42 protein-coding genes and 2 CRISPR repeat arrays (1 of these 44 running past the window's edge) are annotated in these 46,642 nt (G+C 48.7%); of the genes, 14 read left to right on the top strand and 28 right to left on the bottom strand.

Going from position 1 to position 46,642, the window contains the following annotated elements; all coding sequences use genetic code 11:
* Positions 1-674 precede the first annotated feature (674 nt).
* The 4 genes from BUQ78_RS09910 to nagB form a co-directional block, all read right to left on the bottom strand.
* On the bottom strand, positions 675-1,214 hold the full coding sequence (locus BUQ78_RS09910) for a macro domain-containing protein (RefSeq protein WP_074200112.1): 540 nt from the start codon (positions 1,212-1,214) through the stop codon (positions 675-677).
* A 102-nt stretch (positions 1,215-1,316) separates the two neighbouring features.
* Positions 1,317-1,538 carry a sulfurtransferase TusA family protein gene (locus BUQ78_RS09905; RefSeq protein WP_074200111.1) on the bottom strand — a complete coding sequence of 74 codons (222 nt, stop codon included), beginning with the start codon at positions 1,536-1,538 and terminating at the stop codon, positions 1,317-1,319.
* A gap of 21 nt (positions 1,539-1,559) precedes the next feature.
* Positions 1,560-2,651 carry a YedE family putative selenium transporter gene (gene yedE / locus BUQ78_RS09900; protein WP_074200110.1) on the bottom strand — a complete coding sequence of 364 codons (1,092 nt, stop codon included), beginning with the start codon at positions 2,649-2,651 and terminating at the stop codon, positions 1,560-1,562.
* Between the two features lie 582 nt (positions 2,652-3,233).
* A complete protein-coding gene (gene nagB, locus BUQ78_RS09895; protein WP_318259633.1) occupies positions 3,234-3,989 on the bottom strand; it encodes a glucosamine-6-phosphate deaminase in 756 nt (251 codons plus the stop codon).
* 385 nt (positions 3,990-4,374) lie between these two features.
* A CRISPR array of direct repeats spans positions 4,375-7,996; the repeat unit is 30 nt; unit sequence GTTTCCATCCCTTATAGGAAGACTAAAAAC.
* 378 nt (positions 7,997-8,374) lie between these two features.
* On the opposite strand from nagB, the gene BUQ78_RS09890 reads away from it, so the two are divergent.
* The 7 genes from BUQ78_RS09890 (at position 8,375) to cmr6 (ending at position 17,293) form a co-directional block, all read left to right on the top strand.
* Entirely contained in the window at positions 8,375-10,039 is a 1,665-nt protein-coding gene (locus BUQ78_RS09890; RefSeq protein WP_084532359.1) for a CRISPR-associated DxTHG motif protein, read from the top strand.
* A gap of 61 nt (positions 10,040-10,100) precedes the next feature.
* A complete protein-coding gene (gene cmr1, locus BUQ78_RS09885; protein WP_143228377.1) occupies positions 10,101-11,621 on the top strand; it encodes a type III-B CRISPR module RAMP protein Cmr1 in 1,521 nt (506 codons plus the stop codon).
* 6 nt (positions 11,622-11,627) lie between these two features.
* The gene (gene cas10, locus BUQ78_RS09880; protein WP_074200107.1) at positions 11,628-14,099 is read left to right on the top strand and encodes a type III-B CRISPR-associated protein Cas10/Cmr2; all 2,472 of its coding nucleotides are present in this window, start codon (positions 11,628-11,630) and stop codon (positions 14,097-14,099) included.
* A complete protein-coding gene (cmr3, locus tag BUQ78_RS09875) occupies positions 14,096-15,190 on the top strand; it encodes a type III-B CRISPR module-associated protein Cmr3 (protein ID WP_074200106.1) in 1,095 nt (364 codons plus the stop codon). Before cas10 ends, cmr3 begins: the two co-directional genes overlap by 4 nt.
* 5 nt (positions 15,191-15,195) lie before the next feature.
* Positions 15,196-16,113: a type III-B CRISPR module RAMP protein Cmr4 gene (gene cmr4 / locus BUQ78_RS09870; RefSeq protein WP_014806983.1), complete on the top strand. Its 918-nt coding sequence runs from the start codon at positions 15,196-15,198 to the stop codon at positions 16,111-16,113.
* On the top strand, positions 16,110-16,475 hold the full coding sequence (gene cmr5, locus BUQ78_RS09865) for a type III-B CRISPR module-associated protein Cmr5 (RefSeq protein WP_014806984.1): 366 nt from the start codon (positions 16,110-16,112) through the stop codon (positions 16,473-16,475). The genes cmr4 and cmr5 overlap by 4 nt, the downstream gene beginning before the upstream one ends.
* 65 nt (positions 16,476-16,540) lie before the next feature.
* Complete coding sequence (gene cmr6 / locus BUQ78_RS09860; protein WP_159432102.1) at positions 16,541-17,293, top strand: type III-B CRISPR module RAMP protein Cmr6; 753 nt, start codon at positions 16,541-16,543, stop codon at positions 17,291-17,293.
* 115 nt (positions 17,294-17,408) lie between these two features.
* A CRISPR array of direct repeats spans positions 17,409-19,521; the repeat unit is 30 nt; unit sequence GTTTCCATCCCTCATAGGAAGACTAAAAAC.
* A gap of 159 nt (positions 19,522-19,680) precedes the next feature.
* Here cmr6 and BUQ78_RS09855 read toward each other — a convergent pair.
* The 18 genes from BUQ78_RS09855 to mobA all read right to left on the bottom strand — a co-directional run bounded on the left by BUQ78_RS09855 (position 19,681) and on the right by mobA (position 38,372).
* The gene (locus BUQ78_RS09855) at positions 19,681-20,421 is read right to left on the bottom strand and encodes a formate dehydrogenase accessory sulfurtransferase FdhD (protein ID WP_074200105.1); all 741 of its coding nucleotides are present in this window, start codon (positions 20,419-20,421) and stop codon (positions 19,681-19,683) included.
* Positions 20,422-20,446: 25 nt separating this feature from the next.
* The gene (locus tag BUQ78_RS09850; RefSeq protein WP_318259631.1) at positions 20,447-21,340 is read right to left on the bottom strand and encodes a triphosphoribosyl-dephospho-CoA synthase; all 894 of its coding nucleotides are present in this window, start codon (positions 21,338-21,340) and stop codon (positions 20,447-20,449) included.
* Positions 21,340-22,206 (bottom strand): ATP-grasp domain-containing protein, encoded by an 867-nt coding sequence (locus tag BUQ78_RS09845; RefSeq protein WP_074200103.1) that lies wholly within the window; start codon positions 22,204-22,206, stop codon positions 21,340-21,342. Before BUQ78_RS09845 ends, BUQ78_RS09850 begins: the two co-directional genes overlap by 1 nt.
* Positions 22,203-23,141 carry a methenyltetrahydromethanopterin cyclohydrolase gene (gene mch / locus BUQ78_RS09840; RefSeq protein ID WP_074200102.1) on the bottom strand — a complete coding sequence of 313 codons (939 nt, stop codon included), beginning with the start codon at positions 23,139-23,141 and terminating at the stop codon, positions 22,203-22,205. Before mch ends, BUQ78_RS09845 begins: the two co-directional genes overlap by 4 nt.
* Positions 23,128-23,991: a formylmethanofuran dehydrogenase subunit C gene (locus BUQ78_RS09835; protein WP_074200237.1), complete on the bottom strand. Its 864-nt coding sequence runs from the start codon at positions 23,989-23,991 to the stop codon at positions 23,128-23,130. The genes mch and BUQ78_RS09835 overlap by 14 nt, the downstream gene beginning before the upstream one ends.
* A gap of 23 nt (positions 23,992-24,014) precedes the next feature.
* Positions 24,015-25,310: a methyl-accepting chemotaxis protein gene (locus tag BUQ78_RS09830; protein WP_074200101.1), complete on the bottom strand. Its 1,296-nt coding sequence runs from the start codon at positions 25,308-25,310 to the stop codon at positions 24,015-24,017.
* 13 nt (positions 25,311-25,323) lie between these two features.
* Positions 25,324-26,214 carry a formylmethanofuran--tetrahydromethanopterin N-formyltransferase gene (fhcD, locus tag BUQ78_RS09825; protein WP_074200100.1) on the bottom strand — a complete coding sequence of 297 codons (891 nt, stop codon included), beginning with the start codon at positions 26,212-26,214 and terminating at the stop codon, positions 25,324-25,326.
* 6 nt (positions 26,215-26,220) lie between these two features.
* Positions 26,221-27,174, bottom strand: a complete 954-nt coding sequence (locus BUQ78_RS09820; protein ID WP_074200099.1) for a beta-ribofuranosylaminobenzene 5'-phosphate synthase family protein — start codon at positions 27,172-27,174, stop codon at positions 26,221-26,223.
* The gene (locus BUQ78_RS09815; protein ID WP_074200098.1) at positions 27,155-27,721 is read right to left on the bottom strand and encodes a DUF447 domain-containing protein; all 567 of its coding nucleotides are present in this window, start codon (positions 27,719-27,721) and stop codon (positions 27,155-27,157) included. Before BUQ78_RS09815 ends, BUQ78_RS09820 begins: the two co-directional genes overlap by 20 nt.
* Positions 27,711-29,039: a DUF6513 domain-containing protein gene (locus BUQ78_RS09810; protein ID WP_074200097.1), complete on the bottom strand. Its 1,329-nt coding sequence runs from the start codon at positions 29,037-29,039 to the stop codon at positions 27,711-27,713. The genes BUQ78_RS09815 and BUQ78_RS09810 overlap by 11 nt, the downstream gene beginning before the upstream one ends.
* Positions 29,040-30,500 carry a GTP cyclohydrolase MptA gene (mptA, locus tag BUQ78_RS09805; RefSeq protein WP_014806996.1) on the bottom strand — a complete coding sequence of 487 codons (1,461 nt, stop codon included), beginning with the start codon at positions 30,498-30,500 and terminating at the stop codon, positions 29,040-29,042.
* On the bottom strand, positions 30,497-32,158 hold the full coding sequence (locus tag BUQ78_RS09800) for a formylmethanofuran dehydrogenase subunit A (protein ID WP_074200096.1): 1,662 nt from the start codon (positions 32,156-32,158) through the stop codon (positions 30,497-30,499). The genes mptA and BUQ78_RS09800 overlap by 4 nt, the downstream gene beginning before the upstream one ends.
* Entirely contained in the window at positions 32,152-33,423 is a 1,272-nt protein-coding gene (locus BUQ78_RS09795; RefSeq protein ID WP_084532354.1) for a formylmethanofuran dehydrogenase subunit B, read from the bottom strand. The genes BUQ78_RS09800 and BUQ78_RS09795 overlap by 7 nt, the downstream gene beginning before the upstream one ends.
* Positions 33,420-33,770 carry a molybdopterin dinucleotide binding domain-containing protein gene (locus BUQ78_RS09790; RefSeq protein WP_074200094.1) on the bottom strand — a complete coding sequence of 117 codons (351 nt, stop codon included), beginning with the start codon at positions 33,768-33,770 and terminating at the stop codon, positions 33,420-33,422. Before BUQ78_RS09790 ends, BUQ78_RS09795 begins: the two co-directional genes overlap by 4 nt.
* A complete protein-coding gene (locus BUQ78_RS09785; RefSeq protein ID WP_074200093.1) occupies positions 33,760-34,899 on the bottom strand; it encodes an ATP-grasp domain-containing protein in 1,140 nt (379 codons plus the stop codon). Before BUQ78_RS09785 ends, BUQ78_RS09790 begins: the two co-directional genes overlap by 11 nt.
* A gap of 2 nt (positions 34,900-34,901) precedes the next feature.
* The gene (locus BUQ78_RS09780) at positions 34,902-35,759 is read right to left on the bottom strand and encodes an NADP-dependent methylenetetrahydromethanopterin/methylenetetrahydrofolate dehydrogenase (RefSeq protein WP_074200092.1); all 858 of its coding nucleotides are present in this window, start codon (positions 35,757-35,759) and stop codon (positions 34,902-34,904) included.
* Positions 35,760-35,833: 74 nt separating this feature from the next.
* Positions 35,834-37,369: a DUF2193 domain-containing protein gene (locus BUQ78_RS09775; protein WP_074200091.1), complete on the bottom strand. Its 1,536-nt coding sequence runs from the start codon at positions 37,367-37,369 to the stop codon at positions 35,834-35,836.
* A 337-nt stretch (positions 37,370-37,706) separates the two neighbouring features.
* Positions 37,707-38,372: a molybdenum cofactor guanylyltransferase gene (gene mobA / locus BUQ78_RS09770; RefSeq protein ID WP_074200090.1), complete on the bottom strand. Its 666-nt coding sequence runs from the start codon at positions 38,370-38,372 to the stop codon at positions 37,707-37,709.
* 133 nt (positions 38,373-38,505) lie between these two features.
* Between mobA and BUQ78_RS09765 the strand changes: the two genes are divergently transcribed.
* From BUQ78_RS09765 to BUQ78_RS09740, 5 genes are all read left to right on the top strand, one after another.
* Entirely contained in the window at positions 38,506-39,147 is a 642-nt protein-coding gene (locus BUQ78_RS09765) for a flavodoxin family protein (RefSeq protein ID WP_074200089.1), read from the top strand.
* A gap of 151 nt (positions 39,148-39,298) precedes the next feature.
* The gene (locus tag BUQ78_RS09760) at positions 39,299-39,547 is read left to right on the top strand and encodes a hypothetical protein (protein ID WP_074200088.1); all 249 of its coding nucleotides are present in this window, start codon (positions 39,299-39,301) and stop codon (positions 39,545-39,547) included.
* 258 nt (positions 39,548-39,805) lie between these two features.
* The gene (locus BUQ78_RS09755; protein ID WP_074200087.1) at positions 39,806-40,285 is read left to right on the top strand and encodes a hypothetical protein; all 480 of its coding nucleotides are present in this window, start codon (positions 39,806-39,808) and stop codon (positions 40,283-40,285) included.
* 400 nt (positions 40,286-40,685) lie between these two features.
* Complete coding sequence (locus tag BUQ78_RS09745) at positions 40,686-40,943, top strand: hypothetical protein (protein WP_084532352.1); 258 nt, start codon at positions 40,686-40,688, stop codon at positions 40,941-40,943.
* A complete protein-coding gene (locus BUQ78_RS09740; RefSeq protein WP_074200084.1) occupies positions 40,928-41,536 on the top strand; it encodes a nucleotidyltransferase family protein in 609 nt (202 codons plus the stop codon). Before BUQ78_RS09745 ends, BUQ78_RS09740 begins: the two co-directional genes overlap by 16 nt.
* 97 nt (positions 41,537-41,633) lie before the next feature.
* Here the strand turns inward: BUQ78_RS09740 and BUQ78_RS10055 are convergent, their stop codons facing one another.
* Genes BUQ78_RS10055 through mntA form a run of 3 tightly spaced genes read right to left on the bottom strand, consistent with a single transcriptional unit; the run spans position 41,634 to position 42,644 of the window.
* Positions 41,634-41,810 (bottom strand): hypothetical protein, encoded by a 177-nt coding sequence (locus BUQ78_RS10055; protein WP_159432101.1) that lies wholly within the window; start codon positions 41,808-41,810, stop codon positions 41,634-41,636.
* Between the two features lie 17 nt (positions 41,811-41,827).
* Positions 41,828-42,247, bottom strand: a complete 420-nt coding sequence (gene hepT, locus BUQ78_RS09735; protein WP_074200083.1) for a type VII toxin-antitoxin system HepT family RNase toxin — start codon at positions 42,245-42,247, stop codon at positions 41,828-41,830.
* The gene (gene mntA / locus BUQ78_RS09730; protein ID WP_074200082.1) at positions 42,240-42,644 is read right to left on the bottom strand and encodes a type VII toxin-antitoxin system MntA family adenylyltransferase antitoxin; all 405 of its coding nucleotides are present in this window, start codon (positions 42,642-42,644) and stop codon (positions 42,240-42,242) included. Before mntA ends, hepT begins: the two co-directional genes overlap by 8 nt.
* Positions 42,645-42,957: 313 nt before the next feature.
* On the opposite strand from mntA, the gene BUQ78_RS09725 reads away from it, so the two are divergent.
* On the top strand, positions 42,958-43,233 hold the full coding sequence (locus tag BUQ78_RS09725; protein WP_318259623.1) for a hypothetical protein: 276 nt from the start codon (positions 42,958-42,960) through the stop codon (positions 43,231-43,233).
* Between the two features lie 116 nt (positions 43,234-43,349).
* On the opposite strand, the gene BUQ78_RS09720 is transcribed toward BUQ78_RS09725, so the two are convergent.
* Both BUQ78_RS09720 and BUQ78_RS09715 read right to left on the bottom strand, forming a co-directional pair.
* On the bottom strand, positions 43,350-45,233 hold the full coding sequence (locus BUQ78_RS09720; RefSeq protein WP_074200081.1) for a heavy metal translocating P-type ATPase: 1,884 nt from the start codon (positions 45,231-45,233) through the stop codon (positions 43,350-43,352).
* A 2-nt stretch (positions 45,234-45,235) separates the two neighbouring features.
* Complete coding sequence (locus BUQ78_RS09715; protein ID WP_074200080.1) at positions 45,236-45,457, bottom strand: cation transporter; 222 nt, start codon at positions 45,455-45,457, stop codon at positions 45,236-45,238.
* A gap of 286 nt (positions 45,458-45,743) precedes the next feature.
* Here BUQ78_RS09715 and BUQ78_RS09710 point away from each other — a divergent pair, with 286 nt between their 5' ends.
* Positions 45,744-46,109 (top strand): ArsR/SmtB family transcription factor, encoded by a 366-nt coding sequence (locus BUQ78_RS09710; RefSeq protein ID WP_009200783.1) that lies wholly within the window; start codon positions 45,744-45,746, stop codon positions 46,107-46,109.
* 110 nt (positions 46,110-46,219) lie between these two features.
* Here the strand turns inward: BUQ78_RS09710 and BUQ78_RS09705 are convergent, their stop codons facing one another.
* Positions 46,220-46,642 carry the 3' portion of a B3/B4 domain-containing protein gene (locus BUQ78_RS09705; RefSeq protein ID WP_074200079.1) on the bottom strand. Its footprint extends 285 nt past the window's final position, so the window shows 423 of its 708 coding nt (coding positions 286-708); the start codon falls outside the window, past its right edge — the gene reads right to left on this strand; its stop codon occupies positions 46,220-46,222.

The raw sequence follows: 46,642 nt of genomic DNA, 5'->3' as shown, positions 1-46,642 counted from the left end.
AGCTGCCCTGCCACAGCCTTGCTAATCTGGCCTGTAAGGTCTAGGGTTACACCCCTTACATTTTTAGAAACTTCAAGGTATGAAATTATCCCGATAGCCACAAATGATGCTATTACAACAGAAAGCACGTAAACCAAGATCTTGGTGCGTATTGATTTCATGAAATCCCCTCCATGCTTGATTTGATGTATAACCTAATGTCGCTTCTTTGCTACTCTATTATCAAAAAGATTAATATAATATAGCAATATCATCTTATCAATTTATCAATATAATATACCATATCACAATAATAAAGAGATGATTATACGGTGCGATCATAGTCAATATGCTTTATTGTTCTATGATCCATAATCTCTATGAGGGGAGTATTGTACAATGCAATACTATGCATGATATATTTACTACTATATGTGATAGTTAATGTAAATTTTCATATATTTTATCTTTTTTATCTTAAGGCTGTAAAGCCCCATCCCAGTTGACTATATATGTCGTAGATCCGAAGTCAATATATATTTCTGACTAAAAATAAAATTCGTGCTTTGATATTGCCCTGCCAGGCTTATATTTTATCTTGTCATCTGAAACCTTGGGATCGTAGTATCCCCTCTCCGTCAAGTGTATTCTATATAATTCACCTTCATTTTGGGCATAATTGCAAAACAAATAAGTTACATTAAACTTTCTAAACTTTCTAGAACCTTATCATGAACTCTGAGATCTCTGTCGCTGTGAAGTACAAATCGAATTTTCTTTACGTGTTTGAGCGTGGGGATGACTTCCTTGATCGTCTTTAAGGCCACCTTGGCAGCTTCCTCCACGGGATATCCGAAGATGCCCGTGGATATGGCAGGAAAGGCTATGGAGTCTATTTTGTGTTCATCGGCAAGCTTGAGTGCATTTCTATAGCAATCTGCCAGCAGTTTATCCTCGGGTTTATCTATGCCCCACCGCGGGCCCAGACAGTGGATGACGTATCTATTCGGCAAGTTGTGACCTCCCGTGATGACCGCCTGACCCGGTTTTATGGGTGCAAGAGGGCGACATTCCTCCTCAAGGCCTGGGCCGGCAGCCCGATGTATCGCTCCCGCCACTCCCCCGCCGGGCTTAAGCCATGCATTGGCGGCGTTGACGACGGCGGTCATGTCATGTTGACTTGCTATGTCTCCCTTTACGCATTCGATCGTCACGCCCGATATGGTCCTTTCCATGGCCATAACCCTCCTTTGCAATGTGCATTCGACAGCTACCAAGATCAATTATAAAGTTAGCCGGCTTGAAGGACAACCTCCAAGCCGGCAACGGGCGAAACGCTACCTTCTTAATACGATCTTAAATCCTCCCTCGGGCAATTCCTCGTAATTGACCTTCCAACCTTGGTTTTTGGCGAACCTGCTCACGTTCATGACCGATGTCATCGTGTCAACCAATACGTGAATTTCGCCGCTGCTTGTCTTTTCTATGGCCTTTTTCGTCTCGATGACCGGCTGCGGGCAGGAAAGCCCTCTGGCATCGACCTCTACCGTTTCAGCCATTTCATTCACCTCTTCTGCGTTTTAAATTTTCTCTTTCATCAAAAAGCCCACAAAAAGGCAGAACACGATGCCGACGATGGTCGCTGCCGGTCCGTACATGCCGGGGCCTGCTGGCGAGCTGGCCAGGCTGAAGTTATGCGCCGTAGCAGCACCGAAAAGCATTCCAAGGATAAATGTAGCCGCATCGCCGTCTCCTTCTCCGCTCATTATGAACTGCCTCCCGGGACAGCCCCCCGCAAGGGTAAAGGCGAGGCCCGAAAGCACCATTCCCATGGCATTCCACAGGGTGTTCGTGTGGGCTATGGGCTGTCCTTCAAAGCCGAGCTTGAACTGGCCGAGAAGCACGTTGGTGATGAAAGCAGCGACGATGAAGGCTATAATCCCGTTAAAGAGGTGAAAATCCTTGAACATTATGAGGTCACGCAGAGCCCCTACCGTACAAAATCTGCTCCGCTGGGCCAAAAACCCGACAAGAAGGCCTACGAGAAGCGAGAGAGCAACAGGTGCTGCCATGGAACCGGGGCCTTCCTTGGAAAAAAAGACGGCGGACGTCCCTTCCGGGCCAAAGCTTGGCCGAAGCAGCACGAAGACGAGGAGCGTCACGGCAACGACAGGCATTATGTAGCCTAACGCCTTTTTAGCCGGGTAATTACGCCCTAGGCTGAAGCCGTGCCACAGAAACGCTATGCCAATAACGATCCCTATGGCAAGCCCCACGATGCCCGGTATGGCATTTAAATCTCCCGCGCTCAGGCGAATGTATGCCCTCCATGGGCATCCCAAAAACACCAACGCCCCGATCATGGCAAAAAATCCCAGGAAGAAGCGAACGATCGGCGAAGACCCCGTCCGAGGCTTGTACTCCCCGTATATCAAGGAAGAAATGAAGGAACCCAATATGAACCCGGCAAGTTCGGGTCGTATGTACTGCACCGTTGCTGCCCGATGAAGTCCTAAGGCCCCTGCGATGTCACGGGTAAAGCAGGCTACGCAGATTCCCATGTTGCCGGGATTGCCCCAAAAGGTCAAAAGCGGCGCAAGTATACCCACTGCAACGCCCGTCAGGATCGGACCGCTACGCGACGTAAGCGCGCGACTTAAAGCTTTAAACACATCAATCCCACCTTTCTTGAAGTTAAAAGTAATTGTCTTGTCAGCATCGATGCATCCGCTTGGGCGCAGCGTTTAAGTGCTTCGTCGCTTCGGGAAAAGGGGGATTTTTTACGCTGAATTTTAGGCACGGGCAGTTACGAGAGGCAAGGAATTCCCGCCCAGTGCGCTATTTGGCAGCCCGAAGGACGAACGCAAGGATCAAAGGGCTTTCGGATGCACGAATGCGGGACCCGCATCCTCAGCGGGCCTCATTGGCGACCAAACGCAGCCATCATGGGCGAGACCTCCCTTCTTGCACGAATTATCAAGTGGATGATAGCACGAAATCAGGGGATTTCGTCAATTGCAGGTATTATCAGAAATTGTCTGAAAAACCTTTGAAATCTAAAAACAAGCAATCTTTACAAGAAACTTTAATATCCATTCCCTACGTTGCAGCACAACTTTGCTGCGATCATTTCCATGCATTGCAGGAAGCTCTAAAAGTATTTTGTGCCATAAAATTCTATGTGTGCCCTTTTATATTTTGCAAGCGCAACAAAAGCTTCAGTGATATTGCATGAACAGCGCTTTTTAATGACATCAACCTGCTGTTTTCCTTTCGAGGGCTTCCCCTGCAGCTTCGCGATCCATAATTATCGTGGCATCAGGATGAAGGTACAAAAAGGAGGCAGGCAGTTTCGTAGTGACATGCCTATCTTTTAAAAGGCTTGCCATTATGGTGGCCTTCTTTCTTCCGTTTGCAAGAAGAAGAATCTTTTTTGCCTTCATTATCGCCCCAAGCCCCATGGTTATGGCCTTTTTCGGCATATCCAGGGGATCATCGAAAAAGCTGCCATTGTCGCGAATCGTTTCTTCGGCAAGCGTTACGACATGAGTGTCGACCTTTAGCCTGTCGGCAGGTTCGTTGAAGCCTATGTGTCCGTTTCTGCCTATGCCCAAGATTTGCATGTCTATGGGGCCAAATTCCTCTATCTTTCTGTCGTATTCCCTGCAAAATTCTTCTATATCTTCTGCCTTTCCGTCGGGTATGTAAATGTTTTTGGGCTTTACGTTTACGTGGTTAAAAAAATTCTGGTACATGTAATAGCGGTAGCTGTGCTTGTTGTCGGGTGATATCCCGCAAAACTCGTCCAAATTAAAGGTTGTAACCTGAGAGAAATCCAGACCTTCCTCTGTGTGCATCCTTATTAGCTCTTTATACATCCCAAGGGGTGTGCCTCCGGTAGCCAGGCCCAGAACCAGATTCGGTTTTTTCCTTATCGCCTCAGCCACGATTGCAGCTGCATCCGAGCTCATATTCTCATAATCGTTTTTAACTAACTTTTTCACGAACATTGCCTCCCCGGCTGTCATGCATATTATTTAAAGAAAAATTCGCATCAGGCAAATGCCGACCCTTGCCGGAATTAAACGTGCACAGCCGAATATACTGCTGTCTACCCGGTGTGACGATAATTCTATCCATGGCCTTTTGTGTATTCGATACAGTTTTTGCTCAAACATATTATAACAACTGTTTACAGATAGGCAAACCCAACTTTGCATTTACAAAACAGCTGCTTTGTTTATCTGATTTAAAATCAAAAGAAGTGGTGCCTTAATTTTGGAGATGCCATAGGAAGGGCAAAAAATAATAGATTGTTAAATAATTTTTATAGAGTACAAAATCAACATAATGCAAAAACAAGAAAGGAGAGATTTAAAATGTTAAGGAGTTCAAGTTTCCATCCCTTATAGGAAGACTAAAAACGTTTAAAGAAGGAATGGATGTTCCACGTTTGAATACTTGTTTCCATCCCTTATAGGAAGACTAAAAACAGGTTTACCTAACTTTTTATAGAGGGCTTGACAAAGTTTCCATCCCTTATAGGAAGACTAAAAACAAATGAGAAAGTTGGGCATGGCAGGGCCATTAGACAGTTTCCATCCCTTATAGGAAGACTAAAAACAATTTGACGGAAAAGCTCTTAAAAAATCCCGACCTTGGTTTCCATCCCTTATAGGAAGACTAAAAACAAGTAGGTGTTTGAATGAGCTGGATCAGAAATCTTCGTTTCCATCCCTTATAGGAAGACTAAAAACGTCCCGTGTGCGGGCAGCGGGTATTCTTGGAAGATATGTTTCCATCCCTTATAGGAAGACTAAAAACATGAAGATATACATGAACTTAACATGGCGGATTTTGTTTCCATCCCTTATAGGAAGACTAAAAACAAGGTAGATATTTTCATGATTACAGAGCCGAACGAATTGTTTCCATCCCTTATAGGAAGACTAAAAACAGACTCTTCCACTTCATCTTCATCAGCCCAACCAGGAGTTTCCATCCCTTATAGGAAGACTAAAAACCTTTCACGGTCGGTGTGGATTTGTGCACCGTTATACTGTTTCCATCCCTTATAGGAAGACTAAAAACCCAAGGTAGGTTCTGATGAACAATTTACTACAATCAGGTTTCCATCCCTTATAGGAAGACTAAAAACCCATGTAGATGTTCAATTACAGATGATTAGTGCTGGTTTCCATCCCTTATAGGAAGACTAAAAACTAAGATTGAAGTTAGGAAGGGTGTAAAAGGTGAAGAGTTTCCATCCCTTATAGGAAGACTAAAAACTAGGACGATTTCCGCTTCGTCATCGCTTATATTCTGTTTCCATCCCTTATAGGAAGACTAAAAACAAGCCACGGAGTGCATGAATAAGTCTCTTGAGATCCTGTTTCCATCCCTTATAGGAAGACTAAAAACGCTGGGTGAGCATGGACGGCAACAGGATAACCTACATGTTTCCATCCCTTATAGGAAGACTAAAAACCGCCCTACTCTTCCGCCGGCTGGATATCTATCACCCTGTTTCCATCCCTTATAGGAAGACTAAAAACTATAAGCGGATCACGTCCTGCCCCGCTTCCTCGTCAGTTTCCATCCCTTATAGGAAGACTAAAAACACATCGGACATATTAATTACATTGCCTTCACCGGAAGAGTTTCCATCCCTTATAGGAAGACTAAAAACCGAGCCTTGCGGGAGTCCTGACGGCTTCGCTGCCCAGTTTCCATCCCTTATAGGAAGACTAAAAACAGAGACGGGCAGGCGCAGGATAATCATCTCCCTGTCGTTTCCATCCCTTATAGGAAGACTAAAAACGCGCATCACGGACGGCTGCCTTGTCAAGCCTGTACTGCGTTTCCATCCCTTATAGGAAGACTAAAAACGGGTTAAAAGAGAAGACGAGCTTGAGTTTATTGAATATGGTTTCCATCCCTTATAGGAAGACTAAAAACGAGAAAGAAAAGACATTGTGAAAGAAGGCGCAGAACTGTTTCCATCCCTTATAGGAAGACTAAAAACTGACGTGTCGGAATGCTACGAAAAGGTCCGATATCGGTTTCCATCCCTTATAGGAAGACTAAAAACTGATGCGGTGGCCGGCACTGCCTACGCAGGCCCGATGGTTTCCATCCCTTATAGGAAGACTAAAAACGCGCTGTGCCGCTTCACGCCGAGCGCATGGCGACGGGTTTCCATCCCTTATAGGAAGACTAAAAACCAAGGAAAATTACGACGTCAACTAACTCTCCAGCTAGTTTCCATCCCTTATAGGAAGACTAAAAACTGAAGACGGGATGAATGGTATTGTATATGCCGACGAGTTTCCATCCCTTATAGGAAGACTAAAAACTAAATAGTTCTTGCTTTTCCGTTATTGCTGAAATACGTTTCCATCCCTTATAGGAAGACTAAAAACTAAAAGCATAAAGGGAGGGCATAAAGATGGCGACAGGTTTCCATCCCTTATAGGAAGACTAAAAACCAAGGAAAATTACGACGTCAACTAACTCTCCAGCTAGTTTCCATCCCTTATAGGAAGACTAAAAACTGAAGACGGGATGAATGGTATTGTATATGCCGACGAGTTTCCATCCCTTATAGGAAGACTAAAAACTAAATAGTTCTTGCTTTTCCGTTATTGCTGAAATACGTTTTCATCCCTTATAGGAAGACTAAAAACTAAAAGCATAAAGGGAGGGCATAAAGATGGCGACAGGTTTCCATCCCTTATAGGAAGACTAAAAACCCTGGGGCCTGCCCTGCTTTCTTTACACGCCCGCTGGTTTCCATCCCTTATAGGAAGACTAAAAACTTGCAGGAGGCAAAACATATCCCAAATATTACATGGGTTTCCATCCCTTATAGGAAGACTAAAAACTCTTCGTGAGAAATATCCCGCCCCTCGGGTTTATGCCGGTTTCCATCCCTTATAGGAAGACTAAAAACATGACATTATTAACGCATCGAGAGAGGCTCAACTTTGTTTCCATCCCTTATAGGAAGACTAAAAACGCAGTTACACTTTCCGTTCCTACCTGTTTTTTCTTGTTTCCATCCCTTATAGGAAGACTAAAAACCGGGGACTGTATTCGGCATCACAGGATGGTCGAGATCAGTTTCCATCCCTTATAGGAAGACTAAAAACATGGTCGAGATCATAGGCTATCTTCGTGATGCCGAGTTTCCATCCCTTATAGGAAGACTAAAAACATTCATTCGGTGCCGACCTGTCGGAGCTTGAAAGGGGTTTCCATCCCTTATAGGAAGACTAAAAACATGGCTTGCGGAACTGGAAAAAATAGGGGCCATCAGGTTTCCATCCCTTATAGGAAGACTAAAAACTAGAAGTGGTGTATCCTGTTGAAGAGACATTAAGATGTTTCCATCCCTTATAGGAAGACTAAAAACTGCTCACCTCCCTCGGCTCTTCGTTTTCGCCATTCGTGTTTCCATCCCTTATAGGAAGACTAAAAACGAGGGATACCAATATGAGCGCTATAAATTGCGGAGTGTTTCCATCCCTTATAGGAAGACTAAAAACTCAGAGAAAAACTGCCGAGTTTTTCAGAAATGCAAGTTTCCATCCCTTATAGGAAGACTAAAAACCCAGACGACTTACCTTCACTTAGGGCCGCAAGGGAGAGTTTCCATCCCTTATAGGAAGACTAAAAACTTGAAATCGAAGGCGGAGCTTGGAGGTACGGGCGGCAGTTTCCATCCCTTATAGGAAGACTAAAAACACTATTGACGGGTCAAGAACGTTGATAATCCTTATGTGTTTCCATCCCTTATAGGAAGACTAAAAACCAAAAGAGCATCAACCGTTGCATGAAAACGAATGCAGGTTTCCATCCCTTATAGGAAGACTAAAAACTTTCGCTCATCTAAACTGCCCCCCTCTATCAGTTCATTGTTTCCATCCCTTATAGGAAGACTAAAAACCTGGATTCGACGCCGATGGCAGGCACAAGGACGGATGGTGTTTCCATCCCTTATAGGAAGACTAAAAACTCGTTTGATATGTGATTGCTGATGCAAGTATAAAACATGCCGATGTAATAGTCAAATCACTTTTGTACTATAAAGACATTCGATGGTTGACGAATTTATGGCTGGTTTTAGCTTGTGTCGATCCCCAGGGATTTATGCACTACCGGGGATCGACACAGTTTGTCATTGGGACTTGGCCATAATTATGCTTTTGGTACATTGCGCAACCAGATCTACTTTGAAAATTTTATTATGCAACTTCGATAACTTGCATATTGACCCTCCGTTGGCTTGTATAATATACTATGTCTAACGAAGTAATCTTAGTATACTTTAAATATCAGCTCAAATATATCTATTTACATTAGCATGAAATGTAATAAGGAGGCGATGTGTTGATTGGCTAAAATTCTGACATTTCTTGGAACCGGTAGTTACAACACAAGCAAAATCAGCATTAAGTATAACGTTTTCGAAAAAGGTGCTAAGGGAAGTTTTGAAATGGGGTATCCCATTTTCCCCATTGCTCTTGCCGAATGCTTTCGCAGGATAAAATCGCAGGAAAACCTAAAAATTATATTTTTTCTTACCGAAGAATCGGAAAATAGCCCTAACTGGAAAACAGCACAATCATATTTAGATGAACATCAAATACAATATGATCATGTATCCATATCAGCCAACCCCGAAGCAAATCCCCCGGACCTAGTTGCCAAAATGCTCGATGTTATAGAATACGGCGAAAAGGTCTTTATAGACACTACCCATTCGTTTAGGTCCATCCCGATCATGGCCGTAGTTATATCTCTTTATGCCAAAGAGGCTAAAAACGCGGACGTAACCGTCGTATACGGACAATACAACAATACTACATCTTCTACGGAGTGCCTTAATTTAACGTCCATCATAGGGATGGCCGAATGGCTTTTCGCCGCAAGGGAGTTTAGGGAATACGGATTTAGCGGATTGCTGGGCGATTTGGTAGAAAAAAGAAACAAAGATTGTCATACATGCGGCGTTACAGACAAAAAGAACCTTCCGTTGGAACTTTCTAAGCTTAATAGCGAATTAAGCGAACTGTCGCGAGCTCTTAGATTGGGATCCATACGCATGATTCGGAAATCTTTAAATAGATTCATGGCCCATGTGGCATACAAAACAAGCAAAGTTCACGACGAGATCAAAAGATGCATCCCCGAGCTTGAACCATTAATAAAAAAGATCATAGAAAAATACGAAAAGCTGGACACAAAAAATAGTGAAGTGATAATCGACAAAAACGAACTTGAGGCGGAACGGCAGCTTATAAAGTTTTACATTGCAACGCAAGACTACGGAATGGCCGTCAGACTGGCTAGGGAATATCGCATCAATTTAAAATTATTTTCTTATATATGTGCAGGAGTAAAATTAAACCCGCTGGACAGAAAAGACCGCGAATCCATAAGATTGCCAAATGAAGATAATATACTGCGTGATGCAAGAAACCATGTGGCCCATTTTGGTTTTAGCGACAGCAATCCGCCGGGAATGGACAAACTAGAAAAGCGCCTTAAAGAAATAGCAGATCAAGATGTAGACCGGGCAATCGAGGAGTTTAAAAAACAACTTTGCTTTGACACCCGGAAAAAAGCCGTAATCTCCCCAATGGGCAACGCAAAGGGTGCTCTTTATACGATACTAAATCACGGAAAACCTGACGCGCTTGTCGTGCTTACCTCTGAGGAATTAAAAGATAACGTTAAAGAAATCACCCAAAAGGCCGATTTTAGCGGAAATGTCAGCGTGGTAACGGTAAAAGACCCCTTTGAGGGAATCGGCGAAGTCAAACGAGTGCTGGACGAGATAAGCGCATTTTTAAAAGAGCAGGAGGTCGACGAAGTTACCATCAACCTGACGGGTGGTACATCTTTACTAGGCTATATCGCCGAAAGGATCGGAGAAGAACTCAGACATCTTGGAATTCCAACAAAACATGTCATAGCAGTAGACAGACGTTCCCGCAAAGAACAGGATGAAAATCCCTATGTTATTGGCGAGGTATTGAAGCTTCCTAAAGTTTGATGCCATTAAGAGTGGTAAAAGTATGTTCGCATGTAAATGCAAATTTAGGTGGTGATCGCGTTTGTCTCAAAAGATCGTGACGTGTAAAGTGGTAACACCGATGTTTTCCCGCGGAGCAGAAGAGCCGATTTATGATAAAAATGCCAACGCATCTGTATACCCCTTTGAATTGCGACCGCAAAGCGTCAAGGGCGTATTGAGGTTTTGGTTTAGGGCTGTTGCTCCTCTTGTAATCGATGTACATAAGCTTAAAACAACCAAGGACGACAAAGACGAAAAAATGGATTCAAAGCGCTACAATCAAAAAGGCAATGACAAAAATTACGACGGCTTAAAACTTATTGAATCGCTGATTTTCGGCTCCCAGGATGTTAAGGCACCTTTCGGGCTAACGGTGGAATGGAATGATCGCGGTAAGCCGATTGGGTTTTTTAACAAAGAAGATAAGAAATGTAAGTTTTTCTCGAACATTTTTGGTACTTTTGATAAAAATGCTGAATCCACAAATTCACGACCCAAAAAATTCAGATTTGAAAATGTAAATTATGCCCTTTACGGATTATACGACTCAAGCTCTGAAAATGAGCACATGTACAGCTTTTTACCGGCTAATTCTACGCTTAATATCACATTTTTCATAAAAGATGAAAGTGTTTGGCCTATTTTACAGGGGTTGCTAAAGCTCGTCTCAGTCTTTTCGGGCTTTGGCGCAAAGACCAGAAAGGGATTTGGCGAGTTCGAGATAATAAAAATAACAGGCGACGATGGCTCGCAAGAAGCAACATTTTCCAGGGATTCGTTTTTCTGTGCCAAAAATAGCGATGAGGCTTGCGTTAAAAAATTTATCAACGAAGTTGCAAATTCAATAAGTAAATTTGCTGAAACATATAATGAAAGACACAAAGATAGCAGTTTTATTTTAGAACAAACTAAATTTAACGATGTACCTGAGTTTCCCAACTTTACGGATAATATTATCTACGTTCCCCACAATTTAAGTTGTCAAAGTACAAAATTTCTTTTTGAAAGACTGTATAAAACCACTAAAGACCACAAAGGGTTATATCCTCAGGCAAAACAAGAGCTGCGCAAATGCGAGTCACGTGATTGTATCAATGATCTGATATCCGCACTGGAAGGACAAAAAGAAAAAGAAAAGGTAAAAATTCCCCCAACTATCCTTGGCTTGCCCCTGCAATACTACAACTTGAAACCTAAGAAAACCAAAATTAAAGATTTTAACAAACTTAAGATTACTATCTACTCTTCTCTGGCCGGCCTTGCCGACGATGAAACGGGAAGAAAAGCCTCTCCCCTATTTGTATCCATTCACAGGCGAAATGACAAATGGTTTCCCGTCTTTCTTATCCTGCCAAGCCAAATGACCAATAAAAGATTGGATGACGGGATTATTCTTGAAAGGGAAGTAAGTTTTGACAATCATTCAGGTCCAAATAACTCAAATCAATCCGAAAACAAAAGCACGCAATGTTCAATTAACGAAGATTTTACCATTACTGCCTACGAAGATTTTAAAAAGCTCAAAGAAATTTTAGAAAAAATTTCCCAAGGGGGGAGGTGATCCTCGATGACCGACAATCAGACGGACGATAAACGGGAATTTTGGAAGGCCAAACTGTCGGCCCTCTTCCATGATCCTCTTGGAAAGGTCTTGGATGTAAAGAATCACGAAGACAAGGCTCAAAAGATTGCTGCCAAGCTGAACATAGAATACAGCCGTGGTCCGGAAGACCCCATAGCAAGCAGCATGGACAGGCTCCCTCTGCCCTTCGAAAACCCCTACAAAAAAGCAGGAGAACAAATAAGAATAGCTCCTGATGAAATCGAGATAATACATCCTTTTTCCAGCAAAAAGCTTTCAGACGACATAAAAAGCAAATTAAACAACGCAAATGCTGATTACGTCGATCTTGTTTCAGATCTGATCGACCAAAACAAAGGCACTGACGGGATCGACTACGAGAAAACATATCACGCCGTATGGTGGAACTTACCCTATTTGACAGACATGGCGCAGTTCATCCCGGCAGACAGCCGCATTCCTAACCACTCTATCATAGATCATCTTGACACCACTGCAGCCTTAACGCCATGCGTAAAGGGCAACTATGTTGAAGCGTCGCTAATAGCAGTGGCCATAGGCCCCGTTCAGGAGTTGATAGCGCAGGCCAGAAAAACGAGGGACCTTTGGGCCGGAAGCTATCTGCTTTCTTATCTAATTTACAAGGCAATCGAAAAAGTCGGGCTTAACTACGGCTTTGATGCCATAATTTACCCCTATCTTAGAGGCATACCTTTCGTGAAGGACACATTGGAAAAATGCTTGGGCGTCAAAATGGGAAATTTTTGCACCTTGCCGCCTATGAGCGACAAAGTGGCTTCACTGCCAAACATATTCGTCGCCGTCGTTCCTACAGGGAATGTGGATGTAATTTTAAGTGAATGCAAAGAAGCCGTGACGTCTTCCTGGATGGAAATCTGCAATGACGCCTGCAGTGAAATCATCCGACAAAAGGATCGGGCAGGCCAAGGGTCAGGCAGAGTGCAATATGTCGCTGATTTTAATAAAGATTCCTTTCCCCACCAAGCGGAGATCTTTCCCAACATATCGGCCGTAAGCTATCCGCTGCTTGACCCAAAGAATGCAGTAGATGAAGTCAAAAAATTCTTCACCGGCTCGGGAGCAGAAGAATATCAAAAGGTCTTAGACGATATTGGCAAACTAGGCGGTTACAAGCCTAATAAAGGCACCTATTACCGTTACAGTTACCGGATACTTACGTCCAAGCTCGCCGCCGTAAAAAAAATTAGGCGTTTTAAACCCTTCTGCGATGACTCCAGCCTTTCCGGAATCAGTCAGGCTGACGATTTTGGGGGCAACGTAAAGGCATGCACGATTTTCATGGAAAAAGACGAACAAGGCGACGAAAAAAGGGATATGCTCGGCGCGTTAAATTCGGTAAAAAGAGTGCTTGCCACGGTATTGTCAAAGGAAATACGCTACGAATCGACTCTAGACGTGGCCCATAAAAACGGATCAGACAAAAACGACTACATTGCCATACTGCTTATGGACGGAGATAGGATGGGTGAATGGGTCAGCGGTGACAAGGCGCCAAACCTTGACGTCTTTACCCATTCAAAGGTAAGGGATGCTTTCAAGGCCAGCAGAGACTTAAATAAGATTTGGGACGTCATTTCGAAATTAAAGCCCGTTCAGCCATCGTACCACAGGGGCCTTTCACGTACTCTGTCGGTCTTTTCCTCCCTCGTTGAAGCTGTCATATCGGAATACGACGGCATGCTGGTTTACTGTGGCGGAGACGATGTTATGGCCTTGCTGCCTGCCGTAAACGCTTTGGAGTGTGCCAACAAAATAAGAAAGCTTTACTCAGGAAATGAAAAGATTGAGATCAAATACGGCAATAAAACGTACCACACGGACCAGGAAGCCCTCTGGACAAAAGGCAAACCCATCGCTCCCCTAATGGGTTCAAGCGCCACGATGAGCGCGGGGATAGCTGTAGCACACTACAAATCCCCCCTGCAGTTTGCCGTAAAACTTGCCAAAGAAGCGGAAAAACATGCAAAGGAAGTGCTGGGGCGCAACGCCTTTGCCATTAAGCTGATGAGGCGATCAGGCCAGATGGTGACGGTCGGATCCAAATGGGGCTACGATGACGTGAACGATACGGCGCAAGTTGCGGTTGATATCATCAAAGGTATGACTGACCTAAACATATCCCACAGAAGCATTTACAAACTACTGTGTCCGGATCTGCCCCTCTTCGAAGAGGATATCGACAAACTGACAGATTACGTCATATCAAGATCCATACAAGCCAAGGAAAAAGATAAAGCTGAAGAGTTGGGAAAGCTCAAAGAAAACTTAAAGCGTTTTATTGGAGCTGTCTTTAGGCAGCATAAGAAGATATCAAGCGAGGATATAAAGGAAATGCCTGACATAGAGACGGCTTTAAAGGCCCCAATAGATCTTCTTTTGACATTAAGGCTTATGAAGCGTGGTGATGAGCGATGAAGCTGTGGGCTATCTATTTCGAACCGGAAGATTGGGTGGCCTTCAAGGAAAACCGCAGGTTTAGCGCCTCCGACCGCGTAGAAAGCCGATTCCCGTCGCCTTTCCCCTTTTACGGGGCGCTCAGGACTGCACTCATGAAAAATTGGGGCATAAAACTTCCTTATGGAAAGATGGCACAACTTACCACCGAAGAGCAAGAAATCATCGGAGACGCGCAAAATGCCGGAAAGCTCAGACTTTTTGGCCCCTTCATATTTGAATACGACAGTCCAGATGGCAACACATTTAGGCATTATTTCCCAGCGCCCAAGAATATATATCGCGTCAAAATTGGAAATGAACTGACATATAAGACCATGCCTCTGATAAAAGTGGACAATCAGGACAAAAAGTTTTTATGTGATGACGACCTAAATCTTAACTGTCTGCCCTGGATACCGGAATTCGAAGGTGCCGAGGAAGCGGATGAAAGCTACATAGAGCTTAAAGACCTTGAGAACCTGCATTGTGGCATGACTTTCAAGCTATCTAAACCCAAGATATCCGTGGAATCCCGTTTTGGAATAGGCATCGAAAAAGGGATAAAGCGTGCAGCTAGGCATTTGCTTTATACGCTGACCTTTTATAGGTTTAACCGCGGTGGGTTCTTCATGCTCACCGAGGACGAAGAAACTGTTGATCTCATCTGCAAGGTTCGCATAGAGGGCGTATTTTTAGGATCTAAACAGCGTTGGGCAAAAGTTTATATGAAAGAGCTTGAAACTGCCGCCTTAGACCTTTCGACATCCGGTGAAAATACAGCAATATCGCTCATAACCCCTGCCCTGCTTGACGGGGGCATTGCACCTGCATCCGGAAAAGTAGGACAGACCGAAATAGTCGCTATAGCCGGCAGCAAAAAAGTGGCCGTAAGCGGCTGGGATATGGTTAATAGCAAACCGAAGCCAATATACCATGCAGCTGGCCCAGGGACTGTTTACTATTTAAAAGGAATACCGAGTAACGAATCATCGCTTAACAGTAAGTTAAAGGACTTCGGATTTGGAAGATTCATTTCCATGAAATGGGAAAGCTTTAGGGGGGAGGAATGAAGGTTATGCAAGATAAAGCGGTATATTTGCTATATGCAGAAACACAGCTACACGCTGGCAGCGGGCCGGAGATAGGCAGTATCGACCTTCCCATACAAAGGGAACGAAAGACGCGCTTTCCGGTCATTCAGGGCATTAAGGGAGCATTGCGGTCGTATTGCAGGATAAGTCATTCAGACCAGGTAGAAGAGATTTTTGGGAGCGAGATTGAAGGCAGCGCCAACAGCAAACCCGGCAATGTCGCCTTTTCCGAGGCGAAGATATTGCTTTTTCCCGTAAGAAATCCTGATAAGCTGTTCGTATGGGTTACCTGTCCTCTGGTCATGTCAAGGTTTTTAGACGCTTTGGATTCAAAAAACACAAGCAGCAGCGACACACCTGATTCGGGCAGCTGCTATTATAAAGAAAAATTAAACCGGCTCAACAAATTGCTCCCCCAACTGAGCGACGAAAAGGCCTTCTGCCTGGGCAATGTTTCAAGAAATGAAAAGGTATGGCTGGAAGAAATTGCCCTTGACTCCCTGAAAAATCAAAACGAAAAAGAAATTATGGCCGACATATTTAAATCCATATCGAAGTGTGCCCCCATCGAGTATCTTCAAAATAAGCTTACAGAAGACGTGGTCATCGTAAGCGATAACCTGTTTTCGCAGATAGTAGCGACCATGACGGAAGTCGTCCCAAGGATAAGGCTGAGCGAAAGCGGCACAACCGAAGAAAGAGCGCTTTGGTATGAAGAGTATCTTCCGCAGGACACAGCCATGTATTTCGTTGCAAGGCCGACTGTATATGCCAATGAAGGCATACTTGGTAAATTAAACGATGCGATTGATGGGCAACTGATAAACATAGGAGGTAAAGAGACGGTAGGCAAGGGCATGGTTTGGGTAACCCTTTTTGGCCGGGAAGGTGACAAACAGTGATACATAAAAACCTCGAGATGGCTTATAAGGCAATGGCCATGGTCAAAAGCGTTGAAGAAAAGCGCAGGGAAGATTACCTAAGGACCGTAAGAGGGCTTGGCAGCATGATCATTGGAAACGGCATCGCGGCAACGCTGCTTTTTTTGAAGAAAAAAGGTTTCGACGAGGCTATAAAGCATTTAGATGAGCTTATAGGTTTAAAGGCCGATATGAAAGATTTCAGCGCCCGGATATTTAGCGAATCAATGACAAACAAATCTCTGACCGCCGCCGAATACCTAAACGCCCAGCTAGCTGCCATCGACGGCGCAAGCTGGCTTAAACGCTACGCCGAGATATACTTTGGCGGTGATAAAAAATGACCTACCCCTTTGATCACCTGCCCGACAGCCTCAATCTTGGCCTTTACTGGGATAAGTATTTCTTTTTGGAGCCAAACAACAGGAGGGTTTTTGAAAATCACAACAGGGATGAAAGAAACCTTGCTCTAGAATTAGCCAAACACTTAAACAGTAAACTGCAAAGAATGACAAAAGAGGGCGATCGAAATCCATTTAGTATATTGTGCAATAAATTAGATTATTTAATTAATAATCTAGGATCCAAAATGAGCAAGGTCTGTGATTTAAATTTTAGACTCAAAGGCAAGCTGCTCGTCGGTTCGGGCAACCCATCGGCCCTTGAAGTCGGCATGACCTTTTCAAGAAACTATGGCATACCAGTAATACCCAATAGTGCAATAAAGGGCTGTCTGGCGCATTATCTTAAAAGCAATAACCATTTAGTTGAATATTTCAAAGAGCTTTTTGGTGAGGACATAAAGGGGGGCGAAAATGGGGAATCAGAAAATATAAAGGGTTGCCTGATATTTTTGGACGCCATACCCATAAGCGACTTGAAATTTGGCGTAGATATAATAAACAGCCATTTTCAGCCGTATTACATGAACTCTGACCATCCGCCAAACGACTGGTACAATCCCGTTCCCGTAACATACGTTACGGTCTGTGCCGGAACTTTCAGATTTACGATCTTGAAAGACCGTACGAAAAGCGAGTTACCTGACACAGTTTTTGGAGAATTAGAAAAACAACTAAAGCAGATGCTTTGCAAAGCAGGCATAGGAGCAAAGACAAATTACGGATACGGAAGGTTTGAGGAAATAACAAATAGAAATTAAAGCCACAATAACAACAAAATAAGCTGCCGGAGAAAGTCACATTTCTTCGGCAGCTTATTTTTTTTAGAAATCCGAAACCTGGCCAACATAACCGAATAGCGTAGAAGCACCTTTGGCTTTTATCCCTCATAGGAAGACTAAAAACTGGGCGGAATACTGTAGACACACGAGAATGAACAAGTTTCCATCCCTCATAGGAAGACTAAAAACGAGGAGGCTGGTTTTTATGTTGAAAAGGAGATTGGATGGTTTCCATCCCTCATAGGAAGACTAAAAACACCTTTCCTTATTAAAGGAAGCTTTAACATCTTTAGGTTTCCATCCCTCATAGGAAGACTAAAAACAAATGTTTGAAGCTAACGATTACGAATTTTTTGAAACGTTTCCATCCCTCATAGGAAGACTAAAAACCATCTTTAGAGGAATTGAATCTTATTAAAGGTAGGGTGTTTCCATCCCTCATAGGAAGACTAAAAACGACGCACCGCCCATATAAACTCACGGGCGAGTTCGTGTTTCCATCCCTCATAGGAAGACTAAAAACCTTTTTGTCTCCGATTCGATCATCTGCTCGATGACAAAGTTTCCATCCCTCATAGGAAGACTAAAAACAAAAACTGCATAGTCGACAGGCTTGCGGTTGTTTACGCGTTTCCATCCCTCATAGGAAGACTAAAAACTGGTCAGTGGAACGCTCAGGACGTATGACTTGGCGTGTTTCCATCCCTCATAGGAAGACTAAAAACAGGGTCATGAACTGGGATGGAATTTACATCGCAGTTTGTTTCCATCCCTCATAGGAAGACTAAAAACGGGCGCCATGTCGAGGGAAAAAAGCATGGCCGTGCCGTGTTTCCATCCCTCATAGGAAGACTAAAAACTCGGCGGAATGCACATGGAAAGGCGCGGGGCCGAACGGAGTTTCCATCCCTCATAGGAAGACTAAAAACTCGTCCTGGTACGGTGAATTTTACAAGATCATCCAGTTTCCATCCCTCATAGGAAGACTAAAAACATCTCCCAGTCTAAGGGGAACATAGGTAAAGATAAGAGTTTCCATCCCTCATAGGAAGACTAAAAACGTTTGTGCATTCTGTGATTTCATCGTCATCACCTGCCGTTTCCATCCCTCATAGGAAGACTAAAAACGTGATATTTCATGGCTAAACTTACAAGAAAACAGCATAGTTTCCATCCCTCATAGGAAGACTAAAAACCAGGCGTAACTTCGGATAGTTCCTACCCTAGTTATATGTTTCCATCCCTCATAGGAAGACTAAAAACAAGAGCCGGCCAGAGCGAGATAAGTTATATTATTCGAAGGTTTCCATCCCTCATAGGAAGACTAAAAACGCAAATTCTTAAAAATTTTACACCCACCTTACCCCCGTTTCCATCCCTCATAGGAAGACTAAAAACGTTTACGGCCTTGAGTGAAGAATATTGCCTGTACGTACGTTTCCATCCCTCATAGGAAGACTAAAAACCCAAGCTTCTGCCTTCGGCGCTTGATCTGCAATTCATGTTTCCATCCCTCATAGGAAGACTAAAAACACTCGAGCACAAGCTTGAAGATACTGGCTTCTGGGAGTTTCCATCCCTCATAGGAAGACTAAAAACTTTCACCAGGGAAGATGCCACCGCCTATATCTACGTGTTTCCATCCCTCATAGGAAGACTAAAAACAAATAACTTTTGGCAGTATAACAAAAACGAAAAGAAGTTTCCATCCCTCATAGGAAGACTAAAAACCCTCGTTTACGCAGTCGAGGTCTGACTGCCGTGGTCTTCGTTTCCATCCCTCATAGGAAGACTAAAAACCGGAAAACCAGAGGAAGGCCATATTTGCCATATGCAGGTTTCCATCCCTCATAGGAAGACTAAAAACCCACAGGTATGTGTATAATAGCGAACTGGAGGGTTGAGTTTCCATCCCTCATAGGAAGACTAAAAACCCGTTCGTTGCGGCAGGGGGGTTAGGGTTGGCCATGGGCGCGTTTCCATCCCTCATAGGAAGACTAAAAACTCTGCAAAGAATATGCAATCCTTGCAGTAGTACCCTAGTTTCCATCCCTCATAGGAAGACTAAAAACCATTCTAGGGTTTCCGTAAAATCATTCTTTGGCATCCAGGTTTCCATCCCTCATAGGAAGACTAAAAACATACCACAAGGTTCTTGGGTAACATTGATTAGGTTTGTTTCCATCCCTCATAGGAAGACTAAAAACCCTTTGATATATGATTGCTGACGTAAGTATAAAACATGCCGATGTAATAGTCAAATCACTTTTATATGATAAAGACATTCGATGGTTGACGAATTTATGGCTACTTTTAGCTTGTGTCGATCCCCAGGGGTTTATGCACTACCGGGGGTTGACACAAATTTAGTTGTTGTTTATTCGCGTTTCGTCAAACTCAGCAATTCGGGCGGGGTGGGTGTAGACGTTCATCCTCCCCTCGCGGATGAAGCCAATTAAGGTCATACCGCAACCTTCGGCTAAGGCTGCAGCTTCACACGTCGTCGCCGATACGCTGCCCAAAATGGGAATGCCTGCCAGCGTCACCTTGCTTACAAGCTCGCACATGAGCCTTCCGGAGATCAAAAGCATACATTCGCCCATGTCGACGTCCTGCATCAACGCCCTGCCGATGACCTTTTCGACGACGTTGTGCCTACCGATGTCTTCAACCAAAAAATACTTTAGGCCGTCGCGGCGCAAGAGCAAGCCGGCATGAAAGGCGCCCGTCTTTCGATAAAGAAAAGCTTCCTGGAGATGTTTAACGCCTTCAAATATCGTATCTGCGCTCGTCTTCCAACTCGGCGCCATATATGAAGCTTTAAGGGTATCAGGCCCGGGCGCGGCCTTTAAAATCACGTTTACCGCGTTGCCGTAAACGTCCATGCTTGCCACGTCGCCATAACGCGCTATAAGGCCACAGGAAAAGATATGCCCAACGGCAAGCTCTTTCATGTCGCCTTCTGAGGCCCTTAACGTGGCAAAAGGACGGCCACCTACGTTTATAAAGACATCCTTTTCGTGGGCTACGATGTCCGCATCAAATGACCATGATCTGTCTTTTGCGTAATACTTAAAGATGTTTTTTTCACTGAAACCAACCGACATGACGAAACCTCCCATGAGACCGACGTCACCATCTCTTGATCAGCGAAGGCAAGGCGCCTTTATGGATGCAGTCGAGCAGGTACAAAAAAAGCCCCGAAACGGTGAGGTCTGCCGTCGTGCCCGGGTTTCTCTTGTTGCCGACGCGTCTGAGGTAAAGGTCAAATTTGCGCACAGCTGCCTTGCCGGTTGCGCTGTAAAGTCCACCCGTTTTTAGGACTTCAGCTGCCCTTTTTGAGACCTTTGCCGCCTCCGTGATGCCAAGCTTCCTTGCGATCAAGGTGTCGGCCACCTCAGACAGTATCGTCAAAAAGGCCTGGACTATGGCGTCGCGCATGGATAATCCTTTATTTAGCGCTTCCCATATGGCAGGTAGGGATATCTCAAAGGTTACGGAAAAGTTCGTCACGTACTCCCTGGCGATCGAATCGCGATGTGCTGCTTCTGCCATGGCTTGCTTTAAGGGGATGCCGGCGTGAGCCTGCGAGACGTCGTACCGCTCTACCTTGCCCATGCCTCCTGCGCCTGACAGCCTGATGGCCTCGTACACGCAGTCAGCGTCCCCTTCCGTCAAGTTGTCTAAGACGTCTTCAAGCGAGCTTCTAATGGCATCGAAACTTCCGTCAGCCTCACAGCTTCGGGCAGCCTTGCAAAGCGGCGCCAAAAGAAGCAAAATGCCCAAGTTTACGTTCGTTGAGGTAAGCTTCGACTTGTCTTTAATACAACAAAGGACGAGCTCGCCCACGGAAAGCTCGTCTAGTCGCTGAAACGAAGTGCCCATGGCTACCGCCCCGGCAAAAAAATCAAAGGGGTTTGAGTCGCTAAAAGCCCCTTCTACGTGGACGTTGCCGGGCTTTTTGGCGCACACCTCAAATATGCAAGCAAGTTGAGCTGCCCAGGTGATCTCTTTGGTATCGTACATCATGGATTTAACCCAAGCAGTGCCTCTACGATCGTCGAAGCGATATCCGGCTTTGCCACCTGCTGCAATCCCCTCCAGCCGGGGATGCCGTTTACCTCAAGCAGGTAAAGCTCTCCTTCCTCTGACGGCAGTATGTCGACTCCCGCGTAAAAGGCCCCAACGGCGTCGGCAGCCTTCAAGCTCAAGTCGATCAGATTTTCGTCAGGGACTAGCAAGCTAGCTTGAGCACCTAAGGCCACGTTGCACCTCCAGTCGTAGGATAGCCTTTCCATGGCGGCTATGACGCTGCCGTTTACCACAAAGGTCCTTATGTCCCTGTTTCCGTGAGGTATGAACCTCTGAAGGTAATATACGTATCTATATTGATTCAGCGCCACGAACACCCTGTGTGCCGTTTCGGGGTCGCTAACCCTGGTCATGCCGCGTCCTTCCGAGCCAAACACCGGCTTTACCACGACGTCTCCGCCAAGCTCCGCGAAGGCTGCCATGGCGTCGTCGTACCTTTCGGTGACGCATGTTTCAGGGACCTTTAAGCCGGCCTTTGAAAGCAAGGCGGTGGCGTACATCTTATCCACCGTCTTTTCCAAGGCGTCAGGCGAGTTGATCACCTTGGCTCCCTTGACCTCCTCAAGCACGTGAAGCAGGTCGACGCGAAAAATCACCTGCTCAAGCGACCCGCCGGGTAGGGAGCGGACTAAAATAACGTCTCCAAGGTCTGCTTCGTTGACGGAAATGAGATCGTCGTTTATTAAAGCCTTGAGGTCCCTCGTGCGCAGCACGTTTACGCTGACGTTTCGTTCCGCGAAGGCTTTGATTAAGACCTCGACGTGCCAGGCGTTTGCGGCTCCAAGGATGGTCGCTTTCATCTAAACCATTCTCGCCTAAGAAGCTCCACGTTTTCCCTTCCCACAGAAGAAAGGTGGCCGGTCGCCAGGTTGTTAATCGTCACGACGGCGGGGCTAAAAAGCATCGGGTCTACCTGATAGAAGTCGTAGTTGTATCTTTTAAAGAGGTCCAAAAAGGGCAGGCCGTAATCGCTCGACGACGAGGAGGGAAGCTTTTCGACAAGCGAGTCGACGGCAACCTCGTCACGCAGGGTGATCCATACCTTTCCCCCGTATAAGACCGCGTCGTTGGTCCAGCCCATGGCCGTCATGAAATCCTCCGGCAAGGGAGGAATGGGGCATGTGCCAAACCCGTGCAAGACCTTAGAGACGTCGTAGCCCAGCTCAAAGAGCTTGTGCAGTGCGGTTTCAACGACCCTTGATACTATCTGTATGCTGCCTGCCAGAGAGTTGGTGGGCGCTATCAGCACGTAAAGGTTGCTAATATCCACCTTGCAGCAGGCTGCTACCGTCTCAAGCAGGCTGTCTGGGGGAAATTTGGAAGATTCAATGGCAAGAACCGCCACGGACGACCTTTCCCTGTAACCAAGCGTTGCATAAAGGGGTTCATTGCCGTAAAGCGACCTTGCAGGGCCGGAGCCCAAGGCATAAAAGCCCTCGCCCTTGAGCGCCCAACCGGCGTACTGCGAAGCCAGGCAGGCAACGGAAGGATTGGCGACCTTTACGACGACGGATGGGGCGGAAAGCTCAAGGTCAACGGCAAAGCTCACGCTTCCCAATCCCCCCAGGCAGGCCTCAGCAAAAAGCCTGCCCGCCTCATAGGAACCGTTTGAATTTATGCCTGCGTCCACGATGGTAGCCCCGCAGCCTGCCTTAAATGCGGATACGCCCACTTCGTCAGACCTGTCGATCATTTCTTTGACGCGCTTAAAGGCCGATTCGTTAAGGTTTATCAAGGATCAATATCTCCCCTTTCCCAAGTGCAGACATGTCGCCTGCATACCTCCTGTAAGGCCCGTTTAACATTTCCTTTGTGACGGCAAAGCCCAGATCGCTCAAAAATTTAAGATAAAGCTTTAAATAAACGGGCGTGTAAAGGCAGCTATAAAGAAACGTTGGAAGGACCCTTTCGGTGCCGCCCAAGGATACGATGCTTCCCCTCTTCATGCCTCCGCCGGCGTTAAGCCCCATCTTGCCGAACACGACCATGGTCCCCGCTATCATGTTTGCCCCTGCAAAGTCTCCTACGTCGCCGGAAACGGCTATAAGGCCCCTTCTCATGCCCTCCCCCGCCCTGCTTCCCACAGAGCCGAACACGGCGATAAGCCCTCCCCTCATTCCCTTGTTGTTTCCGGGAAGAGGAGAGCCGAGCATCGCCTTGGCGTTGCCGTTTACGATCACTGTGCCGCCCGACATCTCACAGCAGCAGCGCGGCTCAAGGTTGCCGTTTACGACCAGCGTGCCGCCCTTCATGTGCTGGGCCAGATGCATGCCCGCGTCTCCGTTGACTACCACAAGCCCCCAGGTCATGTTTTCGCCTATGTGTTTTACGTGCCTTAGGTCGCCTTCAAAGATGAGTGCCTCGTTGCCGTTCACGGTGACGTCAAAGACCTCGCCAAGCTCCACGACGTCTTTTCCCGCGTGTATCTTTAAAGCGCAAATTTCATTGACGCTTAGGCCTAGCACCGTCTCGGGCAATATCCCGTCGACTTCTATCGGGATCGTGCCGGCCGTCTTTAAACTCAAGGTAACGCCATTGCTAACTGAAACGGTCCTTGCCAAGGTACATAAGGCACAACTTTGCATGAGCTTCACCCCGATGTTTTGTGCTATACGTTTTGCAATTTATCCCCCTGCCACAGCTTGAACCTGCCTACTAAGTTCTTAAGGGACAATGCCAGTTCCTCCATATTTCTTGCCCTGTCGCTTAAATCCGACGCCGAGTCGGCAAGCTGCGACATGGCCTTTTCTGCCTCGATTACGAAGCCCTTTATCCTCTCCACCTCGGTCGAAATGCTTTGCAGGGTGGCCGATATCTCCTCCGATGACGCAGCCTGTTCCTCGGAAACTGCCGACAGGTCGTTTGCGGCCGATGACACCTTTTTGAGATTTTCAAGGATGGCGCTTATCGTCTCCATCGTCGCCTTAGCCCTTTGGTTTGCGTCGGCGGAGGTGCTTGAGCCGGCCCTTACCGAATTTATCACGCTTTGAAGCTTCAGAGACATATCTCCCATTTGGCGGGATACGTTGCTTGCGACGTCGCTTGATTCATAAGCCAATTTCCTTATCTCCTCGGCCACCACGGCAAATCCCTTGCCGCCGGCTCCGGCCCTGGCTGCCTCGATGCCGGCGTTCAAGGCCAGCATGTTCGTCCTCGTGGCTATTCTCGAGATGTTCTCCAAAAGCTGATTGATGTCCTCGATCTTTTGCGCCAGCTCGTTTACGGTAGCGATGCTTTGAAGGGATTCCTCAGCTGCCTTGTTTATCCTCTCGCTCATCTGGCCTATGACCGCTAAGCCCTCTTCGGCGGACTTGGACGCATCCGCTATCTCCTTGGCGATGTCCATGGTCCTTGCCGCTGCGATCTGATTTCCCGAAGCCACCTCCTGAACGCCCGCGTTAAGGGAGCTCATGTCGGAGGCAAACCTTTCCATCATCTTCGACAGCTCGGTGATTTCGTCAAGCAACCGGCCGGCCACGCTGTCGTCCTTGTTGGCCATGGAAAGCACGGTCTTTGAGAGGCCTTCCACCTCGGCCGATGATTTTGATATGAAGCCGATCAGCTCCTGTACGTGATCCAAAAATTGGTAGGTGACCTTTCCGACCTCGGCCATCTCGTCGTCGGACCATACATCGTATTCAAGCGTAAAGTCCAACGTCTCCTTTAGCTTTTTCATGAAAGCCCGAAATTCGTTTATGGGAGCGGTGATGGATGCCGTCACGGCAAGCCCCCCGATAAGCGTGACGAGAACGCACAGGGCCAAAAGCATCATCGGGACGTCAAATGACTTTACTGCATTATAGTGCATGAACCCGACCGCGCACTCAAGGGCCAGCATTGTCGCCAAAAACAGGCACATGCGGACCCTTATAGATACTTTCCTCAAAAACCTTAAGCTTTTCATGATCGACCACCCATCACATGTTCTTTAAAATTTCAAGCAGGTGAAACTTGTACTGTCCCAGGTTTCCGCCGTAGTTTCCCGCCGTCACCGACAAAATATCGCAGGAACAAGCAGCCAAAAGCCCGCGTCCCATGGCGTCCCTGACGGAGCGCTCGTCTAAGCCGTCTATGACTATCTCGTACACTGCGTTGGCCTCCTCGGGTAGCGACGTCTTAACTAGCCTTTTCAGCGTGGGACAATAGGGGGTGTTGGTAGAGGCGCTGAGAAAGCGGTAGGTTGAGCCGACCTTGCTTCCGCTTCGAACGACCCCGCCGGGAAATGGCATTATGGCGCCAGGGACCTTTTTCATTGCGCCTACCGCCCTTTGGGCAGCCTCGAGGCCGCTTTTGACGTCCTTTGAAATGATCAGCAAGTTTCCCCCGCCGACGCCCTTTTTTATGCAAAACTTCTGCTCCACCAGAAATTCCCCGTCCATGACGGGTATCCTCCAAAATCGCCTATTGCCGAGCATCTTGCTTGTCTGATATGAATCCCCGAAGAACTTAAGCTTTCCGCCCACGTCTACCTGCTCTCCGTCATCTAAGCCGTTATAGCAGGCCGTGGTAGGACACGTCATTATGGATTGCCCAACCCTTGAGATGAGCTGAGATTCCAGGCCGGACCTTGAAACGCCGAAGATGAGGATGCTTGCCCCTGGCCTGCCGTCGGGGGTTTGAGACTCGTCGAGCTCGGATTCTACGCCGGCCTCGCATCCGCAGCCTATCACGGAAGTGGCAAACCCCGTGGCGGAGGCGGCTGCAGTCATGACCCACTCCCGTGTATCCGCCGTGACGACGATTCGGCTTCCCCACATGGAAAAGGCCTCAGCGTAAGTGTCTTCTATTTCAACGCCGTTATAGATCAAATAAAATCAGTCCTCTCTAACGCAGACGTTTGCCCCGTCCTGGGCACAGGATGCCGTAAAGATCAGCGTTTCTTCGCCAAATCCGTCCTTTAACCTGCCGCAGACGGCTTGCGCTTTCTCCGGGTCGGCCGTGATGCCGTAGACGGCAGGCCCCCACGAGCTTTGTCCTATGCCTAAGGCGCCTTCGCCCTTCATCAGGCAGGCGATCCTTTGAGACAGGGCCGAGTGAAACTTGCCTCCCTGAAGGGAAGAAAAACAGCTTCCCACCAAATCCTGAATCTCCGTTATGGCCTCTCCAAAGGCTGCTACATCCCGCTCGACGATGGAGGGCAGCAACTTCATCAAGGTCAACCTGCACACCTTTGACGAAAGCTCCTCGTGTATGCTTAGGGCCTTAAACTTTTGCTCTTCCTCCGGTCCGCTTGCCCCTTTAAGCGACATCGGTACGGCAACAACGAAGGTCCACTCCGTCGGAAGCAGGGCGTGAAAGAGCAAGGGCGGAAAGTTGCCTTTCGGTCCCTTTTTGTGACCCCCGTCCAGGACGAAGCCGCCTCTTTCAAAGGTCACCGCACCGACGCTTGACCGCCTGCTTCTGCCCATGACAACGGCAAGCTCCTTTATCGACAGGTCAATGCCAAAAAGGACGGCCAAGGCCTTGCCCACGGCCAATGCCATGCGGGTGCCCGAGCCGAGCCCCACGTGTGAAGGCACGGCAGAGGCGATATTTATGAAAGCTCTATCCTTGATGTCGAAGTGGTCCAAAAACCTTTGAGCATACTCAAGCGCCCTCTCAAAGTCTGGCCCTTTAGCCTGCAGGGTGTCGCTCCTGCAGACGTCAAGGGAAACCTTGGGTTCGTCTATACCCATACCGATCCCGCCAAACATCCTTCCAAGGCTTCCGTTTAAGTCAAGAAAGCCGAAGTGCAGCCTGGCGCCGACCTCAACGTGAACGACCTTCATCGAATACCTCCTCAAGATAGCCTTCCACAAATGCGAGGGCTTGCGCTTCCCTCTCTCCGCCCGTCCTTTCGACTAAAGCCTTGGCGTTCAATATAAGCCCGTTAAAAAATTGGCGGTCGTAAAGCCGATATCGCGTCGCCGCTATCAAAAGCTCCATGATCGACCCTTTAGCCCTATTATAGCCCCTATACGAACGCCTTACGTCGCTGTAAAGGAGGCGGCAGCTAAATCGCCCGGCAAGATCGTCTTCTTCAGTTGCGACGGCCTCAAACTCCATCCACGAGCAGGCCTCTGCATATACGTAGCCGGCCACTCTTTTGGCAGGCACGCAATCGAGTGTGGGTTCGCCCAATGCACTTAGGCAAAAGGCCAAGATGTCGTCCGTTGCGTTTGCCACAAACTCTCCCCGTGACATTAGGTTCTCGTAGGTATGGCTGCCCTTAAAGACGTGCAAAAAGTAGCTGCCCTGCTGCTCGATCAAGCCCATGGGAGCCCAGTTTGGCAAGCCCTCGGAGTTTAATGTTGAAACTATGACCTCATATATCATCGCTCGACAGATAGCCCCAGTTCAAGGGGCGCTCCTGCACGTATTTTTTCCCCAGCTTGGCGGCCAGCGAAGCCCTTTCGAGCTCGCGGCCCAGGTAGAAGGCATGCCCGGGATCCGTGACGTTCAGCTCACCGAAAAGCTCGCCTGCATCTTTGCCCCTTAAAAATACCGAATTGTTAAATATGTATATGCAGTCGCCTATCACGAAGATCCTAAAGTTTTTGTCCGTCACATGTCTGTGTATGTTTGCTATCTCCTCTTCGCTGTAGCTTTCAAAGGGCATGTCCCTTACCGTAACCAAGCCAAACCCGAAGCCCTTGGGTAACATTCCCGACTGCTTGGCGCTTTCGTTCAGCGCGCTTGCTATGTAAGCTTCGCGAACCGCCCCCCGCGCCCAGCTTACCACTTCCGTCGTGAGCACGTAATTGACGTTTAGCTCGCTGCATATCCCCAAAAGCAGGGCGTTTATGCCCGTTGAGTCGGCCTCGGTGAGCTCGGTCAAGTTTCCTGTGCCCATTAGCATCTCGTCTTCCGGAAAACGACTCCTGTACTCAACGAAGCGGTATATGGACCTTGAAAGGCCAAAGGGCAGCGGGTCAAGGACAGGATCTGCGATGTAGCGCTTCCCCATCTCCTTTAGCCTTGTCGCGTTTCTTACCAGCGAATCGATGCTTTTGTCCTCAAAGTCGGGTATTACGACGACGGGACATGACATCTTGTCCGCAAGGTCCATGTTTGAGCCGTTGACGCTCAAGTAAAGGTCGATGCCCGCTTTGTCGGCCTTCAAGGCCGTTTCCTCGTCAAAGGTATCGAGGCTCACCCTGTATCCAAGGCCCTTTAGCATCGTCACGATCTCGCTGACATTTGGGATCGCGCCCCTGACGGGGCCACCCAGGTCGATGATCGAGGCCCCCTTTGCCTTGTAGCCTGCAGCCTTCTCTGCGATCTCCTCCAAGCTCAACCTGTGTGCGTCTACGATCTCCGCCAGTATCTGAACGTTTGGGCCGACCCTGGTCTGGTGTGCTGCAAGGCCGAAAAATCCCGGCAGGTCCTTTAGGTCCTTGGGCCCCTTTATTACCTTGACGCCTAAAGCCTTGGATAGAAGCTCTTCGTCTCCCTGGCATAAGCCGGGCAGGATCACCGTGTCTGCTCCCCTTGCGTCCTTCAGCTTCGATGCCACCCACGTTACGTTCATGAGCGCCGCCACGGAGATGGGCAGGACTGCAACCTCATAGGAAAAGGAAAGCTCCATCTTCTTTAAAATATTTTGCAAGGCCTCGCGGGCGAGCTTGCCCGTCACAAACAAGGTCTTAGACATTTACAGGCTCAGCCATTCTTCCATGGTGATGTTTGGCCGATGGCTTTCGGCCTGCCCGCGAATTTCCGCCCTGATGTCGCCAAGCAGTCCGCTTCTTTCGGCGAAGGCGTTGTGACGGTGTATGCTTTCAAGGCTTTCTTCCCTGGCAAGCACGAAGGACTCATTCGGAAGGTCCGGATAAACCTCGACCAAGTTAAAGAGCATCTGCCTTACCACGTCCTCGGCGAACCTCGCGTTTTGATGCGCCTTGTTGACCACGAAGAACTCGTCGGGCCTCTTCAGCAGCTCGTAGGTCTCCGAGCTCATGGAGGCCTCTATTATATGCACCAGGTGTTCCGCCCTAACCGACATATCGGATCCCACCAAAAGCGTGCCCCTTGCCCGCTGGTTGTGGGTGGGCATGGGAATCAAGCTCACGATCTTGGCAGCCTCGTCCGGGTCGTAGCCTGCCTCCTGAAGGAGCATCCTTGCATGAGAGCTCATCATGTCCTGTGCGCAGGGACAGGCCGTCATGCCCTCCGCTTCCACCCCGATGATGCGTCGAGACCTTTGTCCGTCGGTTGAGGCGATTCCCACGAAGGTATAGAGCTCCTCTGTCTTTTTCGCCGATATGGGGGTGACCCTTTCCATGGGGTAGCGCGCCTTTATCCACACCTCGGCCTTCTTTGCCCTCTGGGATCGCACGACCTGCAGGGCCAGCCTTTCGGCAAGGCTTTCTATGTCGGGGGAAGGCTCGAGCGAGATTTCTTCTATCATGCCCTCGAGCACGTCAGTGAACCTTGACATGTGAACGCCCGCCTTGAAGGGATCAAGGTAGGCAAAGAAATCAAGCGTAGCGTAAAAAAGCGCAGCCTTTCCCTTGACCCCTAGCCTTATCACGCGCTTTAAGTCGGTGATGCCTACCCGAGACAGGCTCACGTTTATGGATGGACGCCCTCCCTGGATGTCGCTTTCAAGCTTAAATTTCAGGCTCCTTTCGACCTTTTTTACCGAGGAGGAATCAAGCTGTCCCGCCAGCTCGCCAAGGGCCTTTTTTGCGGTCGGATGTATGTAGTCTGGAGCTATCTCGGCCAGCGGAATGAGCGTAAAGGCCCTCTCAAGCATCCCGGGATGGGGAAGGCGCAAATCGCTTTCATCCGCGATCATGTCGTCGTACATTAGCAAATCTATGTCAATGGGCCTCGGGGCGTTTTTTTCTAGGGAGGTGCGGCCCATTCGCCTTTCGACCCATTTCAGGAACTCAAGCAGCTCCCTTGGGCCGTCGGTCGTCCGTATCCGGCAGGCCATGTTGAGATACTCGGGCTGGTCTGAGTCGTCCAAGGGCTTCGTTTCATAAAACGAAGAGACCTTTTCGATATTTGCCCTGGCCTGGATGTACTGCAGCGCCTGCAGGATGTTACTCTGCCTGTCTCCCAGGTTAGCGCCAAGCAATATGTAGGCGATGTGATCTTCATTACTCATGAGCAGGCCACCTCCTTTGAGCCTTTCAGGTACTCTTCCTGGACGGGATAGTTTTCGAAAGAAAGGGTGTAATATTTTTCGAAATCTTCCCTTATCTTTTCCTCTATGGAGCTGTCAAAATCGGGGACGACCCTGTATACCTGGCCCGGAAACTCCTTCAAAAGCGTGCCGTCCTTTACGACGACATCTCCGCCCTTTATGACCCAGGCCGGAAAGTCGAGGGCGCGGCGGCACTCCCTGAAGTTGCAGATGCATCCCCTGTGGCCGTAGTTTCGAGGATCGTATATGGCCACGTCTCCGTCGGCGCCAACTCCCAAATGTCCCTTTTCCTTCAAGCCCAATATTTTGGCAGGAGCAGCCCTCGTAATTATGGCGATCTCATATAAGCTGTATTCCCTGTCTAAGTCCTTTATCACCGAGCTCTTGAGGGCCTTTGGAGGAAGCAGGCCGATGAAATGATTCCTGTAGTCCTTGTCCATCAAAAGCCTTATGACCTGCGGGTAGCAAAAAAATGGCCCTGCGTTGGGATGGTCGGTCGTCAGCGCAACCCTCCAGGGATCCTTGGCGAGCAAAAAAAGCTCCATCCCCGTTATCCACTGCACTGCCGAGGCGACGGACTTAATCTTATACTCCATGGGGACAATGCCTCCGCCCATCTCGCATTCCACGTCGTCGTTGCACCACTTATGTCCCGTCATCTTCTGAATCCTGTACTCAAGCGGGCCGTCCGAGGTCATCGTGACGGCGTTGCCGAATACGATCTGGCCTACATCCATGGTGACGTTTGAATGTTCGTTGAAGGCCTCCATGACGGCGCTTGCACCGCTGTGCATGCGCCCCCTTTTGTCCTTGCCGTAGCTTAAAAACTGCAGGTGGCACAGATGAAGCCTGCCTTGGACGTCATTTATAACCTCTACCGTCGTCTCGACGTTTCCCGGCACCCCAAGGTTTAATCCGTGAAGGTGAACGGAGTGAGGAAGCTTTAAGCTGTCTGCCGACTGGACCAAGGCGTTAAGCAGCTTTCTTGAGGTTAAGCCGAAATACTTGACCTCGTCGTCCCAGCTTTGGACGTTTCCGCCCCACTTCCAGTTTTCCACTCCGCCTGGGTTTACGACCTTGACGCCGTAGCCTCCTGTGGAGTTAAGGAGCCATGCCATGACGTCTTTTGCCTCGTCAAACTTGTCTTGAGAGATCATGTCCATGAGGATTTCGTTGTTGCCCATGGTGATCAGTATGGCCTTGTCAAGCAGGGGCATGTCCATAAGCTCTTCGTGGGTATGTCGCGTCACGAGAGGAGCTGACGCTGCCTCTACGACCGTGGTATAGCCCATCTCCACGTACCTGTAGGCCGTCAAAAAGGTGGTGGGAACTCTAGAGCCTGCGCCCGACCGCAATCCCTTCTCGGCGATCCTAAAGTGTTCGTAGTGATCCTCAGGGCAGAGCTTGCGGCCCGTATTTACCTTGGAACCGGCGATGTGGGCGTGCATGTCTACGCCGCCGGGCATGACGATCATACCCCGGGCATCTATGACGGTTGCGTCATCGGGGATGCGCTCGGGAGGGTTTACCACTTTACCGCCTTCTATGTAAATGTCCTTTACTTCGCCGTTTACGCCGTTGGTCGGGTCGTAAACTTGGCCGCCTTTTATGATCAACATGACTTCACACCTTCAATCAAGGCTTGCAAGACTTCCTCGTCGCTCGGCCTCTTTCTCTTTAAGGGGGCCTTCAGGCGCAGGGCTACGCCGTCCATCCTGTAGGCCGTGCCCTCGCAGTCGATGCCGTACATGGCCGTGGGAAAATAAACGGACGCCCCGGCTGCCGTCAGGCTTTCTGCGGGATCGATGGCTATGACGGGGATAGTTTTCATGTGCTTTACCGCCGGGGCGGGAAAGTGAGCCGCAGGGTCTGAGGCTATCACGAGCATGCAGTCGGCCTCGCCGCTGCAGAGCAAGTCGACGGCCGTATACTCGCCCGGGCCGTATCTGGGGTAGCCCCTCGAGTAGTTGACGGCAAATGGATACCCGCAAAGCCAGGACATGACCTGGTCTGCTCCCGTCACGTTTCCGTGGCCCCTCATGGGCAGGGCAGAAAACCTGGTGTGATCGTTTAACTCCCTTACCAGCGACAAAACGCCACGTACGTTTAAGTCCCTGCCATTTGTCATGGTAAGTCCCATGCCGAAAAATATCATTCCGTATCGGCAGGACTTCATTTCAACTGCAAGCTGCTGCAGCACCTCTGCGGGTATCCCGCCCACCTCGACGGCATCCAGGGTGCGCCCCATTATTAAGGCCTTTAGGGCAAGGAGCACCTCAAAGTCGCATCCCTGCTTGATCTGCAAGTACATATCGGCCGACTTGGCCGTCTCGCTGCGGCGCACGTCCACGACGACGACCTTGCGGTCGCGCCTGCCCTCGGGGATGAAACGCCCCTTTGGCATGGCCGAATACCGGGCGAAATGACGGCTGTGGGTCACAAGGGGGTTGCATCCCCAAAAGACCAGGAGGTCGGCCCTGTTTTTTATCTCGCCCAAGGTACAGGTAGGTTCCCCTACCGCCTGCATGGCAAGGCCCGTGGGGCCGTGACAGACCGACGATGTCGAATCGATGGATGCCCCGATCAGTTCGGCCAGCTGCACGGTCATGCGCTGTGCCTCGGACGACGTGGAAGACAGGCCGTAGATCAAGGGATATCTGGCGGACCTTAAGATCCTTGAAGCTTCCTTCACCGCCTCCTGAAACGACGTATCCCTTCCCATAACCTTTGGCATTATAGGATCGGGGTTGTAGCCTTCAAACAAGCCCCTGCCGTTGCCGCAGGCTTTTTCCACCTTGACGATGCGATCGTCCTCTATGGTTAAATTTATATCGTCGCACAAACACCCGCAGAAGGTGCATACGACGTTTCTTTCGACCGTCATGATCTAACGACCTCCACCTGCAGGCCCTTGAATGAGGGCATCCCGCTTCCTTCGGTGTCAGAGCCTACGAGCGTATTCGCCGTCGGCCCCATGGGAACGAAGACCACATCCTCGGGCAACCCCGCATCTGCATATACCCTGACTCGCACCTTGCCGCAGCGCGTCTTAAGCATTACTTCGTCGCCTTCATTTAAGGACAGCTTGCTTAAAACCTCAGGCGACAGAAAGGCCTTGTCAACTGCTTTCCTGTATTCCTCCTCCGTCTTGCCGATGTGCATCCCCTTGGCCTGCTCAAGGGTGCGCCCCGTTACCAGCGTACAAACCGCGCTAAAAGATTCATCGCTCATGGTATGCCTCTTCCTTTAACTCTCGATATACCTCGTTTGCCTTCCTATAAAGGTCGGCAATGCAGTCATCCTGCGTTTGGCCCCTTCCAAATACGGTGCAAATTGGAAAGCCCTTGGCTACGTGCTCGTTCGGAAAGGGAACATCGCTGTGCAGCCCCAGCCACTTCGACGTATCGGGCGTGACTACGTCATCTTTGGCGTAAACTATGCCCTTGGCCGTGAAGCCCTGCGTGCTTTGGACGGCAAACTTTGCCATTTTGCCCAGACAGGCCGACACGTGAAGGGACGTGAAAGACACGTTTAAGTCGTGCTCGATCAGCTCCATGGAGGCGCTGTAGCGCGGGTTTATCTCCACCAGAAAGGGGCTGCCTCCTTCGTCTATCACAAAATCTATGCCAAAAAGGCCCTTAAGGCCAAAATGGCCGGTCAAAGCAGTTCCCCAGCCCGATATTTTGTTCATTATATCAACAAAATTGGCATTAGTCGAAAAAAGGGGATAGACGTTGCCGCACCACTTAAAGCCGCTTCCTCCAAGGGATTCGTCTCCTATGATCTGTCTTGTCATGCCAAGCAGCTGACATGTCCTGCCATCCGACAAAAAGGACGCCGATGCGGGAAGGCCGCTGACGAACTGCTGCACGTAAAAATCCTCGCCCACTTCGCCGCCTTCGTAAAAGCCTATTCCAAACCCGCTTCCGCCGTAAATGGGCTTTACGAGCCACTTGCTTTCTTTGTCTAAAGCTTTAGCCTCACTTGAAACAAGCGTCACGGGAAATTCAATTTCACCCAGCCTGCAGGCCTCGCGCAACAATATGGGGTCTCTCACGTCACGCAAGACCTTTGAGTCGTTGCCGAAAAGCACCTTGTCCTTTGAGATTAGATCGATTAGTGCAGGCTTTATATCGGCCCCTCCCGTGTAGATGACCCCGTCGTAGTCAAGAAGCGAGCAAACCTTGCATATGGAAGCTTCGTCGAAGGGAAGGCCGAAGTCCCGCCCTACGGCCAACGAAGGTATCAGGCGACTTTGGTCAAGATCACCGAAGTAGTCGACAGCGACCGCATCAAAGCTTGCCCTTAAGGCGGACTCGGCCAAGGCCCTGGTGCTTACGCCTACGAGAAGTATCCTCAAAATCAGGATAGCTCCTTGGCTATCTCAAGTATGCTTTGAGCGTCAAATAGGGCGTCGTTTCTTTCAAAGAGCCGCTCGATGCAGGTTCTGTGCACCCTCATCTTTAGGCCGCCGATGCCCATGGAGCCGAACATGACCTTTCCCTCTATGACCTCGCCGTTGTAAGACGACTTCATGCCCTCCACGCCCATGGGCGGCACGGCGTTCACGTCCCCGAGCACTTTAAGGGAAGGATTGGCCTTCCAGAGGGGCTCGCGAATGAGCGTTACCCCGGGCGCTCCGGTACAAAGGGCGGCCACCGCTCCTTTTAGGGCCTCGGTCGTGCTTTCGTCATCAAAGGCAGCGAAGGGCTGAACTTCCAGGCCGAACGTGGCCTTTATCTCCTCGGCTGCCGCTTGGGCCTTCTCGAGTTTCCTTGAGGTGACCACCACCTTTGCCCCTTCCATGGCAAACATGGCAGCCGCGCGCTGCCCGACGGGACCCGTGCCCGCCAGGACGACCACCTTTTGGCCCTTCACGTCGCAGGCCTTCGTCATCTTGGCCACCGCAGCTGCTGCAGTGGTGTTACAGCCGCTTGGGTCGAACATGACCGAATTTCTCACGTTTCCAAAAAACGTCTTTTTTACGACGTCAAGGATCTCCGATGCCCTGCTGACGTTTGAGCCGCCTATGAAGATGGCGCTGTATTTTAATTTATCACCGCCTCGGGTGAACATCACGCCGTACACCAGGTCTACGACATTTTCTGTCGTCACGTTGCCGTACTGCAGTACGACGTCCGCTCCGGCGTCATAGGCGGTAACGGCATCAAATACGCTTGCCAAGGGATCGCAGTCAAGTTGAAGCAGGATCTTTTTCAAGTCACTTACCCCCTTTATACAATGAAGGGGGATCGGATATGCTCCAACCCCCCTCTTTTGCGATTAAAGTTTAATTATACAGCTCTATACCATTCGCAATATCCGCAGGGACCCGCGCCCTCTCCCTTGACGTAGGGAACGTTACGTTTGATGAGCTTCGTCACGGCGCAACCCTTGCAGGCCCTGACGGGAGCTCCGGGCATGCCGGGGTTCTTTGCGATGATGTTGGTCATCAAGGTGGCGGTGGTGCACTCCGGCGTCAGGTAGCACGGAAAATCTGCAAGCGCCATGAGGGCGGCAAACCTCTGGGTGATGGCGCACGCGGGATAGGTGTAGCGCTGCGGGTTGCTCACTATCTCGTGCTTGTCGATGGGCGAAAGGTCTATCTCTATCCCCTTGATCTTTCCGCCGGCTCCCAGAGGGCTGATGTCCAAGATCTCCTCTCCGCGGGCTATGACGTCCATGAAGTCTACGTTGTGAAGCTCGTCGGCCTCTCCCCTCTTGGGGTTCATGGCGCAGTAGTTGTAGAAGCGCTTGGTGAGCAGGTCTATGACCATGGGGACGGTGAAGCTGTCAAGCCAGAGGATATAAGCCACGGCGCAGGCGGGAGCGCCCGTCGCGACGGTCAGGACATCCCACTCGCTCTTGAAGGCGCCTTCCTTCAGGGCCTTTCTCATGGTGTTCTCGAACACCTGCATCACTGCGTCGTAAATGCCGAAGACCATATCGCTCTTGAACATATTGTAGGCAGACTGCGAGATGTGGTGTCCGATGTCGCCCACGCAGTAGGCGGGAACGGCGGTGATGTTCGCCGGATGCACGCCGGCCTTTAGCGCAGCCACCACATAAGGACGCATCCATTCCTTGTATTGGGCCATGTATTTTCTGACGTCAAAGGAGCTGTAGGGACCGTGTCCGCCGAGGTTGTGGGTCTCCATGAGCCTTGCCTGCGCCTCTACGGGCTCTTTATATATGAACTGGAACTGCTTTACCTCGGCCTCTTCGGCCTCGGCGGCAGACTTGCCGGACTCTATGGCAGCCCTAAAGGCGGCGCCAAAGCCGTAGGAGGTGTTCATGCCCCAGGACTTGCAGGCGAGTATCGTCTTTTTGTGCTTCTCGGGAATGTCGAGGTCGACTAAGATCTTGTTGACGACGTTCGGGACCGAGCCTACGGACATGGCAAAGTCGACAACGCAGGTCGGGCCGTACATCCCGCCGTATCTGCGGGCCGCCTCACGGCCGATCAGGGCCCTGTTTTTGGCGATGGCGTCGATGAACTTCTCCATCGATTTCTTGAAATCGGGATCTTCCTCATACAGTATTTCGAGAATGGGCGGGGTCTGGAAATGCTCTACGAAGGGATCGTCCTCCGGCCGGATGTAGTCCGTCATGCCCTTTAAAATCTCGTAATGGGCGTTGACCGACTGAACGTGAAGGTCGATGACGGTCTTGCACTGGCCCTCTCCAACAGTCATCTTGTTGACGGCGTCAACGTAGGGTTTGCAATCCTCCAGCTTGAACTGACCACCGCGTTTTTCCTTTATTACAAGAAACACAGACTTTGTAGCCTCAATTGCCTCATTAACCATCTTTTCAATCATATTAGCCATGGAACCCTTCACCCTCCTCGTTTATGATTTTATCAACTAAACATCCAAAGCAACTTAATTCAGTTGCCCCTTTCACCCCCTCATTGTTTTGCGCTCACATTTACCTACCTTATATATTATATTATCGCCATGTTCTGTCAAGCAAGATTTAATCCAAGACCGCATCAAGCTTTTGTCGGATTTATGAGGTGTATACCTGCCAGTACCCAATGCCTTTTATGGCAGGCGCAAGGATGTACGTCTGCCAACGCCCCTCAGGTTTTAGGCAAAATCCAAGGGGATATTGCAAGACGACAACATGCCGCGCGCTGATTTAAGGCTTTTTTGCGCGGACGCCTCAACGTGAGGCTTGCTGCTGCAGTCTTTTGGCCATAATTTGTAAACTTTCTGCCTTTTGTAGATCTTCTGCTGTATTTATGTTAAAAAACGACAATTTATAATTCCTTAATAAGCTCATCTCGATTTCCTCGATGGCACATAGATCGATGAGCGGATAAAAGTCCTTGATCTTTCTTTTTCCCTGCCTGAAGGCGCTTTCTGCGGCAGGCAGGCAAGAGCGGTGATAAAAGGCATGAAGCGGCTCAAGAAAGCCATGCAGTCGAGGGACGATCGCCTGGGAGGTATTTGTCCTTTTTTGGTAAATCAGTCTCACCAGGGATCCGTTTACAAATGGCATGTCGCAGCCTAAAAGAAAGGTCCATTCGTTGTCGGACCTCATCAAGCCCTGGATGAGGCCAAGAAGAGGGCCCTGGTTGGAGATGGGGTCGACGATGACGTCCGTACAGTAACAGGACAAGAAAGAAAAGTGCCGGGACATGAGGTAATCGTAGTCAATCGAAGAGACGACAAGCAGTACGTCGTCAAAGATTGCCCTGATGTTTTTTAGGACTATCTCAAGCAGATAGACGTCGCCTATCTTTAGCAATGCCTTGTTTTGGCCGATCCTTTTTCCCCTGCCCCCGGCAAGGACTACGGCGGTAACGCCGCTTGTTACGTCATTCATGTTTGACGCTCCGGTCTTAATTTTGTAATTATTATAAACTTTATGACGACACAGGGCATCGGTAAAAAGGGCCCGGTTTAGGCGGTGCTATAATACTTTTGTCACGTTCAATCATGAATGGGAGGTACATAAAATGAAAGTCATCGCCATAAACGGAAGCCCAAGAAAAAAGTGGAACACCGCAACTTTGCTCGAACACGCCCTAAAAGGTGCAGAATCGGCAGGAGCCGAGACAAAGCTGGTGCACCTTTACGACCTAGATTACAAGGGCTGCATAAGCTGCTTTGCCTGCAAGCTTAAAGGCGGAAAAAGCTTTGGGAAGTGTGCCGTAAATGACGATTTAGCTCCCCTTTTAGAGGAGATACGAACCGTTGATGCCCTGATCTTGGGATCTCCCATTTACTTTGGAGACGTCACGGGAGAGATGAGGTCCTTCATGGAAAGGCTCTTTTTCCAATTTCCCATCTACGAGCCCGACGCCGCGGTCCGGCAGCCCAAAAAGGTCCGCACTGCATGGGTCTACACGATGAACGTGACGGAGGAACTCGCAAGACAGATGGGCTACGACCGAATGTTTCGTGACAACGCAGGGCTTCTTGAGAGGTTTTTTGGGTCTTGTGAGTCGCTTATGTGTTACGACACGCTGCAGTTCGACGACTACTCCAAGTACGCTGCCAGGCGCTTTGACCCCGTTGCCAAAAGGAAGCGCCACGAAGAGGCATTCCCCGAAGACTGCAAGCGTGCTTACGAGCTGGGCGCGAGGCTTGTAAAGTAATTTTTAGAGGTCTATCCAGAGCCGACTTTAGGGTCGGGTCTTTAGTTTTGAATTTTACGATCAAAGCGGATATCTGGCATGCAGTGTATTGACGTTAAGCATCTATATTTTGCATAAATTGGGGGCTTCAACTGCAGGAAGGTGCTAGATTGTGAGAACAATAAATTACGACGAACATGTCGAGAGAATTGTCGAGAAAATTAAAGAAAAATCCATGCGTCAGCGCATGACAGGCAAATCTCGCCTCGACATGCCGTTGCGTTCAAACAAAATGCATGACCCGCAAGAGGAGAGAGCTCTGTTTTTATTGGATTATTACCGCTGGAGGAAGGCGCTGGCCAGCGGGGAAATAGAAAAATTGGATCCGCGGAGATATCACATGAAATGGGTTCAAGGATAGCGGATATTCCACAAAGGACATAGTTTTGGTGGAAACCTAAGGGACATGGAGGAAACCTCAGGGTCTACCACTACAAAACCAATAAATGAATGGTAGACCCCAAAGCTTGACTACAGCTTATCTGTTATTCATTATTATGAACTATCATATAAATGACTCTCTGTATTGACAATATGATTTCACAACATTATAATTTGTGACACACATAACATTTTCAGAAGTCGCCGCCCCCAAATACTAAAGAGGGGGTAAATTAAAATGAAAAAAATACTGTTAATACTTTTCGCATTATGCATAACGGGCATTCCTTTCATCGCTTTTGCCGCATTGACTAAGAACGATTTTATCGGTTGTTCCTCATACGGTTGCACCTATAATATAGTTTGGGATGGATGGAAGGGATATCTGACGTTAGGGCCTGACGGAAAGACAGGGGAGCTATCTCAATCGTTGCCAAGCGGCGGACCTAAGTACTTTGCCGTCCGTTATAAGATAGCCCTTAACCCACAGGATTCCATCGAAGGCATGCAAGGCCCCGGCAATCAAAAACCAAGCTCCCTTGGGCACAGGATAGTATTTTGGGTTGACTTCAATAACACTCCCAAGAACCTAAAGGATGACCAGCGATTTGATGGGTACATGATGACACAGACAAAGGATGCCATCGCTGGGGTAACCTGGTGGAATGGCATTCCCTTTGGATTTTACGCCTATAATAAGACTGCTCCATTAATATAATCATGTCTGATATGCAAGCTGCACAGCAATGTTATCAGTAATAAAAGCTGGGGGCGGCGATTTTTTCTTTGCTTAGAATATTATGAGAATTTGAAAAATGATTAGTGAAAAACATTAGGTTCGTAAAAAACTTTGGGGTCGGGTCTTTAGTTTTGAATCTTATGTTTACGGCATGTCATTTTAACGATATACTATGATGCAATACAATAACATACTTTTCTGCTATATTAATATGAAGAATGTGTTTCCTTGGTTTCGAGTTATAATAAAATAAAAGAAGCAACCAGCTTAAATTTCATATGGGATTTGACACGTGCAACTAAAACAAACAGAGGGATTATACTTCGTAGAAAAATTAAGGCTGGACATCCGTCAAAAGCAAATAAGGAAGCATTAACTTTTGGGGAGGGCGTTAAAAATAACGAGGAAATTAAACTATGATGAGTATATAGAAAAAATGCGAAAGCAGTCCCTGCAGTTGTATGTAGCAATCGATGCCCACAGAGGCAAGCCGCTACGCTTAGGCAAGGCACGTGATCCGGAAGAAAACGTCGTTTTATTTTTGCTGGACTATAACCGTTGGCAGAAGGCTTTGGCCAGCGGGGAGATCGAAAAGCTTGGCCCGCGGAGGTATCGCATGAAATGGACGAAGGAATAAAGGATATTCTTAATGCTTTAAAGAAAGAAAATGATCCACTTCGCAAAGCTCTGGGAGTGATTGCCGTGCTGACGGAAGCTCTTGAGCCCGAAGGCATAAGGCCAATTTTGGTCGGCGGAGTCGCCCTGGAATTTTACACCTTAGGCGGTTATGCTACAAAGGATATCGACTTGGTGGTAAGCGACAGAGAAAAGGTAAAGACGGTGCTTGAAAACTTGGGATTTATGCATAGGATGGGCGAAAGGCATTGGTATTCCACAGAACTTGATGTCGCTATCGAGATCCCTGATGAGGTCTTGGCCGGTTCGCCGGAAAAATTGACCGTTCTAGAGATTGACGGCAAAAATGTCTACATCATAGGCATAGAAGACCTAATAATTGACCGCCTGTCTGCAGCCAAGTTTTGGCAAAGTCCAAGCGACTTTGAATGGGCCGTCAAAATCATAGCGCTGCATACAGAAGACATAGATTTCGACTATTTAAAAAAGGCAGCTAAGGAACGCGACGTAGAAGACATTTTAAAGGAAGCCTTAAAAGAAAGCGAAGGTCTTAGACCGCTCAAAGGGGTACAGGAACCGGATATACAGATATGACTTCATTTAGCGCAACATTCATGTTAAGCTGAGTCCCAGTTTTTATTAATAATTTGCATTATAAACTTCTATAGCAATCAACAACAATTGAGACGTTTCAGAGGCTTTCGCCGTTGATGGCTCGCCTCAAAAGCAATTCCAAAGAACAGCGATAACTGCTAGGCTTTACGCCCATGTCGCTGTAAATCTTACTCCAGCTGGCTATCCCGGGATGCCTTGACAGCGTGGATCCCAGGATATGCTTTGAGATCTCTGGTGCAATCGTGATTTTCACGACATTCGCTTGTTTTATCAGGCAAACCCCCAATAGCGTAAAAGTGCCGAATAAAAATCCTCGATGTCTTTTAAGTTGTTTACGAGTATGGATTTTAATATATTTAAGTCAAGCGCTTGGTAATTATGAACCGCTATATTTCGAAACCCTGTCATTTTGAGCATTCTTGAGGCAAGCTCTGGGTCTATTACTCCCTTTTCCTTTAAGATGACGAAGTTATCTCTGACGCTTTCGGGAAGGCCTAAATGCTCTGATGCCACAGCGTGGGCGGCAAGGTCTATACAGGCTTGAATTGCACGCTGCAGGTTAAGTACAAAGATATCCTGCTTGTCTATATCTTCAAGGCTTTTGGGATCAAGGCCCGTAACGTCACGGATCCTGTCAAGACACCTTTGTATAGTCGCAACCTTCGCCAAAACTATGTCCTTGTCAGGCATAAAGCCGCCTCCTTAGGATGTTTTCTTCAATTTCCCTGCGGCAATATTTTAAGTCGTCATACTCATTTACCGTAGAGACAAAAAACTGCTCGTAAGCCCCTTTTTCAGCATGCAATAAGATGCCCGTTTTTAACACCTGCATTTTCATCACCGGACCGACGCTATCAAGGACTACAAGGTCTACGTCTACTCCAACTAACTCAGTGAGTTGCTCTTTCAAGTCTAATACTTGCTTGACGTCAAAGGACCTTCCGAAAAGTACGGCCACGTCCACGTCGCTATCTGGCCTAGCTGTCCCTTTGGCGTAAGAGCCAATCAGAAAGGCCAGTTTTATGTCTTGCATGGCAAAAAAGTCGCGCAGTTTCGCTTCAATTTCTTTTTCGTTTTCTTTATTCATAATAACCGCCTTCCTTTTTTTGGCTCGAAAAGGACATTGTAAGTTAACGTCTTGCTGATTTTTGCAATAACATTATAACAGCTCAAGCAGCTTTAAAACCTCATAAACGCCATGGGAGCTACCGTTAAAGGTTTAAAGCGCAGCACTACGAGGTCAGGTAACTGTTGCTGTACGAAAACAGCTTTTACTAGGTTAGACCAGAAAAAGCTCGGGGAAGGCAAAAGCCCGCCCTCCCCGAGTATAGATTTTAAATTCGGCTCCAATGGTGAAACGGTTTCTTAAGTACAAATACCCGAGGGTCAGGTCTTTAGTTTTGAATTTCAAGCTGTGGGACGTAAGCGAGGCGGCCTTCGGAGCCGGCTACGACGGTGTTATCATAGACAAGGTGCATTACGCCCGCAAAAAAGCAGGTAGGAGCGTCTTTGTAGCAGATGATGAAAGTATTTGCGACTTTGTCGTCGGCGGCGCAACCCTGGAAGTCGGCGGCAAGAGCAAATCGGGCAAAGCCGCAGATTTCGTCGTAAGAGACGGCCTTGACGTGCCTCTGCCCGGCGTGATTCCCATGTGGCTGCTTGGGATGATGTATTAAGCGAAACTCTGAAGACAGGGCCTTAAGCTTGCAAGCCAAAACAGGATTTTTGTTTAAAACTTACTGCCTAAGCACCCTCAAGACTTCGCCCTTTGAAACAAGATTAACCAGCTAAACTAAAATTCAAGATTAAAGATCCGACCCCAAGACCCCGACCCCAAGACCCGTATTGCATTAAGGACGGCGATTAGCGTGACGCCCACGTCGGCAAAGACTGCGGCCCACATGGTGGCCATCCCCAGGGCACCTAAGCCTAAGACAGCGCCTTTGACGCCCAATGCGATGGCGATGTTTTGTCTGGCTATGCTAAGCGTTCGCTTGGCAATTTTAATGGCTGCCGGGACTTTCGAGGGCTCGTCCGTCATTACGACCACGTCGGCTGCCTCGATGGCGGCGTCCGACCCAAGCCCTCCCATGGCGATGCCCACGTCTGACCGTGCAAGCACAGGGGCGTCGTTTATGCCGTCTCCGACGAAGATGAGCTTTCCCTTCGCGGATTTGCCCGCCATGAGGTCCTCCACCTTTTGCACCTTATCCGCGGGAAGCAGCCCGCCGTAGGCCTCGTCGATGCCAAGGCTCATAGCCACGCTTTCTGCTACGGACTCTGCGTCGCCCGTAAGCATTACAATCCTTTTTACCCTTTGGGCCTTAAGCTCACTGACAGCTTTGGCTGCGTCTTCCTTGATAACGTCTGCTATTACGATATAGCCTTTGTATTCGCCGTCGACCGCGACGTGAACGACCGTTGCAGCTTCACCAGGGCCTTCGACAGTTATGCCAAGCATCTGCATGAGCCTGGCGTTTCCCGCTGCGACGAAGCGGCCGTCGACGGTGGCGGTGACGCCCTGCCCAGGTATTTCTTTGACGTTTGAAATGAGTGCGGCGTCGATTTCCTTGCCATAGGCCCGCCTGATCGAAAGGGAGACGGGATGATTTGAAAAGCTTTCGGCACAGGCAGCGAATTTTAAAATTTCTTCATTATTATATATGCCTTTTGAGACGACTTCTTGTACCTCGAAAGTGCCCTTTGTGAGCGTGCCGGTCTTGTCAAAGACGGCTACTTCCGCGTCGGCCAGAGCCTCCAGGTAGTTGCTGCCCTTCACGAGGATACCCTTCCTTGCAGCGGCGCCAAGCCCGCCAAAGAAGCTCAGGGGTATGGAGATCACCAGCGCGCAGGGACATGAAATTACGAGGAAGACCAGTGCCCTGTAGACCCAATCGCCAAGGGCTGCGCCCTCAAGCGCAAGAGGCGGGACGACGGCTATGAACGCCGCTCCGCCCACGACGGCAGGCGTATAAAAGCGGGCAAACTTGGTGATGAAGTTCTCGGACCTCGACTTTTTGGCGGCGGCGTTTTCTACTAAGTCCAGGATTTTGGATGCCGTCGATTCGCTGGCATTTTTGGTGACCCGAGCGACGAGCAGGCCGTTTAAATTGATGGCCCCGCTTAGCAGTTCGTCTCCTTCGCGGACAGCTTTGGGCATCGATTCGCCCGTCAACGGCGAACTATCGATGGTTGAGCTGCCCTCCATGACCACGCAGTCTAAGGGCACCTTCTCGCCCGGTTTTATGACGATGACGTCGCCAATGTTTACTTCGTCGGGATCGACGCGATCTATAACGTCGCCTCGTTTAAGGTTTGCATAATCGGGGCGTATGTTCATCAGCTCGGCGATGGACCTTCTGGACTTCTCCACTGCCCTGTCCTGAAATAGCATGCCGATCTTATAAAAAAGCATCACGGCGACGGCCTCGCTGTATTGCCCGATGCAAAATGCCCCTACGGTTGCAACGCTCATCAGGAAGTTTTCGTCGAATATCTGCCTGCGCGAGACGTTTCTTATCGCCCTCAAAATCACGTCGCCACCGGTTACCGCGTAGGCAGCCAAATAAAGCAATGGCCGAGCTGCGTTTTCTGCCTCCAGTAATATGGCAAAAAGAAAAAGCCCCAAACCTATTGCTATCTCGGCAATCCTTTTTTGGTGCGGCTCAATAGGCATCGCTAAGCCTTCTTTACCACCACGTCCGGCTCGTATCTTGTAACGATCCTTTGTGCTGCCTTGACGATGTCGTCAAATCTGGCATCGTCGCCTTCGATGACCATCTTGGAGGTCATGAAATTAACGGATGCGAAGTTGACCCCCTCCAAGGCCTTGATCTCCCTTTCTATCTTTTCCGCGCAGTTTGCGCAGTTTAACCCCTCGAGCTTAAATGCCTTTTTCATGCCAACGCCTCCTTTTATTGGACATAACGCTTTTTAGCTTTACAATTGAATGTATCTTCAACTGTCAAGGCAATTATAGTTGAGTGAATGTTCAACTGTCAAGGTCGTAAGGTCTTTTTTAAGAAAATGTCGGCGGAAACGTGCGAGAAACGACGAAGCATGGCAAATATTTCCGCTTTTTCAACGTTCGGGTTAATGATAGAATACAATCGACTGATACTTGCAGGGGCATTACATCCTTCTGGTAGGGTTACCGAGCTACAATTTAGTCAAACGGAGGCATGGCATGAAAAAGGACGAAATGGTCTGCGACTGCGACGTGATCCACGAGGAAGTGGTCGACGCAGTCAGGAAAAAACTGCCCGACGAAAGGGAGCTTTACGATTTGTCGGATTTCTTCAAGGTCCTGGGCGACAGCACGAGGGCAAAGATCATGTGGGCCCTCGACGAAAGCGAGATGTGCGTCTGCGACCTGGCCGTGCTCTTGGGCATGACGAAGTCCGCCGTCTCCCATCAGCTGCGCTCGCTTCGGGAGGCAAACCTCGTAAAAAACAGGCGCGAGGGGAAAAACGTGTTCTACTCCCTCGCCGATGACCACGTCAAACAAATATTCGAGAAGGGCCTCGAACACATCCGCGAGAAGAAAGACTAAATTCCCAGTTCTTGGGGTCGAGTTCCCGGGGTCGCGAGTTCCCGGGGTCGGATCTTTAATCTTGAATTTTTTCAGGGGGGCGTTCCTGGGGTCTGATATGACCCCGGTGCTTATACGTCTAATGCCTGTGGCGTAGCTTTGTTTATGATTCCTTTCGCCCTGACCTTGCATCCAATTGCCTCAAGATGGCATGAAAGCAGGTCCAAAGCTTTTTCTACGTCAGGCGCGTCGGATTCCTGGGCTGCATCGACGAAAAAGAGCGCCTCTTTTGTATAGGTCGTAACGGCGCATAACCTGCTGTCGCGGTGATTCCACAGCCAACAGCAAATCTTTTCTTCGTCGGCGTACACGATGTGGGTGCCTTTTACGGTAATTTCCTCACCTGAACCGAGGGGAAGAAATATCTCACCTTCTTTGCCATATCTCAGCGTGAGGTCGCCTTTAAGTTTATGGACATCATAAGCTCCCATGGGAAGCAGCGTCATGACGGAGACGCAGTTGTAGCAATCGACCACGCTTGAAATGTTCCATAT

It is taken from the genome of Acetomicrobium flavidum, assembly GCF_900129645.1.
Classification (GTDB): Bacteria; Synergistota; Synergistia; order Synergistales; family Acetomicrobiaceae; genus Acetomicrobium; species Acetomicrobium flavidum.
This window is presented reverse-complemented; position numbering and strand designations above follow the sequence as displayed.

Excerpts from the sequence above, each read along its gene's own strand:
- BUQ78_RS09910 (WP_074200112.1), bottom strand. The coding sequence starts at position 1,214 with ATGGAAAGGACCATATCGGGCGTGACGATCGAATGCGTAAAGGGAGAC.
- BUQ78_RS09905 (WP_074200111.1), bottom strand. The coding sequence starts at position 1,538 with ATGGCTGAAACGGTAGAGGTCGATGCCAGAGGGCTTTCCTGCCCGCAG.
- nagB (WP_318259633.1), bottom strand. The coding sequence starts at position 3,989 with ATGTTCGTGAAAAAGTTAGTTAAAAACGATTATGAGAATATGAGCTCG.
- cas10 (WP_074200107.1), top strand. The coding sequence starts at position 11,628 with ATGACCGACAATCAGACGGACGATAAACGGGAATTTTGGAAGGCCAAA.
- cmr3 (WP_074200106.1), top strand. The coding sequence starts at position 14,096 with ATGAAGCTGTGGGCTATCTATTTCGAACCGGAAGATTGGGTGGCCTTC.
- cmr4 (WP_014806983.1), top strand. The coding sequence starts at position 15,196 with ATGCAAGATAAAGCGGTATATTTGCTATATGCAGAAACACAGCTACAC.
- BUQ78_RS09855 (WP_074200105.1), bottom strand. The coding sequence starts at position 20,421 with ATGTCGGTTGGTTTCAGTGAAAAAAACATCTTTAAGTATTACGCAAAA.
- BUQ78_RS09850 (WP_318259631.1), bottom strand. The coding sequence starts at position 21,340 with ATGTACGATACCAAAGAGATCACCTGGGCAGCTCAACTTGCTTGCATA.
- BUQ78_RS09845 (WP_074200103.1), bottom strand. The coding sequence starts at position 22,206 with ATGAAAGCGACCATCCTTGGAGCCGCAAACGCCTGGCACGTCGAGGTC.
- BUQ78_RS09835 (WP_074200237.1), bottom strand. The coding sequence starts at position 23,991 with ATGCAAAGTTGTGCCTTATGTACCTTGGCAAGGACCGTTTCAGTTAGC.
- BUQ78_RS09830 (WP_074200101.1), bottom strand. The coding sequence starts at position 25,310 with ATGAAAAGCTTAAGGTTTTTGAGGAAAGTATCTATAAGGGTCCGCATG.
- BUQ78_RS09820 (WP_074200099.1), bottom strand. The coding sequence starts at position 27,174 with ATGAAGGTCGTTCACGTTGAGGTCGGCGCCAGGCTGCACTTCGGCTTT.
- BUQ78_RS09815 (WP_074200098.1), bottom strand. The coding sequence starts at position 27,721 with ATGATATATGAGGTCATAGTTTCAACATTAAACTCCGAGGGCTTGCCA.
- BUQ78_RS09810 (WP_074200097.1), bottom strand. The coding sequence starts at position 29,039 with ATGTCTAAGACCTTGTTTGTGACGGGCAAGCTCGCCCGCGAGGCCTTG.
- mptA (WP_014806996.1), bottom strand. The coding sequence starts at position 30,500 with ATGAGTAATGAAGATCACATCGCCTACATATTGCTTGGCGCTAACCTG.
- BUQ78_RS09800 (WP_074200096.1), bottom strand. The coding sequence starts at position 32,158 with ATGTTGATCATAAAAGGCGGCCAAGTTTACGACCCGACCAACGGCGTA.
- BUQ78_RS09795 (WP_084532354.1), bottom strand. The coding sequence starts at position 33,423 with ATGACGGTCGAAAGAAACGTCGTATGCACCTTCTGCGGGTGTTTGTGC.
- BUQ78_RS09790 (WP_074200094.1), bottom strand. The coding sequence starts at position 33,770 with ATGAGCGATGAATCTTTTAGCGCGGTTTGTACGCTGGTAACGGGGCGC.
- BUQ78_RS09775 (WP_074200091.1), bottom strand. The coding sequence starts at position 37,369 with ATGGCTAATATGATTGAAAAGATGGTTAATGAGGCAATTGAGGCTACA.
- mobA (WP_074200090.1), bottom strand. The coding sequence starts at position 38,372 with ATGAATGACGTAACAAGCGGCGTTACCGCCGTAGTCCTTGCCGGGGGC.
- BUQ78_RS09765 (WP_074200089.1), top strand. The coding sequence starts at position 38,506 with ATGAAAGTCATCGCCATAAACGGAAGCCCAAGAAAAAAGTGGAACACC.
- BUQ78_RS09755 (WP_074200087.1), top strand. The coding sequence starts at position 39,806 with ATGAAAAAAATACTGTTAATACTTTTCGCATTATGCATAACGGGCATT.
- BUQ78_RS09740 (WP_074200084.1), top strand. The coding sequence starts at position 40,928 with ATGGACGAAGGAATAAAGGATATTCTTAATGCTTTAAAGAAAGAAAAT.
- hepT (WP_074200083.1), bottom strand. The coding sequence starts at position 42,247 with ATGCCTGACAAGGACATAGTTTTGGCGAAGGTTGCGACTATACAAAGG.
- mntA (WP_074200082.1), bottom strand. The coding sequence starts at position 42,644 with ATGAATAAAGAAAACGAAAAAGAAATTGAAGCGAAACTGCGCGACTTT.
- BUQ78_RS09720 (WP_074200081.1), bottom strand. The coding sequence starts at position 45,233 with ATGCCTATTGAGCCGCACCAAAAAAGGATTGCCGAGATAGCAATAGGT.
- BUQ78_RS09715 (WP_074200080.1), bottom strand. The coding sequence starts at position 45,457 with ATGAAAAAGGCATTTAAGCTCGAGGGGTTAAACTGCGCAAACTGCGCG.
- BUQ78_RS09710 (WP_009200783.1), top strand. The coding sequence starts at position 45,744 with ATGAAAAAGGACGAAATGGTCTGCGACTGCGACGTGATCCACGAGGAA.